52 protein-coding genes and 1 pseudogene (1 of these 53 only partly in view) are annotated in these 54,780 nt (G+C 69.8%); 23 read left to right on the top strand and 30 right to left on the bottom strand.

Annotation, left to right across the window (positions count from 1 at the left end; all coding sequences use genetic code 11):
• The 8 genes from ABIC63_RS08755 to ABIC63_RS08720 all read left to right on the top strand — a co-directional run.
• Positions 1 to 1,380: the 3' portion of a methyl-accepting chemotaxis protein gene (locus tag ABIC63_RS08755; RefSeq protein ID WP_354319465.1), read on the top strand. 327 nt of this gene lie to the left of the window's left edge; only the last 1,380 of its 1,707 coding nucleotides appear in the window; its start codon lies off the left edge, out of view; its stop codon occupies positions 1,378 to 1,380.
• A gap of 20 nt (positions 1,381 to 1,400) precedes the next feature.
• The gene (locus ABIC63_RS08750; RefSeq protein ID WP_294375607.1) at positions 1,401 to 1,769 is read left to right on the top strand and encodes a response regulator; all 369 of its coding nucleotides are present in this window, start codon (positions 1,401 to 1,403) and stop codon (positions 1,767 to 1,769) included.
• Positions 1,770 to 1,791: 22 nt separating this feature from the next.
• Entirely contained in the window at positions 1,792 to 3,759 is a 1,968-nt protein-coding gene (locus ABIC63_RS08745) for a chemotaxis protein CheA (RefSeq protein ID WP_354319464.1), read from the top strand.
• Between the two features lie 8 nt (positions 3,760 to 3,767).
• Entirely contained in the window at positions 3,768 to 4,244 is a 477-nt protein-coding gene (locus ABIC63_RS08740) for a chemotaxis protein CheW (RefSeq protein ID WP_354319463.1), read from the top strand.
• 17 nt (positions 4,245 to 4,261) lie between these two features.
• Entirely contained in the window at positions 4,262 to 5,107 is an 846-nt protein-coding gene (locus tag ABIC63_RS08735; protein ID WP_354319462.1) for a CheR family methyltransferase, read from the top strand.
• A gap of 31 nt (positions 5,108 to 5,138) precedes the next feature.
• Positions 5,139 to 5,750: a chemoreceptor glutamine deamidase CheD gene (gene cheD / locus ABIC63_RS08730; RefSeq protein WP_354319461.1), complete on the top strand. Its 612-nt coding sequence runs from the start codon at positions 5,139 to 5,141 to the stop codon at positions 5,748 to 5,750.
• Positions 5,750 to 6,877 (top strand): chemotaxis-specific protein-glutamate methyltransferase CheB, encoded by a 1,128-nt coding sequence (cheB, locus tag ABIC63_RS08725; protein ID WP_354319460.1) that lies wholly within the window; start codon positions 5,750 to 5,752, stop codon positions 6,875 to 6,877. Before cheD ends, cheB begins: the two co-directional genes overlap by 1 nt.
• A gap of 236 nt (positions 6,878 to 7,113) precedes the next feature.
• Positions 7,114 to 8,502, top strand: coding sequence for a sensor histidine kinase (locus ABIC63_RS08720; protein ID WP_294375618.1), 1,389 nt, complete (start codon positions 7,114 to 7,116; stop codon positions 8,500 to 8,502).
• Between the two features lie 15 nt (positions 8,503 to 8,517).
• Here ABIC63_RS08720 and ABIC63_RS08715 read toward each other — a convergent pair whose 3' ends face one another.
• The 9 genes from ABIC63_RS08715 to ABIC63_RS08675 form a co-directional block, all read right to left on the bottom strand.
• The gene (locus ABIC63_RS08715; RefSeq protein ID WP_354319459.1) at positions 8,518 to 11,043 is read right to left on the bottom strand and encodes a TonB-dependent siderophore receptor; all 2,526 of its coding nucleotides are present in this window, start codon (positions 11,041 to 11,043) and stop codon (positions 8,518 to 8,520) included.
• A 174-nt stretch (positions 11,044 to 11,217) separates the two neighbouring features.
• The gene (locus tag ABIC63_RS08710; RefSeq protein ID WP_354319458.1) at positions 11,218 to 12,249 is read right to left on the bottom strand and encodes a FecR domain-containing protein; all 1,032 of its coding nucleotides are present in this window, start codon (positions 12,247 to 12,249) and stop codon (positions 11,218 to 11,220) included.
• A gap of 15 nt (positions 12,250 to 12,264) precedes the next feature.
• On the bottom strand, positions 12,265 to 12,777 hold the full coding sequence (locus tag ABIC63_RS08705; protein WP_294375627.1) for a sigma-70 family RNA polymerase sigma factor: 513 nt from the start codon (positions 12,775 to 12,777) through the stop codon (positions 12,265 to 12,267).
• A gap of 112 nt (positions 12,778 to 12,889) precedes the next feature.
• Positions 12,890 to 13,489: a response regulator transcription factor gene (locus ABIC63_RS08700; RefSeq protein WP_017761790.1), complete on the bottom strand. Its 600-nt coding sequence runs from the start codon at positions 13,487 to 13,489 to the stop codon at positions 12,890 to 12,892.
• A gap of 58 nt (positions 13,490 to 13,547) precedes the next feature.
• Positions 13,548 to 14,882, bottom strand: a complete 1,335-nt coding sequence (locus ABIC63_RS08695; RefSeq protein WP_354319457.1) for a tryptophan--tRNA ligase — start codon at positions 14,880 to 14,882, stop codon at positions 13,548 to 13,550.
• A gap of 28 nt (positions 14,883 to 14,910) precedes the next feature.
• Entirely contained in the window at positions 14,911 to 15,582 is a 672-nt protein-coding gene (locus ABIC63_RS08690) for a site-2 protease family protein (RefSeq protein ID WP_017761434.1), read from the bottom strand.
• A gap of 22 nt (positions 15,583 to 15,604) precedes the next feature.
• Positions 15,605 to 16,240, bottom strand: a complete 636-nt coding sequence (locus tag ABIC63_RS08685; protein WP_114802701.1) for an L-threonylcarbamoyladenylate synthase — start codon at positions 16,238 to 16,240, stop codon at positions 15,605 to 15,607.
• 22 nt (positions 16,241 to 16,262) lie between these two features.
• On the bottom strand, positions 16,263 to 17,195 hold the full coding sequence (locus ABIC63_RS08680) for a DMT family transporter (RefSeq protein WP_502935857.1): 933 nt from the start codon (positions 17,193 to 17,195) through the stop codon (positions 16,263 to 16,265).
• On the bottom strand, positions 17,192 to 18,049 hold the full coding sequence (locus ABIC63_RS08675) for a 3',5'-nucleoside bisphosphate phosphatase (protein WP_354319456.1): 858 nt from the start codon (positions 18,047 to 18,049) through the stop codon (positions 17,192 to 17,194). The genes ABIC63_RS08680 and ABIC63_RS08675 overlap by 4 nt, the downstream gene beginning before the upstream one ends.
• A 165-nt stretch (positions 18,050 to 18,214) precedes the next feature.
• Between ABIC63_RS08675 and ABIC63_RS08670 the strand changes: the two genes are divergently transcribed.
• Positions 18,215 to 18,520 carry a hypothetical protein gene (locus tag ABIC63_RS08670; RefSeq protein WP_294375649.1) on the top strand — a complete coding sequence of 102 codons (306 nt, stop codon included), beginning with the start codon at positions 18,215 to 18,217 and terminating at the stop codon, positions 18,518 to 18,520.
• On the opposite strand, the gene ABIC63_RS08665 is transcribed toward ABIC63_RS08670, so the two are convergent.
• On the bottom strand, positions 18,504 to 19,586 hold the full coding sequence (locus ABIC63_RS08665) for a transporter (protein ID WP_354319455.1): 1,083 nt from the start codon (positions 19,584 to 19,586) through the stop codon (positions 18,504 to 18,506). The genes ABIC63_RS08670 and ABIC63_RS08665 overlap by 17 nt on opposite strands.
• 145 nt (positions 19,587 to 19,731) lie before the next feature.
• Here ABIC63_RS08665 and ppk2 point away from each other — a divergent pair, with 145 nt between their 5' ends.
• The 7 genes from ppk2 (at position 19,732) to urtE (ending at position 27,970) form a co-directional block, all read left to right on the top strand.
• Positions 19,732 to 20,655 carry a polyphosphate kinase 2 gene (ppk2, locus tag ABIC63_RS08660; protein WP_294375653.1) on the top strand — a complete coding sequence of 308 codons (924 nt, stop codon included), beginning with the start codon at positions 19,732 to 19,734 and terminating at the stop codon, positions 20,653 to 20,655.
• Positions 20,656 to 20,923: 268 nt separating this feature from the next.
• Positions 20,924 to 21,949 (top strand): extracellular catalytic domain type 1 short-chain-length polyhydroxyalkanoate depolymerase, encoded by a 1,026-nt coding sequence (locus ABIC63_RS08655; protein ID WP_354319454.1) that lies wholly within the window; start codon positions 20,924 to 20,926, stop codon positions 21,947 to 21,949.
• Positions 21,950 to 22,028: 79 nt separating this feature from the next.
• Positions 22,029 to 23,303 (top strand): urea ABC transporter substrate-binding protein, encoded by a 1,275-nt coding sequence (gene urtA, locus ABIC63_RS08650; RefSeq protein ID WP_294375657.1) that lies wholly within the window; start codon positions 22,029 to 22,031, stop codon positions 23,301 to 23,303.
• A 289-nt stretch (positions 23,304 to 23,592) separates the two neighbouring features.
• The gene (gene urtB, locus ABIC63_RS08645) at positions 23,593 to 25,161 is read left to right on the top strand and encodes an urea ABC transporter permease subunit UrtB (RefSeq protein ID WP_354319453.1); all 1,569 of its coding nucleotides are present in this window, start codon (positions 23,593 to 23,595) and stop codon (positions 25,159 to 25,161) included.
• The gene (urtC, locus tag ABIC63_RS08640; protein ID WP_354319452.1) at positions 25,158 to 26,390 is read left to right on the top strand and encodes an urea ABC transporter permease subunit UrtC; all 1,233 of its coding nucleotides are present in this window, start codon (positions 25,158 to 25,160) and stop codon (positions 26,388 to 26,390) included. The genes urtB and urtC overlap by 4 nt, the downstream gene beginning before the upstream one ends.
• Positions 26,387 to 27,262, top strand: coding sequence for an urea ABC transporter ATP-binding protein UrtD (gene urtD / locus ABIC63_RS08635; protein WP_294375664.1), 876 nt, complete (start codon positions 26,387 to 26,389; stop codon positions 27,260 to 27,262). The genes urtC and urtD overlap by 4 nt, the downstream gene beginning before the upstream one ends.
• Positions 27,263 to 27,265: 3 nt before the next feature.
• Positions 27,266 to 27,970: an urea ABC transporter ATP-binding subunit UrtE gene (gene urtE / locus ABIC63_RS08630; RefSeq protein ID WP_354319451.1), complete on the top strand. Its 705-nt coding sequence runs from the start codon at positions 27,266 to 27,268 to the stop codon at positions 27,968 to 27,970.
• 148 nt (positions 27,971 to 28,118) lie between these two features.
• On the opposite strand, the gene ABIC63_RS08625 is transcribed toward urtE, so the two are convergent.
• The 12 genes from ABIC63_RS08625 to ABIC63_RS08570 all read right to left on the bottom strand — a co-directional run bounded on the left by ABIC63_RS08625 (position 28,119) and on the right by ABIC63_RS08570 (position 37,935).
• Complete coding sequence (locus tag ABIC63_RS08625; protein WP_354319450.1) at positions 28,119 to 29,126, bottom strand: aldo/keto reductase; 1,008 nt, start codon at positions 29,124 to 29,126, stop codon at positions 28,119 to 28,121.
• Positions 29,098 to 29,673, bottom strand: a complete 576-nt coding sequence (locus ABIC63_RS08620; protein ID WP_354319449.1) for a hypothetical protein — start codon at positions 29,671 to 29,673, stop codon at positions 29,098 to 29,100. The genes ABIC63_RS08625 and ABIC63_RS08620 overlap by 29 nt, the downstream gene beginning before the upstream one ends.
• Positions 29,670 to 30,128: a MarR family winged helix-turn-helix transcriptional regulator gene (locus tag ABIC63_RS08615; RefSeq protein WP_294375675.1), complete on the bottom strand. Its 459-nt coding sequence runs from the start codon at positions 30,126 to 30,128 to the stop codon at positions 29,670 to 29,672. Before ABIC63_RS08615 ends, ABIC63_RS08620 begins: the two co-directional genes overlap by 4 nt.
• The gene (locus ABIC63_RS08610; protein WP_294375676.1) at positions 30,125 to 30,505 is read right to left on the bottom strand and encodes a GIY-YIG nuclease family protein; all 381 of its coding nucleotides are present in this window, start codon (positions 30,503 to 30,505) and stop codon (positions 30,125 to 30,127) included. The genes ABIC63_RS08615 and ABIC63_RS08610 overlap by 4 nt, the downstream gene beginning before the upstream one ends.
• Before the next feature lie 196 nt (positions 30,506 to 30,701).
• Positions 30,702 to 31,664, bottom strand: a complete 963-nt coding sequence (locus tag ABIC63_RS08605; protein ID WP_354319448.1) for a Gfo/Idh/MocA family oxidoreductase — start codon at positions 31,662 to 31,664, stop codon at positions 30,702 to 30,704.
• Positions 31,665 to 31,693: 29 nt separating this feature from the next.
• The gene (locus ABIC63_RS08600; RefSeq protein WP_294375682.1) at positions 31,694 to 32,563 is read right to left on the bottom strand and encodes a class III extradiol dioxygenase subunit beta; all 870 of its coding nucleotides are present in this window, start codon (positions 32,561 to 32,563) and stop codon (positions 31,694 to 31,696) included.
• A gap of 32 nt (positions 32,564 to 32,595) precedes the next feature.
• Positions 32,596 to 33,039 (bottom strand): protocatechuate 4,5-dioxygenase subunit alpha, encoded by a 444-nt coding sequence (gene ligA, locus ABIC63_RS08595; protein ID WP_294375685.1) that lies wholly within the window; start codon positions 33,037 to 33,039, stop codon positions 32,596 to 32,598.
• Positions 33,040 to 33,051: 12 nt separating this feature from the next.
• Positions 33,052 to 33,987, bottom strand: coding sequence for an amidohydrolase family protein (locus ABIC63_RS08590; protein WP_294375686.1), 936 nt, complete (start codon positions 33,985 to 33,987; stop codon positions 33,052 to 33,054).
• A gap of 25 nt (positions 33,988 to 34,012) precedes the next feature.
• Positions 34,013 to 35,005 (bottom strand): tripartite tricarboxylate transporter substrate binding protein, encoded by a 993-nt coding sequence (locus tag ABIC63_RS08585; protein ID WP_354319447.1) that lies wholly within the window; start codon positions 35,003 to 35,005, stop codon positions 34,013 to 34,015.
• A gap of 1 nt (position 35,006) precedes the next feature.
• A complete protein-coding gene (locus ABIC63_RS08580) occupies positions 35,007 to 35,996 on the bottom strand; it encodes a Bug family tripartite tricarboxylate transporter substrate binding protein (protein ID WP_294375691.1) in 990 nt (329 codons plus the stop codon).
• 71 nt (positions 35,997 to 36,067) lie between these two features.
• The gene (ligK, locus tag ABIC63_RS08575) at positions 36,068 to 36,751 is read right to left on the bottom strand and encodes a 4-carboxy-4-hydroxy-2-oxoadipate aldolase/oxaloacetate decarboxylase (protein ID WP_354319446.1); all 684 of its coding nucleotides are present in this window, start codon (positions 36,749 to 36,751) and stop codon (positions 36,068 to 36,070) included.
• Between the two features lie 155 nt (positions 36,752 to 36,906).
• A complete protein-coding gene (locus ABIC63_RS08570; protein WP_354319600.1) occupies positions 36,907 to 37,935 on the bottom strand; it encodes an amidohydrolase family protein in 1,029 nt (342 codons plus the stop codon).
• Positions 37,936 to 38,119: 184 nt separating this feature from the next.
• On the opposite strand from ABIC63_RS08570, the gene ABIC63_RS08565 reads away from it, so the two are divergent.
• Complete coding sequence (locus ABIC63_RS08565) at positions 38,120 to 39,025, top strand: LysR substrate-binding domain-containing protein (protein ID WP_354319445.1); 906 nt, start codon at positions 38,120 to 38,122, stop codon at positions 39,023 to 39,025.
• A gap of 70 nt (positions 39,026 to 39,095) precedes the next feature.
• On the opposite strand, the gene argH is transcribed toward ABIC63_RS08565, so the two are convergent.
• On the bottom strand, positions 39,096 to 40,496 hold the full coding sequence (gene argH / locus ABIC63_RS08560) for an argininosuccinate lyase (RefSeq protein WP_354319444.1): 1,401 nt from the start codon (positions 40,494 to 40,496) through the stop codon (positions 39,096 to 39,098).
• Positions 40,497 to 40,632: 136 nt separating this feature from the next.
• Between argH and ABIC63_RS08555 the strand changes: the two genes are divergently transcribed.
• The 3 genes from ABIC63_RS08555 to ABIC63_RS08545 are packed head-to-tail and all read left to right on the top strand — an operon-like array spanning position 40,633 to position 43,741.
• The gene (locus tag ABIC63_RS08555; protein ID WP_502935856.1) at positions 40,633 to 41,706 is read left to right on the top strand and encodes a sensor histidine kinase; all 1,074 of its coding nucleotides are present in this window, start codon (positions 40,633 to 40,635) and stop codon (positions 41,704 to 41,706) included.
• Complete coding sequence (locus ABIC63_RS08550) at positions 41,703 to 42,470, top strand: LytR/AlgR family response regulator transcription factor (RefSeq protein WP_294375704.1); 768 nt, start codon at positions 41,703 to 41,705, stop codon at positions 42,468 to 42,470. The genes ABIC63_RS08555 and ABIC63_RS08550 overlap by 4 nt, the downstream gene beginning before the upstream one ends.
• Positions 42,467 to 43,741, top strand: a complete 1,275-nt coding sequence (locus ABIC63_RS08545) for an AI-2E family transporter (RefSeq protein ID WP_294375707.1) — start codon at positions 42,467 to 42,469, stop codon at positions 43,739 to 43,741. Before ABIC63_RS08550 ends, ABIC63_RS08545 begins: the two co-directional genes overlap by 4 nt.
• Positions 43,742 to 43,808: 67 nt before the next feature.
• On the opposite strand, the gene ABIC63_RS08540 is transcribed toward ABIC63_RS08545, so the two are convergent.
• From ABIC63_RS08540 to ABIC63_RS08525, 4 genes are all read right to left on the bottom strand, one after another.
• On the bottom strand, positions 43,809 to 44,555 hold the full coding sequence (locus tag ABIC63_RS08540) for an aspartate/glutamate racemase family protein (protein ID WP_354319443.1): 747 nt from the start codon (positions 44,553 to 44,555) through the stop codon (positions 43,809 to 43,811).
• 22 nt (positions 44,556 to 44,577) lie between these two features.
• On the bottom strand, positions 44,578 to 46,071 hold the full coding sequence (locus ABIC63_RS08535) for an NCS1 family nucleobase:cation symporter-1 (RefSeq protein WP_354319442.1): 1,494 nt from the start codon (positions 46,069 to 46,071) through the stop codon (positions 44,578 to 44,580).
• 366 nt (positions 46,072 to 46,437) lie between these two features.
• Entirely contained in the window at positions 46,438 to 47,145 is a 708-nt protein-coding gene (locus tag ABIC63_RS08530; RefSeq protein ID WP_294375716.1) for a GntR family transcriptional regulator, read from the bottom strand.
• An 11-nt stretch (positions 47,146 to 47,156) separates the two neighbouring features.
• On the bottom strand, positions 47,157 to 48,464 hold the full coding sequence (locus tag ABIC63_RS08525) for a C4-dicarboxylate transporter DctA (protein ID WP_294375718.1): 1,308 nt from the start codon (positions 48,462 to 48,464) through the stop codon (positions 47,157 to 47,159).
• Between the two features lie 192 nt (positions 48,465 to 48,656).
• Between ABIC63_RS08525 and ABIC63_RS08520 the strand changes: the two genes are divergently transcribed.
• The gene (locus ABIC63_RS08520) at positions 48,657 to 49,562 is read left to right on the top strand and encodes a LysR family transcriptional regulator (RefSeq protein ID WP_354319441.1); all 906 of its coding nucleotides are present in this window, start codon (positions 48,657 to 48,659) and stop codon (positions 49,560 to 49,562) included.
• A gap of 18 nt (positions 49,563 to 49,580) precedes the next feature.
• Here ABIC63_RS08520 and ABIC63_RS08515 read toward each other — a convergent pair whose 3' ends face one another.
• The 3 genes from ABIC63_RS08515 to ABIC63_RS08505 all read right to left on the bottom strand — a co-directional run bounded on the left by ABIC63_RS08515 (position 49,581) and on the right by ABIC63_RS08505 (position 53,184).
• Complete coding sequence (locus tag ABIC63_RS08515; protein ID WP_354319440.1) at positions 49,581 to 50,654, bottom strand: AI-2E family transporter; 1,074 nt, start codon at positions 50,652 to 50,654, stop codon at positions 49,581 to 49,583.
• 103 nt (positions 50,655 to 50,757) lie between these two features.
• A complete protein-coding gene (locus tag ABIC63_RS08510; RefSeq protein ID WP_354319439.1) occupies positions 50,758 to 51,738 on the bottom strand; it encodes a Bug family tripartite tricarboxylate transporter substrate binding protein in 981 nt (326 codons plus the stop codon).
• A gap of 36 nt (positions 51,739 to 51,774) precedes the next feature.
• The gene (locus ABIC63_RS08505; RefSeq protein ID WP_354319438.1) at positions 51,775 to 53,184 is read right to left on the bottom strand and encodes a M20 family metallopeptidase; all 1,410 of its coding nucleotides are present in this window, start codon (positions 53,182 to 53,184) and stop codon (positions 51,775 to 51,777) included.
• A gap of 120 nt (positions 53,185 to 53,304) precedes the next feature.
• Between ABIC63_RS08505 and ABIC63_RS08500 the strand changes: the two genes are divergently transcribed.
• Both ABIC63_RS08500 and ABIC63_RS08495 read left to right on the top strand, forming a co-directional pair.
• Complete coding sequence (locus ABIC63_RS08500) at positions 53,305 to 54,276, top strand: LysR family transcriptional regulator (RefSeq protein ID WP_354319437.1); 972 nt, start codon at positions 53,305 to 53,307, stop codon at positions 54,274 to 54,276.
• Between the two features lie 279 nt (positions 54,277 to 54,555).
• Positions 54,556 to 54,780: pseudogene (locus ABIC63_RS08495) on the top strand (IS110 family transposase); the annotation flags it as partial.

Genomic DNA, 54,780 nt, shown 5'->3' with positions numbered 1-54,780 from the left:
GACGGCCGCCGGCACATCGCGCGCGTGGTGGCCGACCGCGCGGCCTACACCCGGCTGCGCGAGGAACTCTTCGCCGCCCATTCCGCCGGCCGTGCCATGACGGCCGAGGAGGAACAGGCGCTCGTCGCGCACGGCGATGCCTACCTGGCGGCCCTGGAGCGCGTGAGCGAGGACATCCGGGCCGACGGCAACCGCCATCGCCAGCACACGATCGACACGCTGCGCAGCGGCGAATGGATGATCGTGATCGGTGGCCTGGCGGCGGTGCTGCTGGGCGGGCTGTGCTCGGTGCTGGTCACGCGCTCGATCACCCGGCCCATCGCCGGCGCCTCGGGCGTGGCCGAATCGGTGGCGGCGGGGGACCTGACCGCGCGCGTCCATGCCGAGGGCCGCGACGAGACGGCCCGCCTGCTGCACAGCCTGGAGGCCATGCGCGGCAAGCTGGCCTCGGTGGTCAGCGAAGTGCGCCGCAATGCCGACGGCCTGGCCTCGGCCAGCCGCGAGATCGCGGCGGGCAGCAGCGACCTGTCGGCCCGCACCGAGCAGCAGGCCTCGGCGCTGGAGGAGACGGCCGCCTCGATGGAGCAGCTCAACACCACCGTGCGCCACAACTCCGAGCATGCGCAGAAGGCCAGCGAGCTGGCCACGCGCGCCTCGCAGGTGGCGGCCGAGGGCGGCACCGTGGTGGCGCAGGTGGTGCAGACCATGCGCGGCATCGCCGACAGCGCGGGCCGCATCTCCGAGATCATCGGCGTGATCGACGGCATCGCCTTCCAGACCAACATCCTGGCGCTCAACGCGGCCGTGGAGGCCGCACGCGCCGGCGAGCAGGGCCGCGGCTTCGCGGTGGTGGCCAGCGAGGTGCGGGCGCTGGCCCAGCGCAGCGCCGAGGCGGCCAAGGAGATCAAGTCGCTCATCACCGCCAGCGTGGAGACCGTGGCCCACGGCTCGGACCTGGCCGACCAGGCCGGCAGCACCATGGAGCAGGTGGTGGGCGCGATCCGCGGCGTGGCCCAGGTGGCCGGCGAGATCAGCGCCGCCAGCCGCGAGCAGAGCCTGGGCGTGGCCCAGGTGGGCCAGGCGGTGGTGCAGATGGACCAGGCCACGCAGCAGAACGCCGCGGTGGTGGAGGAACTGTCGGCCGCCGCCGCCGTGCTCAAGGAGCAGGCCGAGCACCTGGTGCGCAGCGTGGCGGTCTTCCGCCTGGGTGCCGATGCCACGGTGGCCGCGGCGCCGCCCGCGCGCAAGCCCCGCGGCGCGACGGCCGCCGTGGCCGCCACCGGCCCGGCCGGGCGCGCCAGGCCGGCACCGCGGCGTCTGTCGGCCCCCGCGCCCGTGCTGGCCGGTGCCGGGGCCGAAGCGGGCTGGGAATCCTTCTGACGCGCGGGGAGAAGCAAGCCATGAACAAGACCGTCATGACCGTGGACGATTCCCCCTCGATCCGCCAGATGGTGGCGATGACGCTGCGCATGGGCGGCTACGCCGTGGTCGAGGCCGCCGACGGTGCCGAGGCGCTGGACAAGCTGGCCGGCGGCGTGCACGTGGACGCCATCGTCACCGACCAGAACATGCCGCATGTGGACGGCCTGACCTTCACCCGCCGTCTGCGTGGGCAGGCGCAGCATGCGCGCACGCCGATCCTGATGCTGACCACCGAGTCCAGCGTCGAGATGAAGGCCGCCGGCCGCGCGGCAGGCCTGACGGGCTGGATGGTCAAGCCCTTCGACCCGAAGACGCTGATCGCGGTGATCGGCAAGGTGCTGGCGTGAGCGGCACTGCAGGAGCGCGGCCATGAAAGTGGATCTCAGCGAATTCGTCGGCATCTTCGTGGAGGAGGCCCGCGAGCACCTGGACGCGATGGAGTCGCTGCTGCTCGCCCTCAGCCCCAACCGGGTGGACGGCGAGATGCTGAACGCGCTGTTCCGGGCGGCGCATTCCATCAAGGGCGGGGCCGCCACCTTCGGCCTCGACGAGGTCGCCGGGCTCGCACATGTGGCGGAGTCGCTGCTGGACCGGCTGCGCGACCAGCGGCTGGCGCTCAGCGCCGACATCGTCGATGCGCTGCTGGTGGCGACCGATGTGATGCGGGCGCAGATCGCCGCCTTCGAGGGCCATGCGGCGGTGCCCGCGTCCCAGGTGGAGGCGGCGCGGGCCCAACTGTCGGCGCTCGCCGGTCCGGTGGCGGTGCCCGCGCCGGCGGCCTGGCCGGCCCTCCCGGCCGAGGCGCCACTGGCGATGCCGCCTTCCGCCGCGCTGCCCGCGCCCGTGGTTGCCGCTGCCGAAGCGAACGAAGCGACTGAAGCCGCCGGCCCCCTGGCCGGCGAGGGCGTGGCCTTCGGCTTCTTCGAGGACATGCCCGAGCCATTGGCCGAGGCCGGGCCGGTGACGGGCGCGGGTGTTGGCGCGGTCGCTGGCGTCGGTGCCGGTGCCGTGCCTGCGTCGTCTGCCATGGCCGAGCCGCCCGCTGCGTCCGCGTCCGCCGGCCTGCCTGCGCCCTCGGCCGGGCCAGGCGCGGCGCATGCCGGCCACGAATCCAGCTCCATCCGCGTGAGCGTCGACAAGGTCGACCAGATCATCAACCTGGTGGGCGAGCTGGTGATCATCCAGTCCATGCTGGCCCAGCATGCGCAGAGCGAGACGCCGCAGCAGATCGAGCGGCTGCGCAGCGGCCTGGACCTGCTGGACCGCAACACCCGCAGCCTGCAGGAGGCCGCCATGGCCGTCCGCATGATGCCGATCTCGGCCGTGTTCAGCCGCTTTCCGCGCCTGGCGCGCGACCTGGCGCAGCGCCTGGGCAAGGAGGTGGAGATCCGCCTCGAAGGCGAGGGCACCGAGCTGGACAAGGGCCTGATCGAGCGCATCGTCGACCCGCTCACGCACCTGGTGCGCAACAGCCTGGACCATGGTCTGGAACTGCCCGCCGAGCGCGTGGCGGCCGGCAAGCCGGCCGCGGGCGCGATCGCGCTGAGCGCCCGCCACGAAGGCGGCAGCATCGTGATCGAGGTGGCCGACGACGGCCGCGGGCTGGACCGCCAGCGCATCCTGGCCAAGGCGCGCGAGCGCGGCATGGCCGTGCCCGAGCAGCCCACCGACGCGCAGGTGTGGGCGCTGATCTTCGAGGCCGGCTTCTCCACTGCGGCGGCGGTCACCGACGTCTCGGGCCGCGGCGTGGGCATGGACGTGGTCCGCCGCAACATCCAGGCCCTGGGCGGGCGGGTGGACATCCACAGCGAGAAGGGCCGCGGCACGCGCATCGCGGTACGGCTGCCGCTCACGCTGGCCATCCTCGACGGCCTGTCGGTGGCCTGCGGCGGCGAGGTCTTCATCGTGCCGCTGGCCTTCATCGTCGAATCGCTGCGGGCCGAGGGCGACGCCGTGCGCAGCGTGGCCGGCGCGGGCCGCGTGCTGCGCATCCGTGGGCGCTACCTGCCCGTGGTGGCGCTGCACGAGGTGCTGGGCCTGCCCAGCGGCACGCCGCCCGGCGCGGACGGCATCTTCATCGTGCTGGAGACCGAGGGTCAGCGCGTCGCACTCTTCGTGGACGCGCTGCTGGGCCAGCACCAGGTCGTCATCAAGAGCCTGGAGGCCAACTACCGCAAGGTGGCGGGCATCTCGGGCGCCACCATCATGGGCGACGGCCGCGTCGCGCTGATCCTCGATGCGGCGGGACTGGGCCGTCAGGCGGCCTCGTCCGGCCGCCTGCCGTCGCCGCTGGAGAGCGCGGGCGCCTTCCTTTCCACCGAACCCCTTCCTGCCTGAGGCTCCTCATGCGCGCTGCCGAATCCGCCATTCCCGCCGCCGAACTCGCCGCCCAGATGGCGCAGACCGGCATCCTCACCTTCCGGCTCGACACCGAGCACTACGGCATCGACATCCTCAAGGTGCAGGAGATCCGCAGCTACGAGCCGGTCACCCGCATCCCGCAGGCCGATCCGGCGGTGCGCGGCGTGATCAACCTGCGCGGCGCCATCGTGCCCATCGTGGACTTGCGGCTGCGCTTCGGCCTGCCGCAGGCCGACTGCGACCGCTTCACCGCCGTCATCATCGTCAACGTCGGGGCCAAGGTCATCGGCATGGTGGTGGACGGCGTCTCGGAGGTGGTCACGCTCGCGGCCGAGCAGGTGCAGCCCCGGCCCGACATGGCCGCGGTCGACCTGTCGTGCATCACCGGCCTGGCCACGCTGCAGGACCGCATGGTCATGCTGCTGGACCTGGAGGCGCTGCTGGCCCACGTGGCGCAGTGAGCAATTCCGCCGCCGCCATGCCTGCGCCGACCGTCTCCGCGCGCGAGTTCGACTACGGCCCGGCAGACTTCGAGCGCGTGCGCCGCCTGATCCACGCCCGTGCCGGCATCGCCCTGGCCGAGAGCAAGGAGGCGATGGTCTACAGCCGGCTGTCACGGCGGCTGCGCAGCTGCGGCATCGGGCGCTTTCGCGACTACCTGGACGCGCTGGAAGGCGATGCCGCCCAGCCCGAGTGGGAGCAGTTCGTCAACGCGCTCACCACCAACCTCACGGCCTTCTTCCGCGAGCCGCACCACTTTCCGGTGCTGATGCGCCACCTGCGCGGCCTGCGGCGGCAGCGGGCGCTGCGCGTGTGGAGCTGCGCCGCCTCCACCGGCGAGGAGCCGTATTCCATCGCCATGGCCGCTGCGCAGGAGTGGGCCAGCCCCAGCCCGCCGCTGGAGATCCTGGCGACCGACCTGGACACCCGCGTGCTGGCGACGGCCGAGGCCGGCGTCTACGACCAGGAGCGGGTCGAGCGCCTGCCGCCCGAACAGCTGCAGCGTCACTTCCTGCGTGGCACCGGCACCAACGCGGGCCGGGTGCGCGTGCGGCCCGAGCTGCGGGCCCTGCTGGCCTTCCGGCCGCTGAACCTGCTGGCGCCCGACTGGCCCGCGCTGGCGCCCTTCGACGCCATCTTCTGCCGCAACGTCATGATCTATTTCGACAAGCCCACGCAATACCAGGTGCTGCGCAAGCTCGCCCGCCTGCTGGAGCCCGACGGGCTGCTCTTCGTCGGCCATTCGGAAAGCCTGCTGTTCGCCTCGGACCTGTTCCGGCTGCGGGCGCAGACCGTGTACGAGCGCGTGAAGGCGGGGCCATGAGACGCGCAGCCGCCCGCAACGGAGCCCGCCGATGAGCATGGACCTGCATCCGGCCGGCAGCGGCACGCTGCACTACGAGACCGTCTTCGGCCGCCGCGGCGTGCGCGTGCTGCCCGGCGAGTTCCACGCCACCGCCGACGACCTGGTGCTCGTGACCGTGCTGGGCTCATGCGTGGCGGCCTGCATCCGCGATGCCGAACGGGGCGTGGGCGGCATGAACCACTTCATGCTGCCCGACGCCGGCCCCGCCACCGGGCCGGCCGATTCGGCCCCGGCGCGCTACGGCAGCTATGCCATGGAGGTGCTGATCAACCAGCTGGTCAAGCTGGGCGCCCGCCGGAACCGGCTGGAGGCCAAGGTGTTCGGCGGTGCCAATGTGATCCCCGGCATGAACCAGGTCAACATCGGCCACCGCAACGCCCGCTTCGTGCTCGACTTCCTGGCGACCGAACGCATCCCGGTGCGGGCGCAGGACCTGGCCGACACCTGCCCGCGCAAGGTGGCGTACTTTCCCCGCACCGGTGAAGCCCGCGTCAAGCGGCTGAACGAGGCGCTGCCGGCCAGCGTGGCGTGCCGCGAGCAGTCCTACCAGGCCAGCCTGGCCCGCACGCCGGTGGCCGGCGCCATCGAGCTCTTCGACTGATGCCGGACGAGCGCCTGCGCATCCTGGTGGTGGACGATTCGGCGCTGGTGCGCCAGGTGCTGTGCGCCATCATCGATGCGCAGCCCGACATGCAGGCCGTGGCCACTGCCGGCGACGCCGCCGCGGCCCGGTCGCGCATCGCGGCGCTGGCGCCCGACGCGCTGACGCTCGACATCCAGCTGCCGGGCATGAACGGGCTGGACTTCCTGCGCGAGCTGGCCGGCGGGCCGCCGATGCCGGTACTGATCGTGGCCACGCCCACCGAGGCCGAGGTGCAGGTCGCGCGGCAGGCCCGCGCGCTGGGCGCCTGCGGCGTGCTGCCCAAGCCGCGCCTGGGCGTGGCGCAGGGCCTGCGCGACGACGGCGACGCGATTTGCCAGGCCTTGCGCCAGGCGGTGCAGGAGGCGCGGGCCGCGCGCGCGGCCGAGACGGCCCGTGCGCGGCCGGCAGCGGCCACCGCCCGCACCGACGACGGCCCGGCGGCGGGCGCCGATCGTGGGCCCGGCCCGGCGGCACCGCCCGGGCGCCGGGCGTGGCGGGGCGAGCGCGTCATCGTCGCCGGCGCCTCGACCGGCGGCACCGAGGCCTTGCTGCAGTTCCTGGCCCAGCTGCCGCCGCACTGTCCGCCCGTCCTGGTGGTGCAGCACATGCCGGCCGGCTTCACCCGCAGCTTCGCCGACCGGCTGGACCGCCACCTGCCGCTGCGCGTCGCCGAGGCCCGGGACGGCGAGCCGCTGCGTGCCGGGCAGGCGCTCATCGCGCCGGGCAGCCACCATCTGGCCGTCCGGCGCGATGAGCAGGGCCGGCTGGAGGCGGCGCTGCTGGCGACGCCCCCGGTCAACCGGCACCGGCCGTCGGTCGACGTGCTCTTCGACAGCGCCGCCCGGCTGCTGGGCCGGCGCGCCTGCGGCGTGCTGATGACCGGCATGGGCCGCGACGGCGCCGCCGGCCTGCTGGCGCTGCGCCGCGCCGGCGCCCTGACCTATGCGCAGGACGAGGCCAGCTGCGTCGTCTTCGGCATGCCCCGCGAGGCCATCGCGCTGGGTGCGGCGGGCCGGGTGCTGCCCCTGGCGCAACTGGGCGAGGCGCTGATGCAGGACCTCGGCGATGCCGGTGCGGCGGCGTAGGGATGCGCCGGGGCCGCCGCGGCGTCCGGCGGGGCCCTGGGGCGGTGCTACATTAGCGCCCGCGCCGCGCGACCCCCGCGAGGCGATGCGGGAGGTTACCGACCAGCCGGGCGAAGCCGGTTCCGGCGGTGCCTTCGAGGCCCCTCGACGGGGCTTTTTTCTTTCTGGGCCAACAGCAGCGCATGGATGCTCCGGTGACGTCGTTCGGCGGATGGCGCCATTCCTCGCTCGTGGGAATGACGCCTTCACCCGTTTCCGGCGATGAGGCGGACCGCTGGGTCCGCGGCGAACTGGTGCGCTCGCTCATGCGGGCCGCCCGGGGCAACTACATCCTGGCGGCGGTGCTCACGCCCGTCATCGTGGCCCTGAGCTGGCGCGACCTGCCCTGGTGGGTCGCCTCGCTCTGGGTGTTCCTGGTGGTCTGCGTCTCGCTCGCGCGGGTGCGCTTCGAGCACCTCTACCGGCTGCGCTACGAAGGCCGCGACGCCGATGCGCAGGAGCATTTCGTCCACCGCTACCGGCATCTCTGGGGCGCCAGCGGTGTCGTCTGGGGCATGTCGGCGTACCTGTTCTTCGAGCGCACGCCGCTGGTCAACCAGTTCATCTGCTGGTTCATCGTGGCGGGGGCCGCCACCTTCCCCGTGGTCAGCATCGCGCTGCATCCGCCGGTGCTGCGGCGCTACATGGCCTCGCTGTTCATCACCATGCTGCTGTGCATGGGCATCCGCGTGGCGGAGGTGGGCATCGAGGGCCTGCAGTTCGGGCTGCCCTTCGTGCTGCTGCCGGCGCTGCACTGGTGGCTGCTGCTGCACGCGGGCCGGCGCATCTACGAGACGGCACGCAACAGCTTCGAGCTGCTCTTCCACAACAAGATCCTGATCGCCTCGCTCACCCAGCAGCGGCAGGCGGCCGTCTCGGCGGTGGCGATGAAGAACCGCTTCCTGGCCAGCGCGGCGCACGACATGCGCCAGCCGGTGCTGGCGCTGTCGCTGTACGCCGACTGGCTGCGCAACGAGCCGGAGCTGGTGCACGAGATCGCGCCCAAGATCTCGGGCGCCACGCAGGCGGTGAACGTGCTGTTCGACTCGCTGTTCGACCTGGCGCGCATCGATTCGGGCCAGGTGCGGCTGCACATCGAGCGGGTGGACGTGGTGCAGCTGCTGCGCGACCTGGAGCTGCAGTACCGCCCGGTGGCCGAGGCCAAGGGCCTGCGCTTCCGGGTGCACATGGTGCCCGGCACGGTGTTGACCGACCCGGTGCGGGTACGGCGCATGCTGGGCAACCTGCTGTCGAACGCCATCAAGTACACGCACGAGGGCGGCGTGCTGCTGGCGGCGCGGCAGACCCGCGAAGGGCTGCGGGTGGAAGTCTGGGACACCGGCATCGGCATCCCGCGCGAGCACCTGCGCGACGTCTTCCTGGAGTTCTACAAGGTGGCCGACCACGACGCCGGCACCTCCGACGGCTTCGGCCTCGGCCTGGCCATCGTGGCGCGCCTGTCGCACGCCCTGGGCCATGCGGTGAGCGTGCGCTCCCGCGTCGGCCGCGGCAGCGTCTTCCGCGTGATGCTCACCGACGCCGACGAGACCCAGGCCCAGGCCCGCATGTCGGACGCCGTGGGCTGAGCCTGTGGCCCTCGTTCACCAGCGGTAGGTGGCGGTGGCGACCACACGGCGTTGGTCGCCGTAGTAGCACGTCTGCGCAGTGCTGTCGCAATTGCTCAGGTACGTCCGGTTGGTCAGGTTGCGCACGTTAAGCGCCAGGCTCCAGCGGTCGATGTCGTAGGCCAGCAGCAGGTCGACCAGGGTATAGGCCGGCACCTTGACGGGTGTGCGCCCACCGTTGCCGTAGGTCGAGCCGGTGTGGCGCGCCCCGATGCCCACCTTCAGGCCGTTGGTGAAACGGTAGTCGATCCAGCCCGATAGCTGGTTCCGCGGTACGGCCAGGGCCTGTCTGCCGATCTGTTCGGGGTTGGCGCTGGCGGTGACGATGGCGCGCGGCGTGTAGCTGTAGGCCGCGGTGAGGTTCATGCGCGGCATCGGCTGCGTGGTGGCCTCCAGTTCCAGGCCACGCGTGGAGATCTCCCCGGTCTGGTAGGGCACGAAGTCCGGATCGAAGGTGATGTAGTTGCGCCGCCGCAGGTCGAAGATGGCCGCGCTGTAGAGGCTGCGCGAGCCCGGCGGCTGGTAGCGCAGCCCCGCTTCGTATTGCCGCCCGGTCTCGGGCTCGAAGGGCTGGCGAGTCAGCGGGTTGAGCGCCGGGTTCGGGTTGAACGACTCGGTGTAACTCGCGTAGGGTGCGAGCCCGTTGGGCGCCAGATACACCAGCCCCGCGCGCTTGGTGAACCGGTGGTCGGCCACGCGCGAGGATGCACCACCCAGCCGGTCGAAGTTTTCCGTGCGCGCCTGGTCGTATCGGCCGCCCAGCGTGAGCTGCCAGCGCTCGCCCCACTTGATCTGGTCCTGCAGGTACAGGCCTGTCTGCTGCAGGCGCGTGCTGTCGATGGCATAGGGGTCGGGAATCTCGAACGGTCCGTTGGGGTAGACGGGCGCCGCGATGTCCAGCAGCGGTGCACTGCCGCCGCTGAAGGTGCGCGCCTCGAAGCGACTGCGCTGGTGGTCCAGGCCCAGCAGCAGCGTGTGCTGCCAGTCGCCGCGTCGCAGGTCGGCCTGCAGTTGGTTGTCGAGGCTCAGGCTGCGAGCCGACTCGCGGCTGCCGAAGAGCGTCCGGCTCAGCAGCCGGTAGTTGGCGGGGTCCAGCGGCTGCTCCGGGTCCGTCGCGACGAAGCGGGGCGCCTGCAGCCCGGCGTAGTCGAGCTTCATGTGCCCCGCCCGCAGGTTCTGGCGGAAGGTGAAGGTGTCGTTCAGCCTGTGCTCGAACTGGTAGCCGACCAGTGTCTGGTCCTGGTCGAAGCGGTCGAAGTGGCGATTGCCGATGTCGAGCGTGCTCGGAATGCGGCTGTCCACCGGCGTGGGTACCAGCGAGCCCTCGATGGGCCGGATGCGGGTGTACACGCCGGCGCGGTTGCGCATGAGTTGCGCATACAGGGTGAGCGAGGTGTCGCCCGACAGCCGCCATGTGAGCGACGGCGCGAGGTACGTGCGGTCGTCGTCCTTGTCGCCGGTCGGCATCCGCGCGTCACGCAGCAGGCCGACGACGCGGTAGCGCACCTGGCCCTCGGCGTCGAGCTTGCCCGAGAAGTCCCCGGCGATCTGCTTGTGGCCGTGGCTGCCCACCTGCATCTGCAGCTCGCGCACCGGCAAGGCTGTGGGCAGCTTGCTCACCACGTCGACCACGCCGCCCGGGCTGGCCTGGCCATAGAGCACCGACGCCGGTCCACGCAGCACGTCGATCCGTTCCGTGCCGTAGGGCTCGACCTTCCAGACGGCGAAGGTGTTGGCGTTGCGCAGTGGCAGGCCGTCCTGGTAGAAGCCCGGGCTGTAGGCATCGAAACCGCGGATGCTGATCCAGTCGTAGCGCGAGTCGGCCCCATAGGGCGAGATGTTGATGCCGGGCGTGTAGCCGAGCGCGTCGCGCACGGTGGTGGCGCCGATGGCCTCGATGCGCTCGGCGGTGACGACCGACAGCGACTGCGGTGTCTCGATGATGGGCGTGTCGGTCTTGCTGCCGGCTGCGCTCCGGCGCGCGAGATAGCCGCGCACCGGCCCGGTCGCGGCGTCGCCGTCCGCCGTGACGGTCACGGCCGGCAGGGCGGCCGTGGAAGGCGGCGCCACGGTCTGGCCTGCTTGCGCCGGGGCGGCGGGCGGCAATTGCGGGCGCAGCACGTAGGCGCCGTTGTCCAGCCGTGCCGCGCGCAGCCCGGTGCCGGCGAGCAGGGCCTGCAGCGCGGCGTCCACCGTGTAGGTGCCGCGAACGCCTGGTGTCTGCCGACCTTGTGTCTGCTCCGGGGTGAAGCTCAGCAGGACGTCGGCAGACGAGGCCAGCCGGTGCAGGGCTGACGCCAGCGGACCGGCCGGGATGTCGAAGGCGCGTACCTGCGCAGCGGCGGTCTGCGCCACCAGGGCCTGGGCGCGGGCCTGCCCGGGCAGGGAGGCCAGGACCAGGCCGTCCAGCGCAAGCCAGGCCGCCGCGAAGGTGGGGCGCAGGACCGACCGGTGCCGCGACGGACGCCCGGGATGCAGGGGATGAAGGGGCTTGGCGCGCATGGGATTTCCTCGGAAGTGACAAGAAGTGCTCTCCCTGGTGAGGTGCCGCGAAACGGCGGATCGGGCAGTCGTCGAAGCAAAAAAACTTTGCGCGGCGCGCGCAGCAGGCCGTGCCACGCGGCGACGGAGGGCAAGACCGGGCACCGCGGCGCACGCGCGGGCCACGCGGCGGCGTCAGGGCTGCGCTTCGACCGTCACCCAGAAGCGGGTGCGCTGCGCTACCTGCACGGGCAGCACATTGGGCAGCGTGGCAAGGATGCGGTCGGTGTCCTGCAGCGGGAACACGCCCGACAGCCGCAGATCCCCCACCTCGGGCGCGCACCGGACGACGCCGTGGCGGTAGCGGCCGAGTTCTTCGAGGAAGGCGTCCAGCCGCATGTCGTCCGCCACCAGTTGCCCGCGTGTCCAGGCCGGGGCGGCGTCGTCGGCCGGCCCTGCGGGGCCGATCGCGCTGCGGGTGAAGCTCAGGCGCTGGCCGGCTTCCAGCACACGAGGGCGCTGTGCCAGGTCATCCGGCGCGATCTCGACCGCACTTTGGAGGACGGCGACGTCGGTGCCCTGCATCCGCTGGCGCACGGTGAAGCGGGTGCCCAGTGCACGGATGCGGCCCTGCGCGGTCGCGACGACGAGGGGCGGCCAGGCACGGCCTGTCGCCGTCTGCGCATGACCTGTGACGACCAGCACCTCGCCTGCCAGGAGGCGAAGCAGGCGCTGTGCAGCGTCGAAACGCACATCCACCGCGCTGTCGGTGTTGAGCGTCAACGCGGTGCCATCGGCCAGCATGACGGTGCGCTGCTCGCCGATGCCGGTGCGGTAGTCGGCCGCCAGTCGCTGGGCGAGCGGCGTGCGCGCGGCGAGCAGGCCGGCCGTGCCGGCGATGCCGCCCCACAGCAGGACGCGCAGCGCGGCGCGGCGGTTCGGCGCCGTCGCCGTGCCGGTGTAGGGCGAGAGCACCTGGTAGGCGGCGCGGGGGGCCATGTCCTTGAAGCGGCCGGTGACCTCCTCGATGTGCCGCCAGGCGCGCTCATGGTCGGGATGCGCGCTGCGCCACCGGGACCAGCGTTGCCGGTCGTCGTCCCCGGCCTCGCCCGACATGAACAGGGTCAGCCAGTCGGCCGCCTGGTCGGCGATGGCCGGGTCGATGGCACGGCCACCGGCCCGTGGTGCCGGCCGGCCCGCGGCCAGTGTGCTCGTCGGCTCGGTCACGACAGGGAGGGCCGATCAGGTGCCGAGCACGAACAGGCAGTGCCGGTTCGCACGAGACAGGTATTGCTTGACCGAACTGGTCGAGACGCGAAGGCGCGCCGCGATGTCGGCGTAGCTCAGATCTTCCAGGTGGGCCAGCAGGAAGGCTTCGCGTACCGGTAGGGGCAGGCCGTCGAGCGCCTGGTCCACCTGGCGCAGGGCTTCGAGCGCCAGGTAGCGCGTTTCGGGCGAGGGGGCGAGTTCGCCGGGGAGTGTTGCCAGCACGGCGAGGTAGGCGTCTTCGAGCCGCTGCCTGCGATGGCGATGGGCGATCAGTCGCCGTGCCACCGTGGCGAGAAAGGGGCGCGGCGCCTCGATCCGGGCGGGCATCCCCGCCGTGATCATGCTCAGGAAGGTGTCCTGCGCCAGATCCGCTGCCACGCAGGAATCGCCAAGACGCCGCCGGAGCCAGCCTTTCAGCCAGCCGTGATGGGCGACATACAACCCCTCGATGCTTTGCGGAGGAAGCGAAAACTCGGTACTGGCCACGACATGCCCTCGGATGCGCCACGGACGATCTGATCGTCCAATATGAGAATTGTTCTCATTCTATGGCGTGCCATCCGAGGCGCCGCGGCAACACGCGGCCGGGATCGAGGAATCAGCGCAGATTCGAAAGCAGCCCGTGGCTGCGCGCGTGGTGCAGCGCCTGCGTGCGGCTCTTGACGCCCAGTCTGCGGAACAGCCGCCACAGGTGCACCTTGACGGTGTGCTCGCTGATCTCCAGCTGGGTGGCGATGTCGCGGTTGGACAGGCCCTGGTCCAGCATGGCGATCAACTGCGTCTGCCGACGCGAGAGCTTGCCCGTGGGCGCCGGCGGCTCCAGGTCGCCGTCGTCGGCCAGCAGCAGGCCGCGCAGGGCCGCCGTCAGCTCGGCCGAGCCGCTGGACTTCTCGATGTAGATGTCGGCACCGGCCTCGATGCAGGCCTCTTCCATGTCGGCGGCGGGCGAGGCGGAGTACACGGCCACCGGGATGTCGGGGTACGACTCCTTGACCGTCAGCACGCCCGAGACGCCGGTGACGTCGGGCAGCTTGAGGTCGAGGCAGAACAGCTTGGGCCGGCCGTGGTGCTCCACGGCGTTGGCCAGCTTGTCCAGGCGGTCGAGTTCGACCACGTTCTCGGAGGGCCGCAGGCGGCGAAGGACCATCACGATGGCCTCGCGCATCAGGGGATGGTCGTCGATGACGTAGATGCTCATGGTGTGCGTGTCTGGAGAGGGGCCGGGAGTTGGCGTCCGTCGGGGGCGACGTGCCGGGTCAGGACGCTCGGGCGGATTCGGCCGCCGCTTCCGCCAGCACGGCCAGCGCTGCCACGACGGCAGCGCGCGCCGCATTGTCCAGCGGCGCGAGCCGGGAAGCCAGCGCTGCGAGGGCCGGTTCGCCCTCCGCCTGCAACTGCGCGATGGCGCGGCCGGCTTCCTGGGGCGATGCGAAGCCCTGGCTCTGCAGCAGCACCGTGCCGCGCGCGTCCTGCAGCTTGAAGTAGAACTGGCCATCGCGCTCGCGGTACTGCTTGAAGCTGGGCCGCGCGGCCTTGGCGGCCTTCGCCGTGCCGCTGGCGGCAGCGCCGAGCTGGCCCAGGTTGCGCAGGCCCACGGCCTCGCGCAGCCGCGAGGTCAGCGCGCGCGAGAGCACGCGGGCCTTCTCGCCGCCCGCGCGCAGCGTGTCCTCGATGCGCTGGGGCTCGGCCATCAGCGCCTCGTAGCGCTCGCGCAGGGGGGCGACCTCCTGGTCGATGCGGTCGACCAGCACCTGCTTGGCGTCGCCCCAGGCGATGCCCTCGGCATAGGCCTTGCGCAGCGCGTCGGTCTCGTCGGCGGTGGCGAAGGCCTGGTAGATCTGGAACAGCGCCGAGCCCTCGGTGTCCTTGGGCTCGCCGGGCGCGCGCGAGTCGGTCACGATGCCGGCGATCAGTTTCTGCAGCTGCGCGCGCGAGGAGAAGAGGGGAATGGTGTTGCCGTAGCTCTTGCTCATCTTGCGGCCGTCCAGGCCGGGCAGCAGGGCGACGGCGTCGTCGATCTCGGCCTCGGGCAGCGTGAAGTGCTCGCCGTAGAGGTGGTTGAAGCGCTGCGCCATGTCGCGCGCCATCTCGATGTGCTGCACCTGGTCGCGGCCCACCGGCACCTTGTGGGCGTTGAACATCAGGATGTCGGCCGCCATCAGGGCCGGGTACATGAACAGGCCGATGCTCACGTCCGAGTCCGGGTCGGTGCCGGCGGCGGTGTTGCGGTCCACCGCGGCCTTGTAGGCATGGGCGCGGTTGAGCACGCCCTTGCCGGTCACGCAGCTGAGGAACCAGGTCAGCTCCGGAATCTCGGGAATGTCGGACTGGCGGTAGAAGGTCACGCGCTCCGGATCGAGCCCGCAGGCCAGCCACGAGGCCGCGATCTCCAGCGTGGAACGCTGGATGCGCGCCGGCTCGTCGCACTTGATGAGCGCGTGGTAGTCGGCCAGGAAGTAGTAGCTCTGCACGTCCGGGCGCTGGCTGAAGCGCACCGAATGGCGGATCGAGCCGACGTAGTTGCCCAGGTGCGGCGTGCCGGTGGTGGTGATGCCGGTCAGGAAGCGGGTCGGAGCGGAGGCGGAGGACATGGCGGGGCGGACGGCGGCGAAAAGGGGGTCAGCGCAGCAGCGCGGCAATGGGAGAGATCAGCAGGTTCAGGAAGGCATAGCCCAGGCCCATCAGCGGCCGCAGCCACAGCGAGCCGACCACGCCCAGCACCACCAGGCCCATGACGATGAAGAAACCGAAGGGCTCGATGCGTGCTAGCCAGTACTGTGCCCGGCCGCGTGGCAGCAGGCCGGCCAGGATGCGGCCGCCGTCGAGCGGCGGCAGCGGGAACAGGTTGAAGGCCCACATGACCAGGTTGGTCAGGATGCCCGCGTTGGCCATGCCGACGAAGAAGCGCTCCTGCACGCCCGCCACGGTGAGCCCGACCAGGAACAGCGTCCAGAGGATGGCCTGGATGAAGTTGGAGGCCGGTCCGGCCAGCGCCACCCAGATCATGTCGCGCTTGGGGTTGCGCAGGTGGCCGAAGTTGACTGGCACCGGCTTGGCATAGCCGAAGAGGAAGGCACCCGAGGTGGCGAAATACAGCAGGATCGGCATGGCGATGGTGCCGATCGGGTCGATGTGCTTGAGCGGGTTGAGCGTGAGCCGCCCCATCATCTGCGCCGTGTTGTCGCCGAAGTGCCGGGCGACGTAGCCATGGGCCGCCTCGTGCACCGTGATCGCGAAGATCACCGGCAGGGCGTAGATGAGGACGGTCTGGATGAGGTTGGAGGCTTCCACCGCGGGATTGTCTCAGACGGATTCACAGGCCAAGCGGCCCCAGCGGGCCGCGGCCCTGCCGGATCAGCGCCGGCTCGCCGCCCGCGTCCATGGGCGTGAGGTCGACCACCGTGGTGGGCTCGGAGGTGCAGGCGCCGGCGTCGATCACGGCGCCGACCAGCTTCTCGAAGCGGTCGCGGATCTCCTGGGGGTCGTTCATCGGCTCGGTCTCGCCGGGCGGGATGAGCGTGCTGGCCAGCAGGGGCGCGCCGTGCAGCGCCAGCAACTCGGCCAGCACCGGATGCTCGGGCACCCGCAGGCCGATGGTCTTGCGCTGCGGATGGCTCACGCGGCGGGGGACTTCCTTGGTCGCCTCCAGCACGAAGGTGTAGGGGCCGGGCGTGCAGGTCTTGAGCAGGCGGTACTGGCGGTTGTCCACGCGGGCGTAATTGGCCAGCTCGCTCAGGTCGCGGCACAGCAGGGTCAGCAGCCGCTTCTCGTCGATCTGGCGGATGCGGCGCAGCTTGTCGACGGCATTCCGGTCGTCCAGCTGGCACGCCAGCGCATAGCTGGAGTCGGTGGGCACCGCGATCACCTCGCCCTTGGCGAGCAGGGCCGCCGCCTGCTTGAGCAGGCGCGGTTGCGGGTTGTCGGGGTGGACCTCGAAATACTGGGCCATGGTCTTGTCCTCCTGTCGAAGTTCAGCCCTCGACCGGCTCGATGGGCTGGCGCCGCTCGCGCACCGTCAGCCAGGCGCCGCCGGCGCCGCACACGGCGATCAGGCCGATGCCCGCGAACGACATGCGGTCGGGCAACTGGTCGAACACCAGCCAGCCCCCCAGCATGGCGAAGCCGATCTGGGCGTAGAGAAAGGGGGTGAGGGTGGACGCGTGGGCGCGCTGGTAGGCCAGGATCAGCAGGAAGTGACCCACCGTGCCCATCAGCCCCATGAGGGCCAGCAGCGCCCAGTCCTGCCAGGCGGGCAGCGCCTGCCAGGCGAAGGGCAGGAACAGGGCCGCGATCAGCGTGCCCACCCAGCCGGTGTAGAAGTGCAGCGTCAGCGGCTTCTCGGTGCGGGCCAGGCGGCTGGTCAGCACCTGGAACCAGGCGTTGCACACCACCAGCCCCACGGGCATGAGCACCGCCCAGCCGAAGCCCTCGCCACCCGGGCGCAGGATCAGCAGCGTGCCCACGAAGCCGCCCGCCACCAGCGCCCAGCGCAGGGCCGACACCCGCTCGCCCAGGAGCGTGGCGGCCATCAGCGTGACGGCCAGCGGCACGACCAGCACGATGGCGGTGAATTCGGCCATGGGCATGTGGCCCAGGCTCAGATAGGCCAGCAGGCTGCTGCCCAGCAACAGCGCCCCGCGCAGCACCTGGAAGCGCGGGTGCTGCGTGCGCAGCAGCGCCGTGCCGTGCAGGGGCAGCAGGATGGCGGTGGTGGCGACAGCCTGGAAGGCATAGCGGAACCACACGGCCATGAACACGGGCACGGTGGCCGAGGCGACCTTGGTGGTGGTGTCGAGCACCGCGAAGCAGCCCACGGCCAGCAGCAGCAGGGCCATGCCGGCCAGCGTGCGCAGCGTGTCGCTCGCGGGGACGGCACCCCGCGGGGCGCAGGCCGCGCCGGTCACTGCACGCGGTCCGCCAGCAGGGACCAGACGGGCTGCAGGCTGGGCGAGAGAAGGGGCAGACGCCCCAGGTCGCAATGGCTTTCGTCGGGGCTGTGGAAGTCGCTGCCGCGGGAGGCGGCCAGGCCGAACTCCTTCGCCTTGTCGGCGTATTCGACGTACTCGGCCGGCGTGTGGCTGCCGGTCACCACTTCCACCCCCTGGCCGCCGTGGCCCTTGAATTCGGTGAAGAGGGCGTATTCCTCGTTGGCGGTGAACTTGTAGCGGCCCGGGTGCGCGATGACCGCGACGCCGCCGGCATCGCGGATCCATCGGATCGCGTCGCCCAGGTTGGCCCAGCGGTGGGGCACGTAACCGGGCTTGCCTTCGGTCAGGTACTTGCGGAACACCTCGGAGGTGTCGCGGCAGTGGCCCTGCTCGACCAGGAAGCGTGCGAAGTGCGTGCGTGAGATGAGCTCGGGATTGCCGACGAAGCGCAGCGCGCCTTCATAGGCGCCCTTGATGCCGACCCGGGCAAGCTGGTCGGCGATCTCGCGGGCGCGTGGGCCACGGCCATTGCGGGTGTCGTACAGGCCCTGGCGCACCGCGGCATCCTCGGCATCGAAGCCCAGGCCCACGATGTGCACCGTCTCGTTGCAGAAGGTGACGGAGATCTCGACACCGGTGAGGAAGCGCATGCCGTTGGCGCGGGCAGCTTCGGCGGCACGCTGCAGGCCGCCGACCTCGTCGTGGTCCGTCAGGGCCCACAGCTGCACCCCGTTGGCCGCCGCGCGGGCGGCCAGATCTTCAGGCGTCAACGTGCCGTCCGAGACCACGGAGTGGCAGTGAAGGTCGGCGTTGAGGTCGTTATCGAACACCCGTGCGATTCTAAGGACTCGGTTTCGCCATGCCCGCGCAGGGGGCGCTGCACCCGGGAACGCGCCGACCCGCTTCAACAACCCCGGAACTGACTCGGAGTTGTCATATTTCCCAGGGGGAGGCAAGGGGAGAATCCGCGCCTGTCTGTCATCTTTTGCCTACGCATGAACGCCATCAAGGAAGCCCGCCGCTACATCGAACGCCGCCCGCCGGAAGATCCAGCGGCCCGTACGCTGGCGGCCCTGGTCCTGGCGCTGGAGACCGACCGCGGCTTCGACCTGTCCTCGCTCTATGCGCTGGACTACAAAAGCTTCGACCTGGCCATCGAGGTGCTGCGCGACTGGCGACTGGACCGCTATTACGCGGGCAAGGCGAAGCTGTTCGACCTCTCCATGCAGGTGCACGAGTCGCCGGAAACGCCGGTCGCCCCCGCGGCGGCGTCGTCCGCCGACGCTACTTCTTCTTCCTGAACGCCAGCCAGGCCGCCACGGCCGTGAAGGTGGCCACGATGGCCACCAGGTGCCAGAACCCGTGCGGGTTCTCTGCCAGCGGGATGCCCCCGACGTTCATGCCGAACAGGCCGGCCAGGATGTTGATGGGCAGGGCCAGCACCGTCACCACCGTCAGCACGAACAGGCTGCGGTTGTTGTCCTCCTGCACGCTGGCGGCGATCTCCTCCTGCAGCAGCTTCACCCGCTCCTGCAGGCCGTGCATGTCGCGCAGCACGACCGAGAACTCCTCCGACGCATCGCGCAGCCCCTGCGCATCGGCCTCGGCCATCCAGGCGGGCGGGCGCTGCAGCAGCCGGAACAGCGCTGCCGGCTCGGGCGCCAGCAGGCGCTGAAGCCGCACCAGCACCCGCCGCATCTCGCCCAGGCGCGCGCGCTGGGCGTCGGGACGACGCGCGAGCAGCGCGTCCTCGATGGCATCGATGCGGCCGGTGACAGTGCGCACCACGCCCACCAGCACATCCGCCTGCGTGCGCATCAGCCGCTCCAGCAACTCGGTGGTGGAGCGCGGCGCCTCGCCGGTGCGCACGGCCAGGCGCAGGTCGTCCACCGAGCGCAACGGCCGCGTGCGGGCCGTCACCACCAGCCGCGGGCCGACGCCGATCCACAGCGTGGCGATGTCCGAAGGCTCGAAGCCGAAGTCGAAATGCAGGTCGTTGATGACGGCCACCAGGGCGTCGTCGTCGCGCTCGATGCGGGTCGAATGGGTGCCCTCGCGCAGCGCCTCGTAGAAGCTGTCGGGCAGGCCGGCATGGCGCTCCAGCCAGCGCTGGGCCTGCGCATGGCTGAGGTTGAAGTGCAGCCAGGCGTAGGGCGGTGTACCGGCCGGTTCGCCCTTGCCGACGCCGCCGGTGTCGGGGCGTGCATCGGCGACCTCCTGCAGCCACAGCGCGGCCTCGTCCAGGTCCAGCGGGCGCGGCGGCGACGACGCCTCGCCGTCGAAGAGGTAGCCGCAGATCAAGCCGGCGGCGTCTGCGCCATGGGCGGCTGCGGCGAGCGGAGCAGGGAGCGGCAGGGGCGAGGGCACGGCGCTGGGGGCGAAAGTAGGTCTGGGATGATGTGACGTCGGCATGTCAATCCGATGACGGCGCGGGCCCCGGGTGTCATGGTTGCGTCATGGGGTCGCACGAGCATGTGCGGCGTTCTTGTGTCCCACTTTCCGGTGCATTGCCATGCCTACTTCCGACTTCACGCCCACCGACCATGACGTGCTGATGCGCCGCATCGCCGAGGATCTGATCGACGGCTACGACGAGGAGATCGAGCTGGAGCTGGAGGACCGCGTGGTCGGCCCCGACGGCAAGCTGCAGCACGAGGAAGGCGGCCTGCCGCGCCGCACCTACTTCGAGGCGCTCTTCCGCCTGCAGGGCGAGCTGGTCAAACTGCAGGACTGGGTGCAGCACACCGGCCAGAAAGTCGTGATCCTGTTCGAGGGCCGCGACGCGGCGGGCAAGGGGGGCGTGATCAAGCGCATCACCCAGCGCCTGAATCCGCGGGTGGCCCGCGTGGCGGCCCTGCCGGCGCCCAATGACCGCGAGCGCACGCAGTGGTACTTCCAGCGCTATGTGTCGCACCTGCCGGCGGCCGGCGAGATGGTGCTGTTCGACCGCAGCTGGTACAACCGCGCCGGCGTCGAGAAGGTGATGGGCTTCTGCACCGACGACGAGCTGGAGGAGTTCTTCCGCACCGTCCCGGAGTTCGAGAAGATGCTGGTGCGCTCGGGCATCCGGCTGATCAAGTACTGGTTCTCCATCACCGACGAGGAGCAGCATCTGCGCTTCCTCGGCCGCATCCACGATCCGCTCAAGCAGTGGAAGCTCAGCCCCATGGACCTGGAAAGCCGCCGCCGCTGGGAGGACTACACCAAGGCCAAGGAGGCGATGCTGGAGCGCACGCACATTCCCGAGGCGCCGTGGTGGGTGGTGCAGGCGGTGGACAAGAAGAAGGCGCGCCTGAACTGCATCACGCACCTGCTGGGCCAGATGCCCTACCGCGAGGTGGAGCACCCGCCCATCGCGCTGCCGGACCGGGAGCGGCATCCGGACTACTTCCGCCAGCCCGTGCCGCAGAGCATGATCGTTCCGGAGATTTATTGACTCACCCCCAGGCTGCGCGCTTCGCGCTCCGCCTCCCCCTTGCAGGGGGCGCATCCTGCGGCCCGGCAAAGCCGGTTCCGCGGATGCTTCGGCTTGGCCTGCTCCGCGGCCTCTCGAGCATTCGTTCGTCGGAACGCGCTGGCGGTAGGCAACGCCGCGGTGCGCCGGCCATGTCCGCAGCCGACATCGCATTGGGCCTTCGGCTGCTTGACGTCGCGCGGCGCGGGCCCAAACATGGAGCGCTTTGCTTCTTTCCAAGGCAGCGCCCATGCCCCGTCGTCCCCTTTCTCTCGGCCGCACATTCGCGCGGGCCTACCAGCGGCAGCTGAAGGCCGTCACCGGCGCAATGGCGCGCGTCGGGCAGGGGGCGGCCAAACGGGTGCGCGATGCGGCTGCGGAGAGCACGCGGCCGCCGCCCGGGCCGGGTGACTGGCTCGCCGGCATCGCCTTCGCGGCCGGTGGGGCCTGCCGCTATCACCTCTTCGTGCCGCCGCCGGTGCCGGGGCGGCCGGTGCGCGGGCTGCCGCTGGTGGTGATGCTGCACGGTTGCCGGCAGACGGCGCGCGACTTCGCCATCGGATCGCGCATGAATGCGCTGGCGCGGCGCGAGGGCTTCCTGGTGCTCTATCCGCAGCAGTCGGCGCTGGCCAATCCGGAAGGCTGCTGGAACTGGTTCTCTGAACAGCGGGCCGATGCCGAGGTGGGGTTGGTGCTGGCGACCATCGACCAGGCCTGCCTGCTCTACGGTGCCGATGCCTCGCGCATCGCCGTGGCGGGGCTGTCGGCCGGGGCAGGGCTGGCGGCGCGGCTCGCGATGCGCGCGCCCGAGCGACTGCAGGCCGTGATGATGCATTCGGGCGTGGCGCCCGGTGCCGCGACCTCGGCGCGCCAGGTGCTGGGCGCGATGGCGGGCCGGCGCGCGCCTGCGCTCGATCTGGCGGCAGACGGCGCCGCCATGCTGCCGCCGCTGCTGGTGGTGCAGGGCGGGCGCGACACGGTGGTGAGTCCGGTGGCCGGCCGCCTGGCCGCCGAGGTCTGGGCCCGGGCCGTCGGCGCCGAGGCCACCGAGCCGGCAATCCAGCAACGCGGCAAGCGCCATCCCATGCAGGTCACCGACTTCCGCCGGGGACGCGTGGTGGAGGTGCGCCTGGTGGAGATCGAGGCGCTGGGCCATGCCTGGAGCGGGGGCAGCACCCGCGGCAGCTACACCGACCCCGCGGGGCCGGACGCGGGTCGGCTGTTCTGGGATTTCGCGCGCCGCGCCTTCGCGGCATGTACGCCACCCGGCGTATAGCCCGTCCGGGGCCTGGCAAGGAGACTCCAACCCGTTCCTTCCATCCCTTGCCAACCGAAACCCCAGGAGAAGAGCAGCCATGCAACGTCGCTTCACCCTCAAGGCGCTGACCGCCAGCGTCGCCCTCGCCAGCCTCGGCGCCGCGCCCGCCTTTGCCCAGCAGGACACCATCAAGGTCGGCGTGCTGCACTCGCTGTCCGGCACCATGGCCATCTCCGAGACCGTGCTCAAGGACACGGTGCTGATGGCCATCGACGAAATCAACGCCAAGGGCGGCGTGCTGGGTAAGAAGCTTGAGCCCGTGGTGGTCGACCCCGCCTCCAACTGGCCCCTGTTCGCCGAGAAGACCAAGCAGCTGCTCGGCCAGGACAAGGTCGCCGTGATCTTCGGCTGCTGGACCTCGGTGTCGCGCAAGTCGGTGCTGCCGGTCGTCGAAGAAATGAACGGCCTGCTGTTCTACCCCGTGCAGTACGAGGGTGAAGAGCTGTCGAAGAACGTGTTCTACACCGGCGCCGCGCCCAACCAGCAGGCCATCCCTGCCGTCGACTACCTGATGAGCAAGGAAGGCGGCGGCGCCAAGCGCTGGGTGCTGCTGGGCACCGACTACGTTTACCCCCGCACCACCAACAAGATCCTGCGCGCCTACCTGAAGAGCAAGGGCGTGGCCGACAAGGACATCGACGAGAAGTACACCCCCTTCGGCCACAGCGACTACCAGACCATCGTCGCCGACATCAAGAAGTTCAGCCAAGGCGGCAAGACGGCCGTGGTGTCGACCATCAACGGCGACTCCAACGTGCCCTTCTACAAGGAACTGGGCAACGCCGGCCTGAAGGCCAAGGACGTGCCGGTCGTCGCCTTCTCGGTGGGCGAAGAGGAACTGCGCGGCGTCGATACCAAGCCGCTGGTGGGCCACCTGGCCGCCTGGAACTACTTCATGAGCATCAAGAGCCCGGCCAACACCGAGTTCATCAAGAAGTGGTCCGCCTACGCCAAGGCCAAGAACATCCCCGGCCACAAGGACAAGCCGCTGACCAACGACCCGATGGAAGCCACCTACATCGGCATCAACATGTGGAAGCAGGCCGTCGAGAAGGCCAAGTCCACCGACGTGGACAAGGTCATCGCCGCCATGGCCGGTCAGACCTTCAACGCACCCTCGGGCATCGTCAGCAAGATGGACGAGAAGAACCACCACCTGCACAAGTCGGTGTTCATCGGCGAGATCCAGGCCGACGGTCAGTTCAAGGTGGTGTGGAAGACCAAGGAGCCGGTCAAGGCCAAGCCCTGGAGCCCGTACATCGAAGGCAACGACAAGAAGAAGGACGAGCCGGACGGCAAGTCGAAAATTTGACCACCCCGTTTCTTGCTCACTTCGTGTAGCCGAATCCCCCTCAAGGGGCTGAGCCAGTCGGGCAAGGTCCGGTGGACCTTGCCCGACTGGCGAAGAGCTGCGCCACTGGCGCAGCGCGGTCTGCAAGACCACCCCGGCGGCCCGGCAAAGCCGGTTCCGCGGGTGCGTGCGAACGGGCTTCGCTTCGCTTGCCCTGAGCTCATGGGCGCACAGGCTCGATCTTGCTTGTCGGGATCGGGCCTTTTCTTTGGATGTCGAGGACGACGTGAAAACACCTCTTCGCTTGTTCATGCAGCTGGCGTTCCTCGCCCTGCTGATGCTGGCCGGGCCGGCCAGGGCGCTGACGGCCGACGAGGCTCTGGCCATGGCCTCGGGCGATGCCGAAAGCCGCATCGCGGCCATCAACAAGGCCGTGGCCGTGGCCGACGAGAAGACCAAGGCCTTCCTGCAGGCCCTGGTGGACGAGGCGGTGAAGTTCACCGACAAGCAGGCCTTCCTCATGAAGGACGACAAGGGCTACGACCCGGTCACCGGCGCCGAGGTGAAGGTGCCGGCCGAGGCCGAGGACGTGGTCAACAACAACCTGATGCGCGGCGCGCTCGATGCCGCGCAGGCGGCGCTCCAGCTCACCAGCCCCGACGAGGCCGTGCGGCTGGAAGCGGCCGAGGCGCTGTTCAAGGAGCCCGACGAATCGCGCGTGCCACTGATCGAGAAGGCCCTGGCCGCCGAGCAGAGCGCCAAGGTCAAGGCCAAGCTGATGCTGGTGCGCGACGCTTCCATGCTCTCCAGCGCCGACGCCGCCAAGCGCCTGGCCGCCGCCAAGGCCCTGGGCGACAACAAGAACCCGGACACCAAGCTGCTGCTCAACCAGCGCCTCGCCGACGAGACCGATCCGCAGGTCAAGGCCGCCATCCAGGCCAGCATTGCCACCATCGACGGCGCGCTGGTGTGGGGCGACCGGCTGGGCGTGATCTTCAGCGGCATCAGCCTGGGTTCGGTGCTGCTGTTGGCGGCGCTGGGCCTGGCCATCACCTACGGCCTGATGGGCGTGATCAACATGGCCCACGGCGAGCTGATGATGATCGGCGCCTATGCCACCTACGTGATGCAGGGCGTGTTCCAGCGGTTCCTGCCCGAGTCGATGTTCGGCTGGTACCTGGTGGCGGCCATCCCCGTGTCTTTCATGGCCTCGGCCCTGGTGGGTGCGGTGCTGGAGCGGGGCGTGATCCGCTTCCTTTACGGCCGGCCGCTGGAGACGCTGCTGGCCACCTGGGGCATCAGCCTGATGCTGCAGCAGCTGGTGCGCACGATCTTCGGCGCGCAGAACGTGGGCGTGGAGAACCCCGGCTGGATGAGCGGCGGGCTGGAAGTGCTCTCCAACCTCGTGCTGCCCTGGAACCGCATCGGCATCATCATCTTCGCGGGCCTCGTGCTGGCGGCCATGGCCTGGCTTATCAGCCGCACGCGCCTGGGCCTCTTCGTGCGCGGCGTGACACAGAACCGACCCATCGCCTCCTGCATGGGCGTGAACACCGCGCGGGTGGACACCTATGCCTTCGCGCTCGGCTCGGGCATCGCGGGCCTGGCGGGCTGCGCGCTCACCCAGATCGGCAACGTGGGCCCCGACCTGGGCCAGAGCTACATCGTGGACAGCTTCATGGTGGTGGTGATGGGCGGCGTGGGCCAACTGGCAGGCACCGTCTATGCGGCGCTGGGGCTGGGCGTGCTCAACAAGCTCATCGAAGGCTGGGCCGGCGCGGTGCTGGCCAAGATCGCCATCCTGGTCTTCATCATCGTGTTCATCCAGAAGCGGCCGCAGGGCATCTTCGCCATCAAGGGCCGGAGTGCAGAAGCATGAGGACAGTCACTCTTCCCTCCAAGGCTCCACTGCTCAGCGGCAAGGGCTGGACCGCCTTCTTCATCGCGCTGATCGTGGTGTGCGGCCTGGCGCCGGTGCTCAACCTGTGGGTGCCCGAAGGCAGTGCCTTCCACCTCAGCGACTATGCGGTGGCGCTGCTCGGCAAGATCATGTGCTACGCCATCTGCGCACTGGCCATGGACCTGATCTGGGGCTACACCGGCATCCTGTCGCTGGGCCACGGCCTGTTCTTCGCGCTGGGCGGCTACATGATGGGCATGTACCTCATGCGCCAGATCGGCCGCGACGGCAACTACAAGAGCGACCTGCCGGACTTCATGGTCTTCCTCGACTGGAAGACCCTGCCCTGGCACTGGACCTTCAGCGACAGCTTCGTCTTCCAGATGCTGATGGTGGTGGTGGTGCCGGGCCTGCTGGCGCTGGTCTTCGGCTACTTCGCCTTCCGCTCGCGCATCAAGGGCGTGTACTTCTCGATCATCACGCAGGCCATGACCTTCGCGGCCATGCTGCTGTTCTTCCGCAACGAGACGGGCTTCGGCGGCAACAACGGCTTCACCGACTTCAAGCGCATCCTGGGCATTCCGATCGCCACGCAGGAAATGCGCATGACGATCTTCGCCCTCACCGGTGCGGTGCTGCTGGGCTTCTTCCTGTTCGCCAAATGGCTGATCGGCAGCAAGTACGGCCGCGTGCTGCAGGCCATCCGCGATGCCGAGTCGCGCACCATGTTCTGCGGCTACAACCCGCTGCCCTACAAGCTCAGCATCTGGGTCATCTCGGCCATGATGTGCGGCGTGGCCGGCGCGCTGTACGTGCCGCAGGTGGGCATCATCAACCCGGGCGAGATGAGCGCCGCCAACTCCATCGAGATCGCCATCTGGACGGCCGTGGGCGGCCGCGCCACGCTGGTCGGGCCGATTGTCGGCGCCTTCCTGGTCAACGGCGCCAAGAGCTGGCTCACGGTGGTGGCGCCGGAATACTGGCTGTACTTCTTGGGCGCGCTCTTCATCGCTGTCACGCTGTTCCTGCCCGATGGCATCGTCGGCCTGGTGCGCCGTCTGATGAACCGCGGCAAGGCCGAGGCCGTTGCCGAACCCGTGGCGCCCACTGGCCGCGAGGAAGCCCAGCGCGCGCAGGCCAGGGAGGAGGGCGTTGAGCCCGACGCCCTGCCCACCGTCCATGTCGAACCCAAGGGAGCCCAGGCATGACGCCCGACCTGATGGAAGCCGGCGCCGAGCGCCACGCCCGCGCCCAGGGCCTGCCCGTCGGCGCATCGACCGAGTCCGGTGGCCGCACCGCCGGCTATGGCCGGCCCGCCGTGGCGGGCGAGGTGGACGTGACCCACGGCCGCATCCTGTACCTGGAGGACGTGAGCGTGAGTTTCGACGGCTTCAAGGCCATCAACAAGCTGAGCCTGGACATCGCCCCCGGCGAGCTGCGCTGCATCATCGGCCCCAACGGTGCGGGCAAGACCACGATGATGGACATCATCACCGGCAAGACGCGGCCCGACGAAGGCACCGTCTACTTCGGCAGCACCATCGACCTGCTGCGCCACCGCGAGGCCGAGATCGCGCAGCTGGGCATTGGCCGCAAGTTCCAGAAGCCCACGGTGTTCGAGCACCTGACCGTGTTCGAGAACCTGGAGCTGGCGCTCAAGACCGACAAGCGCGTCAAGCCCTCGATGTTCTTCAAGCTCGACTCGGCCCAGGCCGACCGGCTGGCCGACATCCTGCAGACCATCCACCTGGCCGACAGCGTCAACCGCATGGCGGGCACGCTGAGCCATGGCCAGAAGCAGTGGCTGGAGATCGGCATGCTGCTCATGCAGGACCCGAAGCTGCTGTTGCTGGACGAACCCGTGGCCGGCATGACCGACGAAGAGACGGCGCGCACGGCCGAGCTCTTCCTCACGCTCAAGGGCAAACACTCGCTGATGGTGGTGGAGCACGACATGAGCTTCATCCGCACCATCTCCGAGATCGTCACCGTGCTGTGCGACGGCTCGGTGCTGGCGCAGGGCACGCTCGATGAAGTGCAGTCCGACGAGCGCGTCATCGAGGTCTACCTGGGACGTTGAACCATGCTGAAGGTCAAGAACATCCACCAGTACTACGGCGGCTCGCACATCCTGCGGGACGTGAGCTTCGAGGCGCCGCTCGGCCAGGTCACCGTGCTGCTGGGCCGCAACGGCGTGGGCAAGACCACACTGCTGAAGTCGCTCATGGGCCTGGTGCCGATCAAGAGCGGCAGCATCGAATTCGACGGCCAGTCGGTGCACAAGAAGACGCCCTACGAGCGCGCCCGCGCCGGCATGGGCTTCGTGCCGCAGGGCCGCGAGATCTTCGCGCGGCTGACGGTGGAAGAGAACCTGCGCATGGGCCTGGCCTACCGCAGCGCTTCCATGCCCATCGCGCCCGAGCTCTATGAGCTGTTTCCGGTGCTCAAGCAGATGCTGCACCGGCGCGGTGGCGACCTGTCCGGCGGCCAGCAGCAGCAGCTGGCCATTGCCCGCGCACTGGCCCCCGGCCCGAAGATGCTGATCCTGGACGAGCCCACCGAGGGCATCCAGCCCAGCATCATCAAGGACATCGGCCGTGCCATCCGCCGCCTGGCCGACGAGGGCTGGAAGGGCCAGAAGATGGCCATCGTGCTGTGCGAGCAGTACTACGACTTTGCCGAGGAACTGGCCGACCACTACCTGGTGATGGAGCGCGGCGAAGTGATTGCGCGCGGCCTGGGCAAGGACATGGCCGCCGACGGCGTGCGCCAGTTGGTCGCGATTTGACGCTCCCCCCAGGCTGCGCGCTTCGCGCTCCGCCTCCCCCTCGAGGGGCGCCTCCAGCGGCCCGGCAAAGCCGGTTCCGCGGAGGCCCGCGCGTGGCCTGCTCCGCGGCCGCCAGATTTGAAGCGTCGGTCTGGCGGCGCGGGCGCACTCAGGCCGGAAACTCTTCCGTGTCCACTTCCTGGGTGGCCTGGGCGGGGTAGCGCGGGCCGCTCACGGTGCGCTGGTTGATCAGCTCGCCAGCGCGGGCGATCACGTCGGCGGGCAGTTGCAGGTCGGCCGCGGCCAGGTCCTCCCGCAGATGGTCCACGCGGGTGGTGCCGGGAATGGGGATGATGTCCTGGCCCTGCGCCAGCAGCCAGGCCAGTGCCAGCTGCGCGGGCGTGCAGCCGGCCTCCTGGGCCAGGGCCTCGAAGCCGGCCAGCAGCGACAGGTTGCGCGGGTAGTGCTCGGCCGAGAAGCGCGGCATGGGCCGGCGGATGTCCTTGGCGTCCAGCGCGGCCACGTCGGTGAGGCGGCCGGTGAGGTAGGCGCGGGCCAGCGGGCTGAAGGCCACGAAGGCGGTGCCCAGCTCGCGGCAGGCGGCCAGCACGGCGATCTCGGGGTTGCGCGTCCAGAGCGAATATTCGGTCTGCACGGCAGCGATGGGATGCACGGCCGCCGCCTTGCGCAGCGTGCCGGCCGAGACCTCCGACAGGCCCAGCGCGCGCACCTTGCCCTCTTCGATCAGGCGCGACATCTCGCCCACCGAATCCTCGATGGGCACCTTCTTGTCCCAGCGGTGCAGGTAGTAGAGGTCGATGACGTCGGTGCCCAGGCGGCGCAGGCTGTCCTCGCAATTGCGGCGCAGCGTGGCGGGGCGGCCGTCGATCACGCGGCGCATCACGCCGTCCTCGCCCTTGACGCCGGCCATGCCGCCCTTGCTGCACAGCGTGAACTGGTGGCGGTGTTTCTTGAGCACACGGCCCACCAGTTCCTCGTTGGCGCCGAAGCCGTAGAGCGCCGCCGTGTCGAACAGCGTCACGCCGGCATCCAGCGCGGCCAGCAGCACGCGCTCGCCCTGCTCGGGCGAGGGCGGCACGCCATAGGCGTGGCTCAGGTTCATGCAGCCCAGGCCGATGGCCGAGACCTCAAAGTTCGCGATACGTCGTGTTTGCATGGGCAGAGCTTAGTCGGGGTTGGAAGGTTGAAAGGGGCGCGCGGACTCTTTGCCAGGCCAGGTGCTGCCAGGCCGGCGTGCCGTAGCCTGCCACCAGATCATGGCCGATGGCCCGCCAGGCGGGGTCGGTCGCGTCGAGGCCCAGGGCTTCGATGAAGGGTGCCTGCACGATGAAGCACTGGCGGCGGTAGGGGAGCAGGAAGCCGCCGGGCTGCGTTGCGAGTGCCGGCGCTGCCTCGTCATGGCGGGCGAACCAGAGGTGCAGCAGCAGGCCCGTCCGCGGTGCGTGCCAGAAGTCACCCATGTCATCGCCCGGCGCGGCGAGGCCGCCCAGCACGCGGCGGGCATGGTCCCAGTGCAGGAAGCCGAGTTCGCGCGCTGCGGTCTGCAAATGGTCGCCCAGGGTGCGGTCATCGCTGCGGCCATCGCGGCGCGCCCCATTCAGGCGCACGCGGGCACGCACCTTGAGTTCCTCCGCCGGGACCTTGGCGCTTCCTGTCGGGACGTCGTCGGGGGCATGCTTGTGCCCGAGGGGCTGCTGGCTCATGGCGCTGGCGCCGCGGACGGTGTCGGGATGACGGCACCGCTTGCCACGGCATCGAGCTGCGACTGCAGAGCGTCCGGGCCGCACGGGTCCAGACCGACGCCGGCCCACGCTTTGGCGCACACCGCTCCCACGGTCTGCGCGGCTTCGGCATGCAGTTGCCGGCCGGCGGGCCGCAGCAGCACGGCACCGGCATCGCGTGCCACGAGGCCGGTCTTTTCCAGTGGCATCAGTTGCCGGACGAGCGCCGAGGGTGCGAGGTGCAGGGCCTGCGCGAGCCGCAGCGTGGGCAGACCTCCGTGTGACGCCCGTGCCAGTGCATCGAGCAGCAGGAAGTCCGACGCGTCGAGGCCATGCCACACGCCCAGGCGCTCATCCAGGCGCTGCTGTTGGCGTGCATGGGCCCGGGCCAGCGCGAGGCCAAGACGCATGGCCTGGGCGTCGGTCAGCCGGATCATGCGCTGCCTCCTTGACGTGCACCGCCCTCGGCCGCGGGTGAAAGCAACTCGGCCTCCCACAGCGCCAGCAGCGTCGCCAGCTCGGCGTCGTAGTCGAAGTCGGGATCGTCGCGTTCCTTCACCCGGTCGACGACTTCAAAGCGGAAGGCCTCGGCGCCGTGCGTGTTCCAGGCCGATTGCAGGACCCGGTCGCGGTGGGCGCCGCGCATCAGTTCGAAGCGCAGGCGGTTGAAGATGCCGTCCAGATGGCGGCTGCTGCCCACGCGCAGCAGCCCGGCGGCATCGCAGCGCAGGGCATAGATGCCCATGGCGGGAAAGGCCTGCTTGTACTGGCGCGTCAGTTCGCGACGGGCCTGCAGGGAAAGGGAAGGGGTCATGGCAGTGCTCCAGGTCCTCGACGCCGAGCCGGTCCCGCATGGGGCTCGAACGAAGACCGCGGTCTGTCCACGGAAGAAGAGAAACGGATCGGGAGGGTGAGAGCCTCTTGTGCGGGCAGGCGCCCCTCAGCACCTGCTCGCAATTTTACCCGGGTTATTTTGGCCGGATCAAGCGATCCGGTTTCCGGGCCATGCCTCAAGCGGCGAGCTGCTGCTCCAGCTGATGCAGCACCTGGTAGCAGGGCAGCACCTGCGCCACGCTGCTGTTGGGCTCGCGGCCTTCGCGGATGGCGGCGAAGAATTCGCGGTCCTGCAGCTCGATGCCGTTCATCGACACGTCGACCTTGCTCACGTCCACCGGCTCTTCGGCGCCCTTGCTGTGCGACTGCACCAAGTCGTCGTAACGCGCGATGTAGGTGGCGGTGTCGCCGATGTAGCGGAAGAAGGTGCCCAGCGGGCCGTCGTTGTTGAACGAGAGCGACAGCGTGCAGATGGCGCCGTTGGCGGCCTGCAGCTGGATGCTCATGTCCATGGCGATGCCCAGGTCCTTGTGGATGGGGCCCTGCACGGCGTTGGCCTTCACGATCGGGCTGCCGGCCTGGTAGGCGAAAAGGTCCACGGTGTGGGCGGCGTGGTGCCACAGCAGGTGGTCGGTCCAGCTGCGCGGCTGGCCCAGCGCATTCATGTTGGTGCGGCGGAAGAAGTAGGTCTGCACATCCATCTGCTGGATGTTGAATTCGCCGGCCTGGATCTTCCTGTGCACGTACTGGTGGCTGGGGTTGAAGCGGCGGGTGTGACCCACCATCGCCACCTTGTCGACCTGCTTCTGCAGGGCCAGCACTTCTTCGCCTTCCTTGAGCACGTCGCACAGGGGGATCTCCACCTGCACATGCTTGCCGGCCTGCAGGCAGGCCTTGGTCTGGGCGGCGTGCATCTGCGTGGGCGTGCACAGGATGACCGCGTCCAGCTCCTGGATGGCCAGGCTGTCGGCCAGGTCGGTGGTGACGTGTTGGATGCCGTACTTGTCGGCCACTTCCTGGGTCTTGCCCAGATCGCGGCTGATGAGCGAGATCACCTCGACGTCGGGGATGTTCTTGATGCCGTCCAGGTGCTTGATGCCGAAGGCGCCGGCGCCGGCGAGTGCGACTTTGATGGTCATGTCGGTGTTGGCTTTCTGTGGATGGTTGGTCAGGCCTGGTCTTCCAGGATGAGGTGGCCCACGGCGGTGTTGGACGCCGGCACGTGGAAGAAGCGGTGCACCAGCTTCGGCGCCGGGCCGCCGGCCACGTCGCCCATGGCGCCGCGGGCGATCAGCCACATCACCAGCTCGATGCCCTCGCTGCCAGCTTCGCGCACGTACTCGATGTGCGGCACCTTGGCCAGTTCGGCGGGTTCGGCGATCAGGCGATCCAGGAACTTGTTGTCCCATTCCGAGTTGATCAGGCCGGCGCGTGCGCCCTGCAGCTGGTGGCTCATGCCGCCGGTGCCCCAGATGTGCACGTTGAGGTCCTCGTCGAAGCTCTCGACCGCCTTGCGGATGGCGCGGCCCAGGTTGAAGCAGCGCTGGCCGCTCGGCACTGGGTACTGCACCACATTGACCGCGAAGGGAATCACCGGGCAGGGCCAGGCGCCGTTCTTCGGGTCCTGCTCGCCGCACATCAGTGACAGCGGCACCGTCAGGCCATGGTCCACGTCCATCTTGTTGACGATGGTGAGGTCGAAGTCCTGCTGGATCACGCTCTGCGCGATGTGGCTGGCCAGCTCCGGGTGGCCCACCACCTTGGGCACCGGGCGCGGGCCCCAGCCCTCGTCGGCCGGCTGGTATTCGGCGGCCGTGCCGATGGCGAAGGTGGGGATCATGTCCAGGCTGAAGGCCGTGGCATGGTCATTGAAGACCAGGATGACCACGTCGGGCTTGTTGTCCTTCATCCATTGCTTGGAGAAGTCGTAGCCGGCGAACAGCGGCTTCCAGTAGTCTTCCTTCGTCTTGCCCAGGTCCAGCGCGGCGCCGATGGCGGGCACGTGCGAGGTGTAGACGGATGCGGTGATGCGGGCCATTCAAGCCTCCTGAGGGATGCGGGGGCACATGGTCATGCCGCCTTGGTGGGGTGATGGGCGCCTTGCGGCTGGCGGTGCGCCTGGGCGTCGCCGTCCTCGCCCACGTAGCGGTTGCCGTCCACGCGGCGGCCGCCGTTGATCATCATGTTGCGGTATTCCTCTTCGGTCATGCCGGTCATCGAGCCCGCCATCTGCTGGAAGCTCTTGCCGTCGGTGGCGCCGATCTTGGCGAGGAAGTAGATGTTGCCGCCGGTGCGCATGCACCAGTTGAGGTCGCGCGCCAGCACGGCCTGCTTCTGTTCCTCGGTCATCGGCCATTCGTCGAGGTAGGCCCGCTCGTCGGCCTTGAAGCGCTCGCGGTTCTCGGCCTTCATCAGGCTCATGCAGAACTGGTTGAGCCAGTAGCCTTTGCGGCTCTGCTCGGCGTCGAAGATGATCGTGCCGGGCACGTCCAGGTAGGGTTTGTCGAGGGCCATGGAAGGGTCTCCTTACTTGGCTTCTTCGGGCCAATACAAACGCATCGGGTTGTCGACCAGCAGCTTCTGCTGAAGCACGGGTGTCGTCGCGATGTGCGGGATGAAGTCCACCAGCAGCCCATCGTCGGGCATGTGGTCCTTCAGATTGGGGTGCGGCCAGTCGGTGCCCCACAGCACACGATCGGGGAACTGCTCGACGATGCGACGCGCGAAAGGCACCACATCCTTGTAGGCGCTGCGCTCGCCATCCAGCGCCTTGGGGCCGGCCACCGACAGGCGCTCGGGGCAGCTCACCTTGCTCCACACGTTGCTGTGCTCGCGCATGAACTTCTCGAACAGCGCGAACTCCGGGCCGTCGACCGGCTTGGTTACGTCGGGGCGGCCCATGTGGTCCACCACCACCGTGGTCGGCAGCGCGGTGAAGAAGTCCCACAGCTCAGGCAGGTCCACCGCCTCGAAGTAGATGACCACATGCCAGCCCAGCTTGGCGATGCGGCCGGCGATCTCCATCAGCTCGTCCTTGGGCGTGAAGTCGACCAGGCGCTTGACGAAGTTGAAGCGCACGCCGCGCACGCCGGCGGCATGCAGGGCCTGCAGTTCTTCGTCGCTGACGCTGCGCTTGACGGTGGCCACGCCGCGGGCCTTGCCGTTCGAGGACTGCAGCGCATCGACCAGCGCGCGGTTGTCCGCGCCGTGGCAGGTGGCCTGCACGATCACGTTGCGGGCGAAGCCCAGGTGGTCGCGCAGGGCGAAGAGCTGCGCCTTGCTGGCATCGCAGGGCGTGTACTTGCGCTCTGGCGCATAGGGAAACTCCGCGCCGGGGCCGAAGACGTGGCAGTGCGCATCGACGCTGCCGGCCGGCACCTGGAACTTGGGCTTGCTGGGGCCGGTGTACCAGTCCAGCCAGCCGGCAGTTTTCTCGAAGGGGCCTGTGGTGGGTTTGCTCATGAGCGTTGCTCCTGGGGAAATGGGTTCAATCGGGCTTGATGCCGGCTTCACGCACCAGCTTCTCGTAGCGCACGCGCTCCGAGTGGATGAGCTGGGCAAATTGCTCGCTGCTGCCGGGCAGCACTTCGCCGCCGACCTGGGCCATGCGCTCGCGCACGGCCGGTGTCTGCAGTGCCTTCTGCACCTCGGCATGCAGCTGGGTGACGATGGACTTGGGCGTGGCCGCGGGCGCCACGATGCCGTACCAGACCGAGGCCTCGAAGCCCGGAAAGCCGGACTCGGCAATGGTGGGCACGTCGGGAAAGACGGCGCTGCGGTTGGGGCTCAAGGCCGCGAGCACCTTGAGCTTGCCGCTCTTCACATGCGGCTGCGCCTCCAGCGCATTGATGGCCACCAGCGGCAGCTGGCCGCCGATCACGTCGGTCAGTGCCTGGGCGCCGCCGCGGTAGGGCACGTGCTGCAGCTTGATGCCCGCGGCGCGCTCGAAAAACTCGACCGCCATGTGCGGCGTGGAGCCGTTGCCCGGCGAGGCGAAGGACAGGCTGCCGGGCTTGGCCTTGGCCTCGGCGATCAGCTGCTGGATGGTGCCGAAGGGCGCATTGGCATTGGCGGCGATCACCACCGGCACGCGGCCGATCAGCGACACCGGCACGAGGTCGCGCTCGGCATCGAAGGGCATGGGCTGGTACAGCGCCATGGTGGCCGCCAGCGCGTTGGCGGCCACCATCAGCGTGTAGCCGTCGGCAGGCGCGTCGATGGTGGCCTTGACGGCGATGTTGGTGCCGGCGCCCGGCCGGTTGTCGATCACGAAGGGCTGGCCCAGGCTGGTCGCGAGGGCCTGGCCCACGCTGCGCGCCACGGCATCGACCGCGCCGCCGGCCGAGTAGCCGACCAGCACGCGCACCGGCTTGGCCGGATAGCTCTGCGCACCCGCCAGCGTCGGCGCCAGCAGTGCCGCCCCTGCGGCCAGCGCCACGCGGCGGGAGACGAACGGGCCTTGCGCGTCGGTCTGCTGCATGTCAGTCCAGGGAGACGTTGGCCTTGCGGATCACGTCGCCGAAGCGCTGCGATTCGCTCTTCACGAACTGCTCGAACTGCGGGCGCGTGACCGGGAAGGGCTCGTAGCCGAAGCTCTTGAAGCGGGCCTGCACGTCGGGGCCGGTCAGCGCCTGCTCGATGTCGCGCTTGATCTTCTCCGTCACCGCATCGGGCAGACCGCGCGGCACGGCGATGGCGTTCCAGCCCGTCACTTCGAAGCCCTTGGGGCCGCCGGACTCGGCCACGGTGGGCACGTCGGGATAGGCGGCCATGCGCTGCGGGCCGGTCACGGCCAGAAAGCGCAGCTTGCCGGACTGGTAGAGCGGACCCGCCGTGGCGGCGCTGCCCAGGGCGAAATCGATGTCGCCGGTGGAGACCGAGGTATAGAGCTGCGTGGTCTCCTTGAAGATCACGTGCTCCATCTGCGTGCCGGTGGCCGACTTGAACAGCTCCGTGCCCAGGTGCACGGGATTGCCGACCGACCACGAGCCGTAGTTCAGCTTGCCGGGTCGCGCCTTGGCGTCGGCCACGATGTCCCCCACCGTCTTGTACTTGCTGTTGGCGCCGACGGTGAAGAAGAAGTAGGTCTTGAACAGTGGCAGCAGGACGTCGAAGTCCTTGGCCGGGTCGTAGGGCAGCTTCTTGAACAGCGACGGGTAGGCGGCCAGGTGGACGTTGTCCAGCAGCAGCAGGTCGGTGCCGTCCTTGGCGCCGCGCTTCCAGGCGTCGATGGCGATGAAACCGTTGCCGCCCGGGCGGTTGTCCACCGTCACCGGCACGCCCCAGGTGCGCGACAGCTTGTCGGCCACCAGGCGCGAGACGCCATCCGGGCCACCGCCCACGGGGAAGGGGTTGACGATGCGCACCGGCTTGCCATACGGAAAGGTGGCCTGCTGCTGGGCCTGGGCGGCGAAGGGCAGGGCGGCGGCGAGGGCGCAGGCCGTCACCAGTGCGCGGCGGGAAAAGCTCATGAATGTCTCCGAACGTGGAAGAGGGCCGCGCCCGCTTCGGGGGGCGCTGGCCCGGGAACAATAGAAAGGGATCAGTCGATGTACTTGAGGCCCGCAGCCGCCAGCGGCTCGCGCATCTTGTACATGTCCAGGCCCAGCACGCCGCTGGCCAGCTTGGCGCGCTTCTCGCCCTCGAAGGACTCGCGCTTGCGGGCGGCTTCGAGCGTCTTGGCGGCGATGGCGCGCGGCACGCAGACCACGCCGTCGTCGTCGGCCACGATCACGTCGCCGGGCGTCACCAGCATGCCGGCGCACACCACGGGGATGTTGACCGAGCCGATGGTGGCCTTGATGCAGCCCTTGCTGCTGATGCACTTGCTCCACACGGGGAAGTTCATCTCCTGCAGCGTCTTGACGTCGCGCACGCCGGCGTCGATCACCAGGGCGCGGGCGCCGCGGGCCTGGAAGCTGGTGGCCAGCAGGTCGCCGAAGTAGCCGTCGGTGCATTCGGCGGTGATGGCCGCCACCACGATGTCGCCGGGCTGGATCTGCTCGGCCGCGACGTGCAGCATCCAGTTGTCGCCCGGATGCAGCAGCACGGTGACGGCCGTGCCGGACACCTGCTGGCCCGGATAGATCGGGCGCATGTAGGGCTTGAGCAGGCCCACGCGGCCCATGGCCTCGTGCACCGTGGCCGAGCCCAGGGCGGCCAGGCCGTCCGCGGTCTCGTGGTCGGTGCGCTGGATGTTGCGATAGACGACGCCTAATTCATACATGTCGGTTCTCCTTGAGATGTCTGGCTCCCTCTCCCTCTGGGAGAGGGTGGGGGGGGTGAGGGCCGCGCGGCCTGCGCACGTTGCCGCGCATCGAGCGTCGCTGGGCCCCTCACCTTGCCTCTCCCCAGAGGGGAGAGGAGTCGATCCGGGCGCTGTCAGAGGCTCTTGGCCTTGAGGGCGGCATCCAGGCGCGGGAAGACCCGGCGTGCGTTGCCTTCGAAGACCTGGAAGCGCTCGTCGTCCGTCAGGTTGGCGGTGGCGCTCACGTAGCGCTTGGTGTCGTCGTAGTAGTGGCCGGTGGTCGGGTCGATGCCGCGCACGGCGCCGATCATCTCGGAGGCGAACAGGATGTTCTTGACCGGGATCACCTTGGTCAGCAGGTCGATGCCCGGCTGGTGGTACACGCAGGTGTCGAAGAAGATGTTGTTGAGCAGGTGCTCTTCCAGCAGAGGCTTCTTCATCTCCTGCGCCAGGCCGCGGAAACGGCCCCAGTGATAGGGCACCGCGCCGCCGCCGTGCGGGATCACGAACTTCAGCGTCGGGAAGTCCTTGAACAGGTCGCCCTGGATGCACTGCATCACGGCCGTGGTGTCGGCATTGAGGTAGTGCGCCCCGGTGGTGTGGAAGCAGGCGTTGCAGCTGGTGCTGACGTGCACCATGGCCGGAATGTCGTACTCCACCATCTTCTCGTAGATGGGGTACCAGTGACGGTCGGTCAGCGGCGGGCTGGTCCAGTGGCCGCCCGAGGGATCGGGGTTCAGGTTGATGCCGACGAAGCCGTATTCCTTGACGCACTTCTCCAGCTCGGGAATGCAGGTCCTGGGGTCCACGCCCGGCGACTGCGGCAGCATGGCCGCGCCGATGAAGTTGTCCGGGAAGAGCTGGCTCACGCGGTAGCACAGCTCGTTGCAGATGGCGGCCCAGGTGCTGGACACCTCGAAGTCGCCGATGTGGTGGGCCATGAAGCTGGCGCGCGGGCTGAAGATGGTCAGGTCGCTGCCGCGCTCCTTCATCAGGCGCAGTTGGTTCTGCTCGATGGACTCGCGAAGCTCGTCGTCGCTGATCTTGAGGCTGGCCGGGTCGGGCTTGGCCGACGGATCCTTGATGCCGGCGATCTGGGCATTGCGCCAGTTCTCGAGGGCCTTGGGGGCGGTGGTGTAGTGGCCGTGGCAGTCGATGATCAGCGGCTGACCGTTGGATTTCGGCATGTCGTCTCCTGGGAAGGGCGGGGCGGGCCGGTGACAACCGGCCGCGGGTCTGGAAGGCAGCGCCCATTCTGTGCCGTGACCCCGTCCGCCTCCAGGGGGCAGATCGACTAGCAGCTAGAACAAACTGCTATAGCATGCGTGTCGATATGCGTCTGACGTCATGGATCTGAAACAGCTGGAGTACTTCGTCCGGGTGGTGGAGCTGGGCAGCTTCACCCGCGCCGCGCTGGCGCTCGACATCGCCCAGCCGGCCCTCAGCCGGCAGGTGCGCACGCTGGAAGTGGAGCTGCGCCAGAACCTGCTGGTGCGCAACGGCCGCGGCGTCACGCCCACCGAAGCCGGCACCCTGCTGCTGGAGCACGGCCGCGGCATCCTGCACCAGGTGCAGCGGGCGCAGGAGGAACTGGCCCGGGTGCGCGGCGGCCTGGCGGGCCGGGTGGCGCTGGGCCTGCCGCCCACGGTGGCGCGGGCGCTCGCGGTGCCGCTGACCCGGCGCTTCCGCCGCGAACTGCCCGAAGCGCGGCTGTCGATCAGCGAGGGCCTGTCGATTTCCATGCACGAAGCGCTGTCCGCCGGTCGGCTGGACATCGCCGTGCTCTACGAAGCCAAGCCCATCGCCGGGCTGGACATCGCGCCGCTGATGACCGAGGAACTGATGCTGGTGCAGGCCCGCCCGCCCGGCTTGGCCGAAGACCCGCCGCCCCCGCCCATCCCGCTGGCCGAGGTGGCGAAGCTGCCGCTCATCATCCCCAGCCGGCCCAACGCCGTGCGCATGCATGTGGAGTCGGAAATGGCGGCGCTGGGCTGCGAGCCGCAGATCGCGCTGGAGATCGACGGCGTGCCCGCCATCCTGGACCTGGTGGCCGACGGCGCCGGCTGCGCCATCCTGGCGCGGCGGGCGGTGCAGACCTCGATCCGCCCCTCCGCCTTCAGCGTGCGGCCCATCGGCCCGCCGCGGCTGCAGGTGCAGGCGCATGTGGCGGTGAGTGCGCAGCGGCCGGTGACGCGCACGCAGGCCGCGGCGCTGGAGTTGCTCAAGGCGGTGGCGGCGGAAACGGGGGGCTGATCCGGCGCGGCGCCGGCATCAACGAAAAGGGCGCCCCGCGGCGCCCTTCCTCGCAGCAGAGAAGCCGCGCTCAGTCGCCCAGCCGCGCCCGGTGCCGCGCGATCTGCGCCGTGACCTGCACCGGCGCCGTGCCGCCCAGCGTGTTGCGGGCCTCCAGCGAGCCGCGCAGGCTCAGCACGCCGAATACGTCGTCGCTGATCGCCGGGTTGAACTGCTGCAGCGTGGCCAGCGGCAGCTGCGACAGGTCCACGCCCTGGGCGATGGCGGTCTTGACGGCATGGGCGACCGTCTCGTGCGCGTCGCGGAAAGGCAGGCCCTTCTTCACCAGGTAGTCGGCCAGGTCGGTGGCAGTGGCGTAGCCGCGCAGGGCGGCGGCCTCCATGGCCTCGCGGCGCACCGTGATGCCGCCCACCATCTCGGCAAAGATGCGCAGGGTGTCCTTGAGCGTGTCGACGGTGTCGAACAGCGGCTCCTTGTCTTCCTGGTTGTCCTTGTTGTAAGCCAGGGGCTGGCCCTTCATCAGGGTGATCAGGCCCATCAGGTGGCCGACCACGCGGCCGGTCTTGCCGCGTGCCAGCTCGGGCACGTCGGGGTTCTTCTTCTGCGGCATGATCGACGAGCCGGTCGTGAACCGGTCGGCGATCTGGATGAAGCCGAAGTTCTGGCTCATCCACAGGATCAGCTCCTCGCTGAAACGGCTCACGTGCACCATCGCCAGGCTGGCGAAAGCGGTGAACTCGATGGCGAAGTCGCGGTCGCTCACGGCATCCAGGCTGTTCTGGCACACGCCTTCCATGCCCAGCGTGCGGGCCACGCGCTCGCGGTCCAGCGGATAGCTGGTGCCGGCCAGGGCGGCGGCGCCCAGCGGCAGGCGGTTGACGCGGCGGCGCAGGTCGGCCAGGCGCTCGGCGTCGCGGGCGAACATCTCCACGTAGGCCAGCATGTGGTGGCCGAAGCTCACCGGCTGCGCCACCTGCAGGTGGGTGAAGCCGGGGAGGATGGCGTCGACGTTCTCGGCGGCGATCTTCACCAGCGCCTTCTGCAGGTCGGTCAGCAGACCGTCGATCAGGTCGATCTCGCCGCGCAGCCACAGGCGCACGTCGGTGGCGACCTGGTCGTTGCGGCTGCGGCCGGTGTGCAGGCGCTTGCCGGCATCGCCCACCAGCTGGGTCAGGCGGGCCTCGATGTTGAGGTGCACGTCTTCCAGGGCCAGCTTCCATTCGAAGCTGCCGGAATCGATCTCGCCGCGAATCTGAGCCATCCCACGCTGGATGTCGGCAAGGTCCTGCGAACCGATGATCCCCTGCGCAGCCAGCATCTCTGCATGAGCCAGCGAGCCTTCGATGTCTGCCTGCGCAAGCCGCTTGTCGAAGAACACGCTGGAGGTGTAGCGCTGCACGAGTTCGCTCATGGGCTCGGAGAACAGCGCGGACCACGCTTCGGATTTCTTGTCGAATTGGTTCTGGGTCATGGGTCGGGGCCGCGAGGGGCCTTGGAAGAGCGGCAGGGCAGGAAGGCCGTGGAACAGAGGGGCGGCAGCGGGGTGGCGACGCGCCGTCGTGCGCGAGGCCAGGGCCATAATCGGCGGCCCCTCAGCGTCGCCAGCCATGCGAAACCCCCGGATTTTATCGGCGCGCCCTTCAGCGAGCCCTGCCCGCGCGGCCATGGCGCCGCAATCCGACTTCTGCCGGCCGGAGATGGTGATCCGGGTGGTGCTGGCCGCCGAGTTGCTGGCCGCCGTCGCGGTGGCCTTCGTGGCCGAGTCGGCCACCGACGCACTGATGCGCTTTGCCACCGCCACGGGCGGCGTGATGCCGGCCACCCTGCTGTGGCTCATCGCGGCCTGCGCGCTGCGCCGCCGCCTGGGGCGTTGGCGCCCCGTTCCGCAGTACCTGGCGGCAGCGATCGCGGGCGTGCTGGCCGGCCTGTATGGCTGCGCGGTGCTGCAGGGCACGGGCGCGGTCGCGCAGGCGCCGTGGCTGGCGGGTGCCTGGGCGGGCGGACTCTTCGGCGCGGCGGCCATGGCGGTGATGAATCTGCGCACCGCGGCGCAGATGCCGGCCGCAGCCACGGCGCGGCTCACCGAACTGCAGCAGCGCATCCGTCCGCACTTCCTCTTCAACACGCTCAACAGCGCCATCGCCCTGGTCCGCGACGATCCGGCCCGGGCCGAGGCGATGCTGGAGGACCTGGCCGAACTCTTCCGGCAGGCGCTCGCGGAGCCCGGCGAGTCCGCCTCGCTGGCCGAGGAGATCGACCTGGCCCAGCGCTACCTGGCCATCGAGCAGGTGCGCTTCGGCCCACGCCTTCGCATCGCCTGGCAGCTGGACGAGGCCGCAGCCGGCGCGCGCCTGCCGCCGCTGTTGCTGCAGCCGCTGGTGGAGAACGCGGTACGCCATGGCGTCGAGCCGAGCCCCGAGGGTGGCGAGCTGCGCATCCGCACCGAACGCCGCGGCTCCCGCGTGGTCATCGAGGTGGTCAACACGCTGCCGCCGCTGCGCTGGGCCGAGTCGCCCCTGCCGCGCGGCCACGGTATCGCGCTGGACAACGTCCGCAGCCGCCTGCGACTGCTGCACGACCTGCAGGCCAGCCTGAGCGCCGGCCTGGACCGCGACTGCTGGCGGGTGCGCATCGACATTCCCGCCGACCTGACGGACAAGCCGAAAAGAACGCAGTCATGAGCCTGTTGCCCGCCGACACCGCGCCGCTGCGCATCCTGCTGGTGGACGACGAGCCCCTGGCACGCGCCCGCCTGCGCACCTTGCTGGCGGACTGCCGGGCGCCGGCCGCGCAAGTCGTCGGCGAAGCCGGTGATGGCCGCGTCGTGCTGCCGCTGCTGCGCGAGACGCCGGTGGACCTGCTGCTGCTGGACATCGCCATGCCCGGCCTCGACGGCATGGCGCTGGCCGACCAACTGCGCGGCCAGCCCGAGGCGCCCGCCATCGTGTTCGTCACCGCCCATGCCGAACATGCGCTGGGTGCCTTCGAGCTCGATGTCGCCGACTACCTGACCAAGCCGGTGCGCGTAGCCCGCCTGCAGGAGGCGCTGGCCCGTGCGCAGCGCCATCTGCGCCAGCGCCGCGCCGAGCCGCCCGACACCGGGCATCTGCTCATCCAGGACCGCGCGCGTCTCGAGCGCGTGCCGCTCTCCGAAGTTCTCTACCTGAAGGCCGAATTGAAATACATCACCGTGCGCACGGCGCAGCGCCAGCTGATCCTGGACGGCTCTCTCAACGACCTGGAGGCGCGGCATGGCGAGCGCTTCCTGCGGGTGCACCGCAGCACGCTGGTGGCGCGCGGCGCGATCCGGGCCCTGGAGCGCCACGATGGCGGGGAGGACGCCGAGGGCTGGGCCGTGCGCCTTGCCGGCCTGCAGGAGCTGCTGCCGGTGTCGCGCCGGCAACTGCAAGCGGTGCGCGACGCGCTGCGGGAGCGCTCGGAATGAGCGCCCCGGTGCCGCCATCCGGCGCTGGCACAGACGCGCCCGAGGTCGTCGCCCTCGAGCCCTCCGAACCGCCGCCCTCCGTGGCCGAGTCGGCCACCGACCGGGCCATCCGCGAGGCCGAGGCCGAGCGCGCCCGGGGCGCCGTGCCGGAGCCCGGCAGCAGCGATCCGCCGCGTCTTCTGTTGCACATGCCGGTCGATGTGCGCAGCGCCTCGCTCGTCATCCTCGGCGTGCTGGCCTGTGTCTACACGCTGCGCTGGGCGTCGGCGGTGCTGATCCCGCTGGCACTGAGCCTGATGCTCGTCTATGCCCTCTCGCCCGTCGTCGATCGGCTGGAGCGCTGGCGTCTGCCACGCTGGGCCGGCGCCGCGGTGCTGCTGCTGGCCCTGACCGGCGGCACGGCATGGACCGGCTACTCGCTGGCAGGCAGTGCGGGGCAACTGGTCGATGCCCTCCCGGCAGCGGCCCAGAAGCTGCGCAACGCCATCCGCACCAAGTCGGTCAAGGCCAGCCCGCTGGACACCGTGCAGCAGGCGGCCGACCACCTGGAGCGCGCCGCCAACGAGGGCTCGCCCACCACCTTCCGCCGCGGCGTGCAGCGCGTGATCATCGAGCGCCCGCCCTTCAACGTGCGCGACTATCTCTGGAGCGGCACCGTGGGCCTGATGGAAGGCGCCGGTCAGGCCACGCTGGTGCTCTTCCTCACCTTCTTCGCGCTGTGCTCGGGCGACACCTTCCGGCGCAAGCTGGTCAAGATGGCCGGACCCAGCCTGCACAAGAAGAAGGTCACGGTGCACGTGCTGGACGACATCACGGGCCACATCCAGCGCTACCTGCTGGTTCAGATCCTCAGCAGCGCGCTGGTGGGCGTGACCACCGGCCTGGCCTTCTGGGCGCTGGGGCTGGAGAACGCGGCCGTGTGGGGCATCATCGCGGGCGTCACCAACCTCATCCCCTACATTGGCTCGGTGCTGGTGCTGGGGGCGGCGGGCCTGGTGGCCTTCCTGCAGTTCGGCACCATCGGCATGGCGCTGCTGGTGGCCGGCACCTCGCTGTTGATCCACACGCTGGTGGGCAACCTGCTGGTGCCCTGGCTCACCAGTCGCAGCTCGCGCATGAACCCGGTGGCGGTGTTCGTGGGCGTGATCTTCTGGGCCTGGATCTGGGGCGTGTGGGGGCTGCTGCTGGGCATGCCGATCATGATGGTCATCAAGTCGGTCTGCGACCGGGTGGACGACCTTCGGCCGGTGGGCGAGCTGCTGGGCGATTGAACGGCCGCGCGGCCCGCGGCACCCGTTGCGGGCACTGTGCGGCGAAGCCGAGCGCCGGCCTCGCCGCTCAGCGCGCGCCCGAGCCCAGCGCGAAGGGCTGCATCAACCCCGTCATGGGCTTCGGCAGCGGATGCGCCAGCTCGCCGCGCTTGCTGGTCTTCAGGCCGAGCGAGACCAGCGACTCCAGCAGCGTCACACCGGCGGACACGCCGTCGATCACCGGCACGCCCAGTTCTTCCGACAGCGAGCGGCACAGGTCGGCCATGCCGGCGCAGCCCAGCACCAGCACGTCGCAGCCGTCCTCGTCCAGTGCGCGGCGGCATTCGTCGACGATGCGGGCGCGGGCGTTGGAGCGCGGGTCTTCCAGTTCCAGCACCGGCAGCTCGCAGGCCCGTACGCGGGCGCAGAAGCGGGCCATGCCATAGGCCTCCGCCAGGTGGTGCGCCTGGCCCATGGTGCGCGCCAGCGTGGTGACCACGGTGAAGCGGCTGCCGATGAAGCTGGCCGCATGCATCGCCGCCTCGGCGATGCCCAGCACCGGGCCGCGCGCCAGTTCGCGGGCGGCCTTCAGGCCCGGGTCGCCGAAGCAGGCGATCAGGTAGCCGTCCACGCCCGCGGCCTCGCCGGCCGCGATCTCGGCCAGCAGGCCGGGCGTGGCCAGGGCCTCGTCGTAGTGGCTTTCGATGGAGACCGGGCCCATCGCCGGGCTCACGGCGATGACCTCGGTGCCCGGCCGCGCCGCGGCGCGGGCGCAGGCACCGATCTTGTCGGTCATGCTCTGGGTGGTGTTGGGGTTGATGACCTTGATGCGCATGGACAGGGCGTTTTCTTCGGAATCAGGAGCGGCGGGACAGCACAGCGTAGATGACGAAGCCCAGTCCCATGCCGATGAACCAGGCGTAGTTGGCGGCGCCGCGCCAGGCCGGCACCAACACGCACAGGATCGGGATCAGGGCCGAGGGCACCATCGTGGCGACGGCCTTCAGGTTGTAGCCATGGCTGTACCAGTACAGGCCGGTGGGCTTCATGGTGTAGAGATCGTCCACCACCACGTGCTGGCGGCGCACCAGGTAGAAGTCGGCGATCAGGATGCCGAACAGCGGGCCGATGAAGGAGCCCAGGATGTCCAGCGTGTAGTGGATCACCTCGGGGTTGTTGTAGAGGTTCCAGGGCGTGATGAAGATCGAGCCCACGGCGGCGATCATGCCGCCGGTGCGCCAGCTGATGTGCTGCGGCGCCACGTTGGAGAAGTCGAAGGCCGGCGAGACGAAGTTGGCCACGATGTTGATGCCGATGGTGGCGATCATGAAGGTCAGCGCGCCCAGCACCACGGCGGTGGTGGAGTCGATCTTGCCCACGGTGTGCACCGGATCGGTGATCAGTTCGCCGAACACGGGCAGCGTGGCGGCGGTGGTGATCACCGTCAGCAGCGAGAAGAACACGAAGTTGACCGGCAGGCCCCAGAAGTTGCCCTTCTTCACCGCGTCGAAGCTCTTGCCGTAGCGCGAGAAGTCGCCGAAGTTGAGCATCGGGCCGCTGAAGTAGCTCACCACCAGCGCGATGGCCGACAGCATCACCGGCAGCGCGTCCCAGCCTTCGAACTTGACGCCGCCCAGATTGAGGTCGATGTTCTTCCAGCCGGCCTTCCACACCAGCCAGCCGCACAGGATGGCCATGACCACGTACACCCCCGGGCCGGCCCAGTCGATGAACTTGCGGATGGCTTCCATGCCATGCCAGAACACGAAGGCCTGCAGCACCCACATCACCATGAAGGCGACCCAGCCCAGTGTCGACAGGCCGGCGAAGCCGTGCTGTGCCACGTCGGCGTAGGGTGCCAGGTTGGGAAAGAGGTGCAGCGCCATCACCATGAAAGCGGCCGAGGCCAGGTAGGTCTGGATGCCGTACCAGGCCACCGCGATCAGCCCCCGGATGATGGCCGGGATGTTGGCGCCCTTGACGCCGAAGGAGGCGCGGCAGATCACGGGATACGGCGTGCCCGTGACCTGGCTGGGCTTGGCCACCAGGTTGCAGAAGAACTGCACGATCACGATGCCCACGAGCAGGGCCACCAGCACCTGCCAGCTGGACAGCCCCAGCGCGAACAGGCTGCCCGCCGTGATGTAGCCGCCCACGCTGTGCACGTCGGACATCCAGAAGGCAAAGATGTTGTATTGCCCCCAGGTCTGCTGCTTCAGCGGTGCCAGGTCCTCGTTGGTGAGGGCCGGGTCGTAGCCGGGCTTGATGAGGGCGTGCGATGCCGCGTTGCCGTGGCCGAGAGGCTCTGCCGCGGCAGCGGCGGCGAGCGGGGTGGTGGTGGCCGTGTTCATGGGGGCTCCTGATCGGGTCGTTGGAGGGGTGCGGCGCCGGTCAGGCCGCGTGGAACTGAACGAATTGGGTGCATTATTTGTATACAAAAAATGGATCGCAAGCGCTGTGCCAGTTGCGCGGCTCAGGAGATTCCCGAGGTCGGATCCGAAATGAGCACGGAGGATGCGCGGTGATAACCCGGTGCGATGCGCCCAAAAGCTAGCGCACGCTTACGCCAAATTGATGGTCAATGCTGGAATAGGGGCGGGAGCGGCTTCCCGACGGAGCTGACCGGGGCGTCCAGGCCGCCGTCCGATGGCAATGAGCGAGCCGACCACCGGGTTCTCATGCCTCGGTCGCGCCGGCACCAGCGGCGCAAGAGCCATTCAGGCGGCGCCGCGTCGCGGTGCGACGGGCACCAAGGCGGCGCGCAGCCGCTGCACGTCCGCATCCGGCGCCGCCTCGGGCTCCAGTGCCCGCTCCACATTGCCGATGTGCGCCAGCATCAGCGTCCGGGCGCGGGCGGTGTCGCCGTCTTCCAGCGCCGCGACGATGGCGGCGTGCTCGGCGCACGATTCGCTGGCCTCGTGCCGCGACTGGTAGAGCGTGGCCGCCAGCGTGGTGCGCGCCGTCAGGTCGCGCAGCACGTCGGTCAGCAGGCGGTGGCCCATCTGCTCGGCCAGGCAGACATGGAAGTCGGCCAGCAGGAAGGCGCGGGTGGCGGCGTCGGCCCCTTCGATGGCCCGTTGCTCGTCCCGCACGTGGGTGCGCAGGGTGCGGATCACCTGGGCCAGCGGCCGGCCCGCGTCGGACAGGATGCCGGATTCGACGATGCGCCGCGCCGCGAAGGCGTCGCGCGCCTCCTCGGCCGAGGGCTGCACCACGAACCAGCCGCGCTTGCTTTGCACCTCCACGAAGCCGCGCGCCTGCAGCTGCATCAGCGCCTCGCGCACCATGGTGCGGCTGACGCCGAAGAGGTCGGCCAGGGCCTGTTCGCCCAGGCGCTGGCCGGGCGCCAGCTTCTGCGCCAGGATCGCCTCCACGACGCGGCGGGCGATGGCGGTGGGGCTCACAACGCTGTCGGTATCGGCCATGGGCCGCATTCTCACCGGCCGTCGGCGTGGCCGAGGACGGCCGTGTCGAGCGTGGCGGGCAGCTCGCCGTCCAGCACCCGGCGGGCGCGCTCGCGGTCGATGTCGCCTTCCCAGGCGGCGATGGCCACCGTGGCCACGCAGTTGCCGACCAGGTTGCCCAGCGCGCGGGCGATGCCCATGAACCAGTCCACCGACAGCACCAGCACCAGCCCGATGGCCGGGATGGCCGGAATCGCATGCAGCGTGGCCGCCAGTACCACGATGGCCGAGCCCGGCACGCCGTGCGCGCCCTTGGACGTCACCAGCGCGATGGCCAGGATGGTCAGCAGGTCGGTCATGGAGACCGGCGTGTTGGTGGCCTGCGCGATGAACACCGCCGCCAGCGTGATGTAGATCGAGAAGGCGTCCAGGTTGAAGGAATAGCCGGTGGGAATGACCAGGCCCACGGTCGAGTCGCGCACGCCCAGGTGGCGCAGCTTGGCCATGATCTGCGGCAGCACGCTGTCCGACGAGGTGGTGGCGAACACCACGGCCAGTTCCTCGCGCAGGTAGCGCAGCAGCTTCCACAGCGAGAAGCCCGAGATGCGCATCACCAGCCCCAGCACCACGAACACGAAGAACAGCACCGCGCCGTAGAACAGCGCCACCAGCATGCCCAGCTGCTTGAGCGAGCCCACGCCGTAGCGGCCCACCGTGAAGGCGATGGCGCCCAACACGCCCAGCGGCGCCAGCTTGATCAGGATGCCCATGATCTTGAACAGCACCAGCGACAGCGTGTCCACCAGCTGCGCCACCGGCCGGCCGGTGTCGCCCAGCAGCGTGAGCGCGCAGCCGAAGAGCACCGCGAACAGCAGCACCTGCAGCACATCGCCGGTGGCGAAGGCGCTGACCACGGTGGTGGGGATCAGCTTCATCAGGAAGTCCACCGTGCCGCCGCTGGTGAGCTTGTCGGCGTTGGAGGCATAGGCGCTCATGGCCGAGGCGTCCAGCGCCTTCGGGTCCACGTTCATGCCCACGCCGGGCTGGAACCACCAGGCCAGCAGCAGGCCCAGCGCCAGGGCGACGGTGGTCAGCACCTCGAAGTACACCAGCGCCTTCACACCCACCCGGCCGACGCGCTTGAGGTCGCCCGCACCGGCGATGCCGTGCACCACGACGCAGAACACCAGCACCGGGATGATCATCTTGATCAGCTTGATGAAGCCGTCGCCCAGCGGCTTGAGCTTGACGGCGAACTCGGGCGCGAGCAGGCCGGCGGCCACGCCGAGCACCAGCGCGATGACGACCTGGCCGAAGAGGGAGCGTGCGAAGCGGAACATGGGAGGTGCCTTCCGTGGGTATGCGGGCAAGCCCGGGCTTCGACGCCCGGCCATGTCCGTTAATCTTGCATGCAAGAAATGTAGGCAAGCGACGCATGCCAGCATCAGCGGGTAATCCCGGGTGCGTGACGACCGGGGCGCGGCGACGGTCGGCGCAGGCGATGCGGCATTGCCGAAGAAGGAGACCCCCCGATGGACCGACTGCAGGCCATGGAAATGTTCGTGCGCGTGGCCGAGAGCGGCAGCTTCTCGCAGGCGGCGCGCGAGTTCCACACCACCCAGCCCACCGTGACCAAGCAGGTGGCCGCCACCGAGCGGCGCCTGGGCGTGCGGCTGCTCAACCGCAACACCCGCGGCGTGAGCCTGACCGAGGCCGGCGCGCTCTATTACGAGAAGTGCAAGGCCATCGTGCGCGAGGTGCAGGCCGCCGACGACATCGCGCGGCAGGCCCGCAGCGAGGCGCAGGGCCTGCTGCGCATCGGGACCTCGGTGGCCTTTGGCCGGCGGGTGGTGGTGCCGCTTGCGCTGGAGTTCATGCGCGCCCATCCGCAGGTGCAGGTGGACCTGAGCTTCGACGACCGCTACGTGGACCTGGTCGCCCAGGGCATCGACGTGGCCATCCGCATGGGCAAGTTGGCCGATTCCACGCTCGGCGCGCGCTACCTGGGCAGCAATCCGTGGGTGATGGTCGCCTCGCCCGCCTACCTGGAGGCGCATGGCACACCCGTTTCGGCGGCGGAGCTGTCCGCACACCAGGCGCTGATCTACAGCAGCGTGGTGGGTGACGACGTGTGGCGCCTGCACGGGCCAGGTGGCGAGGCGCTGACGGTGCCAGTGGCCGGGCGGCTGCGTTCCAACAACCTGTCGGCGGTGCTGGCGGCGGCGCGGGAGGGGCTGGGCATTGCCCTCATGCCGCGCTACGTGGCAGAGGAATCACTGGCGCAGGGCCGGCTGCTGCCGGTGCTGGCCGATCACCAGCTGCAGGAGCAGGAGATCCATGCCGTCTTTCCCTCGCCGCGGCTGGTGCCGGCGAAGGTGGCGGCCTTCACGGCCTTCCTGCAGGGCCGCTTCGGCGAGGGCTGGTGGCGCGGCGGCTGAGGGCCGCGCCGAAGGCGCTCAGGTATGCGGCGCGTTGCCGTCCTCGTCGTTCGAGGCCATGAACAGCCCCCACACCGCCATGAACAGCGCCGCCACCACCGGCCCGATCACGAAGCCGCTGATGCCGAACAGTGCCATGCCGCCGATGGTGGAGATCAGCACGATGTAGTCGGGCATCTGCGTGTCCTTGCCCACCAGGATGGGGCGCAGCAGGTTGTCGACCAGGCCGATCACGAACACGCCCACGAAGACGAGCACCAGTCCCTTGACGAGGGCGCCGGTCGCCAGGAAGTAGATGGCCACCGGCGCCCAGATCAGCGCCGCGCCCACGGCCGGCAGCAGCGACAGGAAGGCCATCACCACGCCCCACAGCAGCGCGCCCTGCACGCCCAGCGCCCAGAAAGCCAGCCCGCCGATGGTGCCCTGCACCGCCGCCACCACCACGTTGCCCTTGACGGTGGCGCGGATGACGGTGGTGAACTTGTTGAGCAGGTAGTGGGTGTGAGGCCGCGCCAGCGGCACGGCTTCGCGGATGGTCTTGGACAGGTCCGCGCCGTCGCGCAGCAGGAAGAACAGCAGGTAGAGCATCACGAAGAAGCTCACCAGGAAGTCGAAGGTGTTCTGGCCGATGCTCAGCGCCTGCGAAGCCAGCATCTGGCTGCCCTGGGCGGCGCCAGCGCTGAGCTTTTCGAGGACGGCCTCCAGGTTGCCCAGCCCGAAACGGTCCAGCAGATTGGTGACCCACGTCGGCAGGGCACCCACGATCTGCTGGAAGTAGTTGACGAAATTGAGCTCGCCCGAGCGGATGCGCTGGGTGACCAGCACCACATCCTGCACCAGCGTCACCGCGATCATCGACAGCGGGATGATCACGACCACCAGCACGAGGGCCAGGGTGGCGAGCGCCGCCGGTGTCCGCCGCCGGTTGCCGAACTTGTTCAGCAGCCGCTTGTAGAGCGGCGTGAACAGAATGGCCAGCGCCACGCCCCACAGCACGGCCCCGAAGAAGGGCATCAGGATCCAGACGAAGGCGACGGTGACCGCCGCCAGCAGGAACAGGAAGAAGCCGCGCTGCAGCTGAGGGGAATTCATGGTGGCAGCGAATGTAGCCGCCCGCCATGACCGCAAGCTGTCGGAGGGGATGCCGCCAACACCGGGGCCGGCGTGCGCTTCTTCACGAAGCGCCCAGACTTCTTCACTCCATCGGGATGTTGGCCCGGTGGGCCAGGGCGCGGTAGCGCGAGATCTCGCCTTCCATCTGGCTGCGGAAGGCCGCGGCGTCGATCCACACGGGCTCCATGCCCTGGGCCTTGAGCGTGGCCTGCAGAGCGGGGTCGGCCAGCAGGGCGCGTGTTTCCCTGGCCAGGCGGTCGAGTGCGACGGCGGGGCTGCGGGCCGGCGCGGCCAGGCCGTACCAGGCGTCGAAGGTGGCGTCGGGCAGGCCCAGTTCGGCCAGGGTCTTCACGTCGGGCAGCAGGCTGGAGCGCGTGGCGCCGACGATGCCCAGGGCGCGCAGCTTGCCGGCGCGCACATGCGGTGCCACGGCGGCGACGGTGTCGATGCCCATCTCGATCTCGCCGCCCATCACGGCAATGGTGGCCTGGGCGCTGCCCTTGTACGGCACGTCCTGCAGCTTCGCGCCGCAAGCCAGGGCGAAGAGCTCGCCCGCCAGGTGCGGGCCGGAGCCGCTGCCGAAGGTGGCATAGCGGATCGACTGCGGCTTGGCCTTCGCGGCGCGCACCAGTTCGTCGACGGTGCGCCACGGCGCGCTGGCCGCCACCACCAGCACCAGCGGCGTGCGCGCCACGATGCCGATGGGCGCCAGATCGCGCACCGGGTCATAGGGCAGCTTGGCGCGCAGCGCGGCATTGACGCTGTAGCTGGTGGAGCCCGACAGCAGCAGCGTGTAGCCGTCCGGCGCGGCCTTGGCCACGGCATCGGTGCCGATGATGGTGGAAGCGCCTGGCTTGTTGTCGATCACCACCGGCTGGCCCAGCCGCTCGGCCAGCCTCTGGCCCAGGGCGCGCGCCACGATGTCGGTGCCGCCGCCAGGTGGGAAAGGCACCACCAGGCGCACGCTGCGCGTGGGCCAGGGCTCCTGCGCGAAGCCGAGGGAAGGCAGGGCGGCGCCGAGGGCGAAGGCGGCGCCGGTACCGAGGAAATGGCGTTTTTTCATGGAAGGTCCTTGCTGGAAGTTCGAAATGGAATCGGTTCAGCCCATGGCGCGATCCGGCCAGGGCGCCGCGCCCGGCTCGCCCAGGTCCCAGTACAGGCCGGCCATCACGGCCAGGCCTTCGCGCACCAGGGGCACCAACAGGTGTTCGTTGGGCGCATGCTGGGCGCAGCCGGCATGGCCGTGCGGCACCCACAGCGTCGGCAGGCCCAGCTGGGTGGCGAAGATGTCGTTGGGCAGGGAGCCGGCCAGGTTGGGCAGCAGATGCGGTGCGTGGCCAGCGCTGCGGGTGATCGAGCCGACCGCCCATTCCACCCAGGGGTTGCGCAGGTCGAGCCGGGTCGCGGCGCCCGCGAGCGTCACCTGGACCTCGACGTCCTCGAACCCATGGGCCGCCAGATGCGCCTGCACATGCTCGGCGGTTCGCTCCCAGTCGGTGCCGACCACGAAGCGCAGTTGGCAGTGCGCCGCGGCCTGGTGCGGAATGGCGTTGATCGGCCGCTGCGGGTTGCCGGCTTCCAGGGCCAGCACCTCGAAGGTGTTCCAGGCCACCAGCCGCTCGGCGGGCAGGAGGCCCGGCTCACCCCAGTCGGCATCCAGCGGCGGATCGTCCGGCTCGGCGCCGATGGGAATGTCGGCCAGGGCGCGGCGCACGGCGTCGTCCACTGGCGGCGGACGCAGCGCCTCGACCAGCAGCCGTCCGCGTGCGTCGGCCAGCGTGCCCACCGCATGGGCGATGCGCGTGGCCGGATTGGCCAGCACGCCACCCCAGTTGCCCGAGTGGTAGCCGCGCGTGCGTCCGCTGCGGATGCGCAGGGTGAAGTTGACCGCGCCGCGCGAGCCCAGGAACAGCGTGGGCTGGCGCGTGCCCACGCGCGGTCCGTCGCTGGCGATGAACAGGTCGGCCGCCAGCGCGGCGCGCTCGGCCGCGCACACGGCGGCCAGGCCGGGCGAGGCGGCTTCCTCGCCGGTCTCGAACAGCCAGGTCATGTTGAAGCCGAGCCGCCCGCCGCGGGCCTGCAGCACGGCCTCCAGCGCGGCCAGCGCGATGCTGTGCTGGCCCTTGTTGTCGGATGTGCCGCGGCCGTACCAGCGCTCGCCCTCGGCCACCAGCGTCCAGGGCGCGAGGCCCTCGCGCCATTGGGCATCCTGGCCGCTCACCACGTCGCCGTGGCCATAGCTCAGCAGCGTGGGCAGGGCCGGATCCTCGATGCGGCGGGCGATGAGGAAGGGGCCGCCCTTCGGGTCGGGGTTGGGGCAGAGCCGGCAGTCGAAGCCCAGGGCTTCGAGGCTGGGGCGCAACTCGTCTGTCAGGTAGACGGCGAGGGCGGGCGGCACGCTGCCGCCATCGCTTTCGGTGCGCAGGGCGACCCGGCGGCGCAGGTCGGCGAAGAGGCGGCCGCTGTCGAGGGCCGACTGGGCCAGGGTGAGGGCATCGTTTCGGTGCATGGGTGATCCTGTGCCGGCGATGCATGCAAGGGGAAGGCCGGAAACCCGTTGCCTGGCCTATCGTTTTGTCGCGGCCGTATTGCCTGGCAGGCAATGGTGGCGGGGGCAGAATCGGTCGCCATGGCCCGTGCTCCCCAACTGCTCAGCATCCCGATGCGCCACTTCCTGGAGGTGGCGCAGACCGGCTCGGTCAACCAGGCGGCCGCCCGGCTGCATGTGGCGCCCTCGGCCGTGAGCCGGCAGATCGCCCGGCTGGAGGACGAGATGGGCACGCCGCTCTTCGAGCGCCGCACCCGCGGCATGACGCCCACCGCCGCCGGCGAGCGCCTGGCTGCCTACCTGCGCCATGCGGTGGCCGACGGCCTGCAGGCGCTGGAGCAGGCGAGCGCCCTGGGCCGCGTGCAGGCGCAGCGGGTGTGCGTGGCCTGCACCGAAGGCTTCGCGCCGCAGTTCATGCCGGGCGCGATGCAGGCCTTCCGCGATGCGCATGGCGAGGCGCGGCTGGAGTTGCGTGTCGGCTCGCCCGACGAGGTCGCGCGCTGGCTGCTGCGCGGTGAGGCGGACCTGGGCCTCAAGTACAGCGTGGCGCCCGAATCGGAACTGCATGTGGAATACGAGGCGCCTGCGCCCGTCTATGCCGTGATGGCGCCCGAGCATCCGCTGGCGCGCCACACGGCGGTGGAGGTGGCGCAGGTGGTGGCCTTTCCGCTGTATCTCGGCAGCCGCGGCATGACCACGCGCCAGCTCTTCGACCAGGCCTGCAGCCTGCAGGGGCTGCGCTATGTGGCGGCCTTCGAGAGCAACTTCTCGTCGGTGCTGCTGCCCTTGCTGCGCATGCCGGGCATCGTGCTGTCGGGCCACCTGACGGTGGCGCACCTGATCGCCGACGGCACGGTGGTGGCGCGGCCTTTTGCCGAGGCGCCCCTGCAGCAGCGGCGGCTGCGGCTGCTGTCGCTGCCCGGCCGCACGCCCACCGAGCCGGTGCGGGCCTTTGCCACGCACCTGGCGCAGGCCATCCAGGCGGTCGGGCGGCGCAAGCTGGGGCGGGCGCGGCGGGCGGCGCCGTCGAGCCGGTCCCGTCGTTCGGACTGAGCGGGTCGGGGCCCTGCGCAGGCGCCTCGACAGGCTTGTATGGTTTGGTTTCCATCAACCAAACCGTAAGAAAGGGCGAGGAGCCGGGATGTAGGGACATCGACAGGCATCGGCGGTAGCTTCAGACCCTACCGACCGACACCCTGAGTCATCACCCCATCCCTGCGCCGAGCGTCGATAAGGAACCTGGCGACGTCGCATGCGCTGTGCAGCAACGATCCCCGATTCTTGCAAGCTCACGCCGACAGCAGGCACATCCCGGCGCTCGTATTTTGCGCAATGAAGACTCATCCGGCTACTGCGTTTGTCGGCGTGGATGTCGCCAGCGCCCATCTGGACGTCGCGGTGCATGGACAGCCCGGCGTGCGCCGATTCGCCAACACCGCCTCTGGCATTGCCCAATTGCTCGGCGCAGTGCCCCCTTCGAGCGTGCTGGGCCTGGAGTCCACCGGGCGCTACCACGCACCCCTGGCGCAGGCCGCGCACGCAGCAGGCCTGCGCGTG

The organism is Pseudacidovorax sp. 1753 (assembly GCF_040544975.1).
Taxonomy (GTDB): Bacteria; Pseudomonadota; Gammaproteobacteria; order Burkholderiales; family Burkholderiaceae_C; genus Xenophilus.
The sequence above is the reverse complement of the archived record's forward strand: the minus strand, read 5'-3'. Positions and strand labels throughout refer to the sequence as shown.

Excerpts from the sequence above, each read along its gene's own strand:
- ABIC63_RS08670 (WP_294375649.1), top strand. The coding sequence starts at position 18,215 with ATGAACGCCATCAAGGAAGCCCGCCGCTACATCGAACGCCGCCCGCCG.
- ABIC63_RS08600 (WP_294375682.1), bottom strand. The coding sequence starts at position 32,563 with ATGGCCCGCATCACCGCATCCGTCTACACCTCGCACGTGCCCGCCATC.
- urtD (WP_294375664.1), top strand. The coding sequence starts at position 26,387 with ATGACGCCCGACCTGATGGAAGCCGGCGCCGAGCGCCACGCCCGCGCC.
- ABIC63_RS08550 (WP_294375704.1), top strand. The coding sequence starts at position 41,703 with ATGAGCCTGTTGCCCGCCGACACCGCGCCGCTGCGCATCCTGCTGGTG.
- ABIC63_RS08750 (WP_294375607.1), top strand. The coding sequence starts at position 1,401 with ATGAACAAGACCGTCATGACCGTGGACGATTCCCCCTCGATCCGCCAG.
- ABIC63_RS08530 (WP_294375716.1), bottom strand. The coding sequence starts at position 47,145 with ATGGCCGATACCGACAGCGTTGTGAGCCCCACCGCCATCGCCCGCCGC.
- ABIC63_RS08700 (WP_017761790.1), bottom strand. The coding sequence starts at position 13,489 with ATGAGCATCTACGTCATCGACGACCATCCCCTGATGCGCGAGGCCATC.
- urtA (WP_294375657.1), top strand. The coding sequence starts at position 22,029 with ATGCAACGTCGCTTCACCCTCAAGGCGCTGACCGCCAGCGTCGCCCTC.
- ABIC63_RS08735 (WP_354319462.1), top strand. The coding sequence starts at position 4,262 with ATGCCTGCGCCGACCGTCTCCGCGCGCGAGTTCGACTACGGCCCGGCA.
- urtE (WP_354319451.1), top strand. The coding sequence starts at position 27,266 with ATGCTGAAGGTCAAGAACATCCACCAGTACTACGGCGGCTCGCACATC.
- ABIC63_RS08740 (WP_354319463.1), top strand. The coding sequence starts at position 3,768 with ATGCGCGCTGCCGAATCCGCCATTCCCGCCGCCGAACTCGCCGCCCAG.
- ligK (WP_354319446.1), bottom strand. The coding sequence starts at position 36,751 with ATGTATGAATTAGGCGTCGTCTATCGCAACATCCAGCGCACCGACCAC.
- ABIC63_RS08545 (WP_294375707.1), top strand. The coding sequence starts at position 42,467 with ATGAGCGCCCCGGTGCCGCCATCCGGCGCTGGCACAGACGCGCCCGAG.
- ABIC63_RS08720 (WP_294375618.1), top strand. The coding sequence starts at position 7,114 with ATGACGCCTTCACCCGTTTCCGGCGATGAGGCGGACCGCTGGGTCCGC.
- ABIC63_RS08745 (WP_354319464.1), top strand. The coding sequence starts at position 1,792 with ATGAAAGTGGATCTCAGCGAATTCGTCGGCATCTTCGTGGAGGAGGCC.
- ppk2 (WP_294375653.1), top strand. The coding sequence starts at position 19,732 with ATGCCTACTTCCGACTTCACGCCCACCGACCATGACGTGCTGATGCGC.
- cheD (WP_354319461.1), top strand. The coding sequence starts at position 5,139 with ATGAGCATGGACCTGCATCCGGCCGGCAGCGGCACGCTGCACTACGAG.
- argH (WP_354319444.1), bottom strand. The coding sequence starts at position 40,496 with ATGACCCAGAACCAATTCGACAAGAAATCCGAAGCGTGGTCCGCGCTG.
- ABIC63_RS08615 (WP_294375675.1), bottom strand. The coding sequence starts at position 30,128 with ATGATCCGGCTGACCGACGCCCAGGCCATGCGTCTTGGCCTCGCGCTG.
- ligA (WP_294375685.1), bottom strand. The coding sequence starts at position 33,039 with ATGGCCCTCGACAAACCCTACCTGGACGTGCCCGGCACGATCATCTTC.
- ABIC63_RS08585 (WP_354319447.1), bottom strand. The coding sequence starts at position 35,005 with ATGCAGCAGACCGACGCGCAAGGCCCGTTCGTCTCCCGCCGCGTGGCG.
- ABIC63_RS08590 (WP_294375686.1), bottom strand. The coding sequence starts at position 33,987 with ATGAGCAAACCCACCACAGGCCCCTTCGAGAAAACTGCCGGCTGGCTG.
- ABIC63_RS08580 (WP_294375691.1), bottom strand. The coding sequence starts at position 35,996 with ATGAGCTTTTCCCGCCGCGCACTGGTGACGGCCTGCGCCCTCGCCGCC.
- ABIC63_RS08620 (WP_354319449.1), bottom strand. The coding sequence starts at position 29,673 with ATGAGCCAGCAGCCCCTCGGGCACAAGCATGCCCCCGACGACGTCCCG.
- ABIC63_RS08525 (WP_294375718.1), bottom strand. The coding sequence starts at position 48,464 with ATGTTCCGCTTCGCACGCTCCCTCTTCGGCCAGGTCGTCATCGCGCTG.
- ABIC63_RS08695 (WP_354319457.1), bottom strand. The coding sequence starts at position 14,882 with ATGTCCTCCGCCTCCGCTCCGACCCGCTTCCTGACCGGCATCACCACC.
- ABIC63_RS08655 (WP_354319454.1), top strand. The coding sequence starts at position 20,924 with ATGCCCCGTCGTCCCCTTTCTCTCGGCCGCACATTCGCGCGGGCCTAC.
- ABIC63_RS08505 (WP_354319438.1), bottom strand. The coding sequence starts at position 53,184 with ATGCACCGAAACGATGCCCTCACCCTGGCCCAGTCGGCCCTCGACAGC.
- ABIC63_RS08515 (WP_354319440.1), bottom strand. The coding sequence starts at position 50,654 with ATGAATTCCCCTCAGCTGCAGCGCGGCTTCTTCCTGTTCCTGCTGGCG.
- ABIC63_RS08535 (WP_354319442.1), bottom strand. The coding sequence starts at position 46,071 with ATGAACACGGCCACCACCACCCCGCTCGCCGCCGCTGCCGCGGCAGAG.
- ABIC63_RS08500 (WP_354319437.1), top strand. The coding sequence starts at position 53,305 with ATGGCCCGTGCTCCCCAACTGCTCAGCATCCCGATGCGCCACTTCCTG.
- ABIC63_RS08610 (WP_294375676.1), bottom strand. The coding sequence starts at position 30,505 with ATGACCCCTTCCCTTTCCCTGCAGGCCCGTCGCGAACTGACGCGCCAG.
- ABIC63_RS08510 (WP_354319439.1), bottom strand. The coding sequence starts at position 51,738 with ATGAAAAAACGCCATTTCCTCGGTACCGGCGCCGCCTTCGCCCTCGGC.
- ABIC63_RS08625 (WP_354319450.1), bottom strand. The coding sequence starts at position 29,126 with ATGCAAACACGACGTATCGCGAACTTTGAGGTCTCGGCCATCGGCCTG.
- cheB (WP_354319460.1), top strand. The coding sequence starts at position 5,750 with ATGCCGGACGAGCGCCTGCGCATCCTGGTGGTGGACGATTCGGCGCTG.
- ABIC63_RS08565 (WP_354319445.1), top strand. The coding sequence starts at position 38,120 with ATGGATCTGAAACAGCTGGAGTACTTCGTCCGGGTGGTGGAGCTGGGC.
- ABIC63_RS08685 (WP_114802701.1), bottom strand. The coding sequence starts at position 16,240 with ATGGCCCAGTATTTCGAGGTCCACCCCGACAACCCGCAACCGCGCCTG.
- ABIC63_RS08605 (WP_354319448.1), bottom strand. The coding sequence starts at position 31,664 with ATGACCATCAAAGTCGCACTCGCCGGCGCCGGCGCCTTCGGCATCAAG.
- ABIC63_RS08520 (WP_354319441.1), top strand. The coding sequence starts at position 48,657 with ATGGACCGACTGCAGGCCATGGAAATGTTCGTGCGCGTGGCCGAGAGC.
- ABIC63_RS08555 (WP_502935856.1), top strand. The coding sequence starts at position 40,633 with ATGCGAAACCCCCGGATTTTATCGGCGCGCCCTTCAGCGAGCCCTGCC.
- ABIC63_RS08540 (WP_354319443.1), bottom strand. The coding sequence starts at position 44,555 with ATGCGCATCAAGGTCATCAACCCCAACACCACCCAGAGCATGACCGAC.
- urtB (WP_354319453.1), top strand. The coding sequence starts at position 23,593 with ATGCAGCTGGCGTTCCTCGCCCTGCTGATGCTGGCCGGGCCGGCCAGG.
- urtC (WP_354319452.1), top strand. The coding sequence starts at position 25,158 with ATGAGGACAGTCACTCTTCCCTCCAAGGCTCCACTGCTCAGCGGCAAG.
- ABIC63_RS08715 (WP_354319459.1), bottom strand. The coding sequence starts at position 11,043 with ATGCGCGCCAAGCCCCTTCATCCCCTGCATCCCGGGCGTCCGTCGCGG.